Annotated in this window: 53 protein-coding genes and 1 tRNA gene (2 of these 54 running past the window's edge); 30 read left to right on the top strand and 24 right to left on the bottom strand. The window is 59.3% G+C overall.

Annotation, left to right across the window (positions count from 1 at the left end; all coding sequences use genetic code 11):
- The 4 genes in view from ptsP to BM079_RS02695 are tightly spaced (at most 40 nt apart) and all read left to right on the top strand, a layout consistent with a single transcriptional unit that may run on beyond the window.
- On the top strand, positions 1-746 hold the end of the coding sequence (gene ptsP, locus BM079_RS02710; protein WP_090130534.1) for a phosphoenolpyruvate--protein phosphotransferase. 1873 nt of this gene lie to the left of the window's left edge; only the last 746 of its 2619 coding nucleotides appear in the window; its start codon lies beyond the left edge, outside the window; it ends in the stop codon at positions 744-746.
- Positions 736-2445 carry an N-acetylglucosamine-specific PTS transporter subunit IIBC gene (nagE, locus tag BM079_RS02705; RefSeq protein WP_090130532.1) on the top strand — a complete coding sequence of 570 codons (1710 nt, stop codon included), beginning with the start codon at positions 736-738 and terminating at the stop codon, positions 2443-2445. The genes ptsP and nagE overlap by 11 nt, the downstream gene beginning before the upstream one ends.
- On the top strand, positions 2435-3346 hold the full coding sequence (locus tag BM079_RS02700) for a BadF/BadG/BcrA/BcrD ATPase family protein (RefSeq protein WP_090130531.1): 912 nt from the start codon (positions 2435-2437) through the stop codon (positions 3344-3346). Before nagE ends, BM079_RS02700 begins: the two co-directional genes overlap by 11 nt.
- Before the next feature lie 40 nt (positions 3347-3386).
- Positions 3387-4184, top strand: coding sequence for an HAD family hydrolase (locus BM079_RS02695; RefSeq protein ID WP_090130529.1), 798 nt, complete (start codon positions 3387-3389; stop codon positions 4182-4184).
- 42 nt (positions 4185-4226) lie between these two features.
- Here the strand turns inward: BM079_RS02695 and BM079_RS02690 are convergent, their stop codons facing one another.
- Positions 4227-5324 (bottom strand): YcjF family protein, encoded by a 1098-nt coding sequence (locus BM079_RS02690; protein ID WP_090130527.1) that lies wholly within the window; start codon positions 5322-5324, stop codon positions 4227-4229.
- Positions 5321-6721, bottom strand: a complete 1401-nt coding sequence (locus tag BM079_RS02685) for a YcjX family GTP-binding protein (RefSeq protein WP_090130526.1) — start codon at positions 6719-6721, stop codon at positions 5321-5323. Before BM079_RS02685 ends, BM079_RS02690 begins: the two co-directional genes overlap by 4 nt.
- Before the next feature lie 196 nt (positions 6722-6917).
- Here BM079_RS02685 and BM079_RS02680 point away from each other — a divergent pair, with 196 nt between their 5' ends.
- The 4 genes from BM079_RS02680 to BM079_RS02670 all read left to right on the top strand — a co-directional run bounded on the left by BM079_RS02680 (position 6918) and on the right by BM079_RS02670 (position 11285).
- Positions 6918-7175 (top strand): GlsB/YeaQ/YmgE family stress response membrane protein, encoded by a 258-nt coding sequence (locus BM079_RS02680; RefSeq protein WP_090130525.1) that lies wholly within the window; start codon positions 6918-6920, stop codon positions 7173-7175.
- Positions 7176-7273: 98 nt separating this feature from the next.
- Positions 7274-7504, top strand: coding sequence for a hypothetical protein (locus BM079_RS16555; RefSeq protein ID WP_139215243.1), 231 nt, complete (start codon positions 7274-7276; stop codon positions 7502-7504).
- A gap of 140 nt (positions 7505-7644) precedes the next feature.
- On the top strand, positions 7645-8937 hold the full coding sequence (locus BM079_RS02675; protein WP_090130818.1) for an acyltransferase family protein: 1293 nt from the start codon (positions 7645-7647) through the stop codon (positions 8935-8937).
- A gap of 77 nt (positions 8938-9014) precedes the next feature.
- Entirely contained in the window at positions 9015-11285 is a 2271-nt protein-coding gene (locus BM079_RS02670; RefSeq protein ID WP_175489566.1) for a DUF1266 domain-containing protein, read from the top strand.
- On the opposite strand, the gene BM079_RS02665 is transcribed toward BM079_RS02670, so the two are convergent.
- Positions 11256-11603, bottom strand: coding sequence for a hypothetical protein (locus BM079_RS02665; protein WP_139215242.1), 348 nt, complete (start codon positions 11601-11603; stop codon positions 11256-11258). The genes BM079_RS02670 and BM079_RS02665 overlap by 30 nt on opposite strands.
- Between BM079_RS02665 and BM079_RS02660 the strand changes: the two genes are divergently transcribed.
- The 3 genes from BM079_RS02660 (at position 11602) to BM079_RS02650 (ending at position 13831) form a co-directional block, all read left to right on the top strand.
- The gene (locus tag BM079_RS02660; RefSeq protein ID WP_090130518.1) at positions 11602-12093 is read left to right on the top strand and encodes a C40 family peptidase; all 492 of its coding nucleotides are present in this window, start codon (positions 11602-11604) and stop codon (positions 12091-12093) included. The two genes, BM079_RS02665 and BM079_RS02660, sit on opposite strands and share 2 nt — an antisense overlap.
- 214 nt (positions 12094-12307) lie before the next feature.
- Complete coding sequence (locus BM079_RS02655) at positions 12308-13033, top strand: RsmB/NOP family class I SAM-dependent RNA methyltransferase (protein WP_090130516.1); 726 nt, start codon at positions 12308-12310, stop codon at positions 13031-13033.
- A gap of 126 nt (positions 13034-13159) precedes the next feature.
- Positions 13160-13831: a hypothetical protein gene (locus tag BM079_RS02650; RefSeq protein WP_139215241.1), complete on the top strand. Its 672-nt coding sequence runs from the start codon at positions 13160-13162 to the stop codon at positions 13829-13831.
- Between the two features lie 74 nt (positions 13832-13905).
- Here BM079_RS02650 and BM079_RS02645 read toward each other — a convergent pair whose 3' ends face one another.
- A complete protein-coding gene (locus tag BM079_RS02645; RefSeq protein ID WP_090130511.1) occupies positions 13906-14388 on the bottom strand; it encodes an FKBP-type peptidyl-prolyl cis-trans isomerase in 483 nt (160 codons plus the stop codon).
- Positions 14389-14687: 299 nt separating this feature from the next.
- On the opposite strand from BM079_RS02645, the gene BM079_RS02640 reads away from it, so the two are divergent.
- Positions 14688-14972 carry a hypothetical protein gene (locus BM079_RS02640; protein WP_090130509.1) on the top strand — a complete coding sequence of 95 codons (285 nt, stop codon included), beginning with the start codon at positions 14688-14690 and terminating at the stop codon, positions 14970-14972.
- Positions 14973-15097: 125 nt separating this feature from the next.
- Here BM079_RS02640 and putP read toward each other — a convergent pair whose 3' ends face one another.
- From putP to BM079_RS02615, 5 genes are all read right to left on the bottom strand, one after another.
- Complete coding sequence (putP, locus tag BM079_RS02635) at positions 15098-16588, bottom strand: sodium/proline symporter PutP (protein WP_090130507.1); 1491 nt, start codon at positions 16586-16588, stop codon at positions 15098-15100.
- Between the two features lie 155 nt (positions 16589-16743).
- The gene (putA, locus tag BM079_RS02630) at positions 16744-19935 is read right to left on the bottom strand and encodes a bifunctional proline dehydrogenase/L-glutamate gamma-semialdehyde dehydrogenase PutA (protein WP_090130505.1); all 3192 of its coding nucleotides are present in this window, start codon (positions 19933-19935) and stop codon (positions 16744-16746) included.
- Between the two features lie 280 nt (positions 19936-20215).
- On the bottom strand, positions 20216-20989 hold the full coding sequence (locus tag BM079_RS02625; RefSeq protein WP_090130503.1) for an AraC family transcriptional regulator: 774 nt from the start codon (positions 20987-20989) through the stop codon (positions 20216-20218).
- A gap of 41 nt (positions 20990-21030) precedes the next feature.
- On the bottom strand, positions 21031-21399 hold the full coding sequence (locus tag BM079_RS02620; protein WP_090130501.1) for a hypothetical protein: 369 nt from the start codon (positions 21397-21399) through the stop codon (positions 21031-21033).
- 63 nt (positions 21400-21462) lie between these two features.
- Complete coding sequence (locus BM079_RS02615; protein WP_090130500.1) at positions 21463-22515, bottom strand: CNNM domain-containing protein; 1053 nt, start codon at positions 22513-22515, stop codon at positions 21463-21465.
- A 333-nt stretch (positions 22516-22848) separates the two neighbouring features.
- Between BM079_RS02615 and BM079_RS02610 the strand changes: the two genes are divergently transcribed.
- Both BM079_RS02610 and BM079_RS02605 read left to right on the top strand, forming a co-directional pair.
- The gene (locus BM079_RS02610) at positions 22849-23124 is read left to right on the top strand and encodes a hypothetical protein (protein WP_090130498.1); all 276 of its coding nucleotides are present in this window, start codon (positions 22849-22851) and stop codon (positions 23122-23124) included.
- Between the two features lie 347 nt (positions 23125-23471).
- Positions 23472-23547: transfer RNA gene (locus BM079_RS02605), tRNA-Gly, on the top strand.
- Positions 23548-24052: 505 nt separating this feature from the next.
- Here BM079_RS02605 and BM079_RS02600 read toward each other — a convergent pair.
- The 4 genes from BM079_RS02600 to BM079_RS02585 form a co-directional block, all read right to left on the bottom strand.
- Positions 24053-24325 carry a hypothetical protein gene (locus BM079_RS02600; protein WP_090130496.1) on the bottom strand — a complete coding sequence of 91 codons (273 nt, stop codon included), beginning with the start codon at positions 24323-24325 and terminating at the stop codon, positions 24053-24055.
- Positions 24326-24398: 73 nt separating this feature from the next.
- Positions 24399-25859, bottom strand: coding sequence for a dihydrolipoyl dehydrogenase (locus BM079_RS02595; protein ID WP_090130494.1), 1461 nt, complete (start codon positions 25857-25859; stop codon positions 24399-24401).
- A 96-nt stretch (positions 25860-25955) separates the two neighbouring features.
- On the bottom strand, positions 25956-26705 hold the full coding sequence (locus BM079_RS02590; RefSeq protein WP_090130492.1) for a glutathione peroxidase: 750 nt from the start codon (positions 26703-26705) through the stop codon (positions 25956-25958).
- A gap of 176 nt (positions 26706-26881) precedes the next feature.
- The gene (locus tag BM079_RS02585; RefSeq protein WP_090130491.1) at positions 26882-27283 is read right to left on the bottom strand and encodes a DUF6314 family protein; all 402 of its coding nucleotides are present in this window, start codon (positions 27281-27283) and stop codon (positions 26882-26884) included.
- Between the two features lie 78 nt (positions 27284-27361).
- Between BM079_RS02585 and BM079_RS02580 the strand changes: the two genes are divergently transcribed.
- The 6 genes from BM079_RS02580 (at position 27362) to BM079_RS02555 (ending at position 32422) form a co-directional block, all read left to right on the top strand.
- Complete coding sequence (locus BM079_RS02580; RefSeq protein WP_090130489.1) at positions 27362-28249, top strand: DMT family transporter; 888 nt, start codon at positions 27362-27364, stop codon at positions 28247-28249.
- Between the two features lie 68 nt (positions 28250-28317).
- Positions 28318-29199 (top strand): NAD(+) kinase, encoded by an 882-nt coding sequence (locus BM079_RS02575; RefSeq protein ID WP_090130487.1) that lies wholly within the window; start codon positions 28318-28320, stop codon positions 29197-29199.
- Positions 29189-30169: a metallophosphoesterase gene (locus BM079_RS02570; protein WP_245742794.1), complete on the top strand. Its 981-nt coding sequence runs from the start codon at positions 29189-29191 to the stop codon at positions 30167-30169. Before BM079_RS02575 ends, BM079_RS02570 begins: the two co-directional genes overlap by 11 nt.
- 214 nt (positions 30170-30383) lie before the next feature.
- Complete coding sequence (locus tag BM079_RS02565) at positions 30384-31268, top strand: rhomboid family intramembrane serine protease (protein WP_090130485.1); 885 nt, start codon at positions 30384-30386, stop codon at positions 31266-31268.
- A 3-nt stretch (positions 31269-31271) separates the two neighbouring features.
- Positions 31272-31538: a YeaC family protein gene (locus tag BM079_RS02560; protein WP_090130483.1), complete on the top strand. Its 267-nt coding sequence runs from the start codon at positions 31272-31274 to the stop codon at positions 31536-31538.
- A 71-nt stretch (positions 31539-31609) separates the two neighbouring features.
- The gene (locus BM079_RS02555; RefSeq protein WP_245742793.1) at positions 31610-32422 is read left to right on the top strand and encodes a DUF2797 domain-containing protein; all 813 of its coding nucleotides are present in this window, start codon (positions 31610-31612) and stop codon (positions 32420-32422) included.
- Here the strand turns inward: BM079_RS02555 and BM079_RS02550 are convergent.
- The gene (locus BM079_RS02550; RefSeq protein WP_090130814.1) at positions 32417-33928 is read right to left on the bottom strand and encodes a RimK family protein; all 1512 of its coding nucleotides are present in this window, start codon (positions 33926-33928) and stop codon (positions 32417-32419) included. The two genes, BM079_RS02555 and BM079_RS02550, sit on opposite strands and share 6 nt — an antisense overlap.
- 272 nt (positions 33929-34200) lie before the next feature.
- Between BM079_RS02550 and BM079_RS02545 the strand changes: the two genes are divergently transcribed.
- From BM079_RS02545 to pepN, 4 genes are all read left to right on the top strand, one after another.
- A complete protein-coding gene (locus tag BM079_RS02545; RefSeq protein ID WP_090130478.1) occupies positions 34201-34680 on the top strand; it encodes a GNAT family N-acetyltransferase in 480 nt (159 codons plus the stop codon).
- A 96-nt stretch (positions 34681-34776) separates the two neighbouring features.
- Positions 34777-35211, top strand: a complete 435-nt coding sequence (locus BM079_RS02540; protein WP_245742792.1) for a YbaN family protein — start codon at positions 34777-34779, stop codon at positions 35209-35211.
- A 69-nt stretch (positions 35212-35280) separates the two neighbouring features.
- Entirely contained in the window at positions 35281-35652 is a 372-nt protein-coding gene (locus BM079_RS02535) for a YbaN family protein (protein WP_090130476.1), read from the top strand.
- Positions 35653-35735: 83 nt separating this feature from the next.
- Positions 35736-38366 carry an aminopeptidase N gene (pepN, locus tag BM079_RS02530; protein ID WP_090130474.1) on the top strand — a complete coding sequence of 877 codons (2631 nt, stop codon included), beginning with the start codon at positions 35736-35738 and terminating at the stop codon, positions 38364-38366.
- Positions 38367-38463: 97 nt separating this feature from the next.
- Here the strand turns inward: pepN and BM079_RS02525 are convergent, their stop codons facing one another.
- Positions 38464-39006, bottom strand: a complete 543-nt coding sequence (locus tag BM079_RS02525; RefSeq protein ID WP_090130473.1) for an invasion associated locus B family protein — start codon at positions 39004-39006, stop codon at positions 38464-38466.
- A gap of 140 nt (positions 39007-39146) precedes the next feature.
- The gene (locus BM079_RS02520; RefSeq protein ID WP_090130471.1) at positions 39147-39647 is read right to left on the bottom strand and encodes an Lrp/AsnC family transcriptional regulator; all 501 of its coding nucleotides are present in this window, start codon (positions 39645-39647) and stop codon (positions 39147-39149) included.
- 225 nt (positions 39648-39872) lie between these two features.
- Between BM079_RS02520 and BM079_RS02515 the strand changes: the two genes are divergently transcribed.
- Positions 39873-41570, top strand: coding sequence for a 2-isopropylmalate synthase (locus tag BM079_RS02515; protein ID WP_090130470.1), 1698 nt, complete (start codon positions 39873-39875; stop codon positions 41568-41570).
- A 100-nt stretch (positions 41571-41670) separates the two neighbouring features.
- On the opposite strand, the gene BM079_RS02510 is transcribed toward BM079_RS02515, so the two are convergent.
- From BM079_RS02510 to BM079_RS02485, 6 genes are all read right to left on the bottom strand, one after another.
- Positions 41671-42225, bottom strand: coding sequence for a FlgO family outer membrane protein (locus BM079_RS02510; protein ID WP_090130468.1), 555 nt, complete (start codon positions 42223-42225; stop codon positions 41671-41673).
- Positions 42219-42875 (bottom strand): hypothetical protein, encoded by a 657-nt coding sequence (locus BM079_RS02505; RefSeq protein WP_090130810.1) that lies wholly within the window; start codon positions 42873-42875, stop codon positions 42219-42221. The genes BM079_RS02510 and BM079_RS02505 overlap by 7 nt, the downstream gene beginning before the upstream one ends.
- Positions 42876-42975: 100 nt before the next feature.
- Positions 42976-43269 (bottom strand): hypothetical protein, encoded by a 294-nt coding sequence (locus tag BM079_RS02500; RefSeq protein WP_090130466.1) that lies wholly within the window; start codon positions 43267-43269, stop codon positions 42976-42978.
- A gap of 29 nt (positions 43270-43298) precedes the next feature.
- Positions 43299-44153: a deoxyribonuclease IV gene (nfo, locus tag BM079_RS02495; protein ID WP_090130464.1), complete on the bottom strand. Its 855-nt coding sequence runs from the start codon at positions 44151-44153 to the stop codon at positions 43299-43301.
- 78 nt (positions 44154-44231) lie between these two features.
- Positions 44232-44825, bottom strand: a complete 594-nt coding sequence (locus BM079_RS02490; RefSeq protein ID WP_139215240.1) for a hypothetical protein — start codon at positions 44823-44825, stop codon at positions 44232-44234.
- A complete protein-coding gene (locus BM079_RS02485; RefSeq protein ID WP_090130460.1) occupies positions 44822-45835 on the bottom strand; it encodes a formate/nitrite transporter family protein in 1014 nt (337 codons plus the stop codon). Before BM079_RS02485 ends, BM079_RS02490 begins: the two co-directional genes overlap by 4 nt.
- A 130-nt stretch (positions 45836-45965) precedes the next feature.
- Here BM079_RS02485 and BM079_RS02480 point away from each other — a divergent pair, with 130 nt between their 5' ends.
- The 3 genes from BM079_RS02480 to mdoH all read left to right on the top strand — a co-directional run bounded on the left by BM079_RS02480 (position 45966) and on the right by mdoH (position 51590).
- Positions 45966-47159, top strand: coding sequence for a multidrug effflux MFS transporter (locus BM079_RS02480; RefSeq protein ID WP_090130458.1), 1194 nt, complete (start codon positions 45966-45968; stop codon positions 47157-47159).
- A gap of 362 nt (positions 47160-47521) precedes the next feature.
- Positions 47522-49102, top strand: a complete 1581-nt coding sequence (locus BM079_RS02475) for a glucan biosynthesis protein G (RefSeq protein ID WP_245742791.1) — start codon at positions 47522-47524, stop codon at positions 49100-49102.
- A complete protein-coding gene (gene mdoH, locus BM079_RS02470; RefSeq protein ID WP_090130454.1) occupies positions 49095-51590 on the top strand; it encodes a glucans biosynthesis glucosyltransferase MdoH in 2496 nt (831 codons plus the stop codon). Before BM079_RS02475 ends, mdoH begins: the two co-directional genes overlap by 8 nt.
- Positions 51591-51760: 170 nt before the next feature.
- On the opposite strand, the gene BM079_RS02465 is transcribed toward mdoH, so the two are convergent.
- Both BM079_RS02465 and BM079_RS02460 read right to left on the bottom strand, forming a co-directional pair.
- Positions 51761-53503: an NADPH-dependent assimilatory sulfite reductase hemoprotein subunit gene (locus tag BM079_RS02465; RefSeq protein ID WP_090130452.1), complete on the bottom strand. Its 1743-nt coding sequence runs from the start codon at positions 53501-53503 to the stop codon at positions 51761-51763.
- Positions 53504-53505: 2 nt separating this feature from the next.
- A complete protein-coding gene (locus BM079_RS02460) occupies positions 53506-55314 on the bottom strand; it encodes an assimilatory sulfite reductase (NADPH) flavoprotein subunit (protein WP_090130450.1) in 1809 nt (602 codons plus the stop codon).
- 657 nt (positions 55315-55971) lie between these two features.
- Here BM079_RS02460 and yegS point away from each other — a divergent pair.
- Positions 55972-56901, top strand: coding sequence for a lipid kinase YegS (yegS, locus tag BM079_RS02455; RefSeq protein WP_175489564.1), 930 nt, complete (start codon positions 55972-55974; stop codon positions 56899-56901).
- Between the two features lie 217 nt (positions 56902-57118).
- A protein-coding gene (locus BM079_RS02450) for a hypothetical protein (protein WP_090130444.1) crosses the window boundary here: on the top strand, positions 57119-57282 show its 5' portion. It continues 259 nt past the right edge of the window; 164 of the gene's 423 nt are visible here — the first part of the coding sequence; its start codon is at positions 57119-57121; its stop codon lies off the right edge, out of view.

The following is a 57282-nucleotide window of genomic DNA, read 5'->3' as shown; positions in this document are numbered from 1 at the left end:
GTGCCGACAAGCAGCTCGATTACCTCTCGCTGCCGCCGGTACCCAATCCGGCGCTGGGCACGCGTGGTATCCGTCTGATGACGCGTCATCAGCCACTGCTGGACGTTCAGCTGCGCGCGCTACTGAGCGTCAGGCCGCTGGATCGTCTGGGCATCATGCTCCCCATGGTCACCGAGGCTGCAGAACTGGTGGCCGTGCGCGAGCGTCTCGAGGTTCTGGCACAAGAGATGAACCTTGAAGGCCGGCCTGCACTGGGCGCCATGATCGAGGTGCCGGCCGCCGCGCTGTGTGCCGATCAGCTCGCGCAGGTGGCGGACTTCCTCTCCATCGGCACCAATGATCTGACGCAGTACACCCTGGCGATGGATCGCGAGGACCCGGACCTGGCCGGACGTGCCGATGTGCTGCATCCGGCCGTACTGCGCCTGATCGACATGACTGTCAAGGGCGCCGCAATGCACCGGTGCCCGGTCGGCGTCTGCGGCGCTGCGGCAGGCGATCCACAGGCGTGGGCGGCGCTGGTGGCGCTTGGTGTGGATGAGCTGTCGGTCGAGCCGGCACGGGTGGCTGCCGTCAAGGCCGGTATTCGACGTCTCGACCGCGCCGCGCTCTCGCGTGCGCTGCGTGACTGGCTGGATGAGCCCCTCGACAGCATCACACTGCGCCAGCGTCTTGAGCAGTGGCTGGGCGAGCACGTTCTGACATCAACCACCACCGATGCGGGAGCATCACGCGATGCGATTTGATCCCATGGGCGCCCTTCAGCAGCTGGGGCGTTCCCTCATGCTGCCCATTGCGGTATTGCCCATTGCCGGACTGCTGCTGCGCATGGGCCAGCCTGATCTGCTGGACATTGCCTTCATCGCTCAGGCCGGCAATGCCATTTTCGAAAATCTGCCGCTGATCTTTGCCATCGGGGTGGGCGTGGGTATCGCCGATGACAGCAACGGGGCCGCGGGACTGGCAGGGGCGATCGGCTATCTGGTGATCACGGCAGTACTCGAGGCACTCAATCCCGACATCAACATGGGCGTGCTGGCCGGCATCATCGCAGGCGTGGTGGCCGGGCTCTGGTACAACCGCTGCAAGAACATTGCCCTGCCTGATTATCTGGCCTTTTTTGCCGGGCGACGCTTTATCCCCATCGTGACCGGCCTGACCGCGCTGGCACTGGGGTGGCTGCTTGGCTGGGTCTGGCCGCCCGTGCAGGCCGCCATCGATCAAAGCGGGCAATGGATGATCGACTCCGGTGAGCTGGGGCTTTTCGTCTACGGCACGCTCAATCGTCTGCTGATCGTGACCGGACTGCATCACGTGCTCAACTCGCTGGTGTGGTTTGTCTTTGGCAGCTATGACGGCGCCACCGGCGATCTGCACCGGTTCTTTGCCGGTGATCCAAATGCTGGCAGCTTCATGACCGGCTTCTTTCCGGTGATGATGTTCGGGCTGCCGGCCGCGGCGCTGGCGATGTATCACACCGCGGCGAAGGATCAGCGCGCCCGGGTGGGGGGCATGCTTTTCTCGCTGGCGCTGACCGCCTTTCTGACCGGTATTACCGAGCCGCTGGAATTCACCTTTATCTTTCTCGCGCCCGCACTTTATGCCGTACATGCACTTTTGACCGGCGTGTCGATGGCGCTGATGAGCTGGCTGGGCGTCAAGCTGGGCTTTACCTTTTCGGCGGGCACCTTTGACTATCTGCTCTCTTATGGACTTTCCAGTCGCGGCTGGCTGTTGATTCCGGTCGGGCTTTTGTATGCGGCGTTGTACTACATGATCTTTCGCTGGGCGATCGTGCGTTTTGATCTGAAAACGCCGGGGCGTGAAGATGTGTTCCAGGCGCCGGCCAAAGACGATGACGGGGAAGTGCACGCGCGCGGGCCGGCTTTCGTGACCGCGCTGGGCGGCGGCGGCAATCTGACCTCGGTCGGCGCCTGCACTACGCGGCTTCGCCTGGTGGTTCAGGAGGTCGAGAAAATCGATGAGGCAGCGCTCAAGGGGCTTGGCGCTCGCGGCGTGCTCAGGCTCAAGGGCGGGCATCTGCAGGTCGTGATGGGACCGATCGCCGACGGGGTGGCGGAAGATATCCGCACGGCGTTGAAAGCGCGGGGTCAATCGATAGAGGTGCCGGACACCGCCCGGTCCATGGCGCCATCGGTCGAACAGGACATGCCGCCATCGAGTGCCCTGCAAGCGTTGGATCTTTCTCACTGGCTTGAAGCACTGGGCGGCGTGAACAACCTTCGCCGCAGTGAGCTGGTGGCACTGTCGCGCGTGCGTCTTGAAATCGACGATGCCTCACGCATCGATGACGCTGCGCTATCATCGCTGGGCGCCGCGGGCGTGCAGCGCCTCAATGAGCACTGTCTGCATCTGGTGCTGGGCGAGCAGGCCTGGGTCGTAGCGCAGCAGCTCTCGGGAGAGATTCAACGCGATGACCGCTGAGAATATTCTGCTGGTGGGTGTGGACGGCGGCGGCAGCGGCACCCGGATGAGGGCGCAGTGGTGCGGTCGCTGCGTTGACGTCACGGGCGGTCCCTCGGGACTGGGGCTTGGCATAACGCGGGCCTGGCGCACGATTATTGAGCTTCTGGAGCAGGCGCAGCAGGCGTTGGGCACCCATCTGCCCATCCGTCAGTGTCGGCTGGCGCTGGGGCTGGCCGGTGCCAACCAGTGGGCATGGCGAGAGGCATTTTTGCAAAACGCGCCGCCACTGGCGGGCCTGAGGCTGGAAAGTGATGCCTTTACCACGCTGGTGGGGGCCCATCGGGGGAGGCCGGGTGCGATTGTGGCACTGGGCACCGGCAGCGTGGCGGAGGCGCTGCACGAGGATGGCCGGCGTGTCAGCGTGGGTGGCTACGGCTTTCCATCGGGGGACGAGGCCAGTGGTGCCTGGCTGGGGCTTCGGGCCAGTCGCCATGCCCAGCACGCTCTGGATGGACGTGCGGCACCGGATGATTTTTCCCGCGCGCTGTGCGAGGCGATGTCATCGCAGGTCACTGCGCCAGTGACCTGTATCGCGACCCTGACTTATTGGCTCTCCAGCGCGGATCAGACCCGGTTTGCCGCGCTGGCGCCCGTGATCCTTCAGCACGCTGACCATCCCGTGGCGCAGGCGCTGCTGCAGCAGGCCGGCGAAGACATCGCCCTGATGTATCAGGCGCTGGACCCGTGCCGGACGCTACCGCTGGCCCTGTGTGGCGGACTGGCCCGCGAGCTGGAAACGCGCGTGCCCCGATGGCTTGACGCGCATCTTGTCCCGGCGCAGGGCAGCAGCGTTGAAGGGGCGCTGTGGCTGGCAGGCGAACCGGACACATCAGCAGATCAATACCGGACGCTACAATGAGCGTCTGCCATGTCGGATTTTACTGCACCCAGGAGATTGCATGACGCCCCATCTGATCGTGACCGATCTGGATCGAACGCTGCTCAACGCCGATCATGGCCTTGATGACATCACCGTTGACACCTTTCAGACGCTCGAGCGTCAGGGCCATATGCTGGCCATCGCCTCGGGGCGTCACTATCAGGACATTCGCGAGATCAGGCGCCAGCTTGGCGTCAACGCGCACATTATTTCGGCCAACGGCGCGCATCTCCACGGGCCGGACGATCAATTGATCCACGAGATTCTGGTGCCGCAGGACATTGTGCGCGCGCTGCTGGAGATGGATGTGCCCGACGAGATTCGCATCAATCTCTATACCAGCGACCGCTGGCTGATCGATGCGCCCGAGCCGATGCTGCTGGCCTTTCATGAAAGCACCGGGTTTACCTACGACGTGGTCGACATGGCCGGTGTAGACGGCCACCAGGTCGGCAAGGTGCTCTTTATCGGCGATGCCGGGCTTCTCAAGGCGATCGAAACGCGTATCCGCGCCCATTTCGAGGATCGCACCCACATTACCTATTCGCTCGAGAACTCGCTGGAGGTCATGGAGCGGGAGGCTTCCAAGGGGCAGATGCTCAACCGGCTGGCCGCACAGCTTGATATCCCGATCTCACGCACCGTGGCGTTCGGCGATAACCTCAACGATACCGACATGCTGCAAAATGCCGGCCGTGCCTTTGCGATGGGCAACGCCCATCCCGAGCTTTTGACACGTGCGCCGGCAGCCGAGCTGATCAGGGCGCACACCGAAGCCGGCGTGGCGGTGAAACTGCGCGAGCTGTTTGCCCTGTAGCCTGTAAACGGGGAAAACGCGGGTATCGTGCCGACGGCGCTCTCAAGCGTCGTCGGCCTTTTTATTGCTGGCCTTGCCGTCATCGACGCGTTTCATCTGCTGCCAGAGCTGGCGGCGCAGGTCTGAAAGCTTCGGTGCACGGTCATCCTCGAACGGCAGCGGGCGCAGCATTCTGAGCGTGCGAATGCCAAGGCGTGCAGTGAGCAGCCCGCTGGCCATGCCCTGGCCGGCACGGCTGGAAAGACGCCCGGCCAGGTTCATCGACAGCAGGTCCATGCTCACATCAGTGGCAATTTCACTGGCACCGGCAAACGCCATGTTGGCCAGCACGGCCCTGAACAGACGCAGGCGGCTGGCATAGCCGAGCTCCAGACCGTACAGCGCGGCCAGCCGGTCGATCATGCGCAGATTGCGCCAGGCCATCAGCCCCATGTCGATCAGCGTCACGGGGCTGACAGCCACCAGTAGAGCCGTTTCGCTCGACATGCGGGTAATCAGGCGCCGAGCGCTGGCATCGCGCGGTGCCAGCACGTAGTGGCTGAAGAGATCCCGGGTTTCGCGAGCATCATGATGGTCCTGGCGGGCCCGAAGGAAGTCCTGCCAGTGCGGGTCGCGATGGCCCAGACCCATCTGAGTACGCAGACGATCGCACTGCTTTTGCATGTGCTCGCCGTCGATACCGGGGTCCAGAATGTGGGCATCAATGTCTTCACGCAGTCTTGCGTGGCGGCGCAGCCGTTTGAGGCGCACGAGTTCGCGCGTCAGCGAGGTGCCGGCCAGCGTCACGACCCCCAGACCCAGAACACTCCAGGCACCGCTGACCCAGTCGCCGCCAAACCAGGCGTTCTGGAAGGTATCAACGGCCTGAACGCCGCCCATGAGCAGCGTACCGGCCAGTACGCTCAAAAGCCCCCAGCGCCGCTTTCTGGGTCTGGCCAGCGCATGGTCAAGGGCGCTGTCGATCTGCTCGGGCGGCGCTTCGTCTTCAAGTGGATGGTGTACGCTGTCCAGCTGATAGCGTGCGCCGGGCGCTGGGTCTACCGGGACAAAGCGCTGCTCAAGGGGTGGGGCCTCGGAGGTTCTGGCCGTTTTGTCATCACCGGAAACATCGAAGCGCCGGCCCGGGCGTGGATCATTCATCGCAGCTTGTCTCCCAGTAGCCAGTCCAGTGCGCTGTCCATGCGAATGTGGGGCAGGGCTTCTCCCTGACCCTGGCGGGCCGGTTTGAAGGCCGTGAAATCAAATCCCTGTCGCTGCCAGAAGTCGGCATCCGGTAGTTTCGAAGGCACCTCGCCCGGAAACATCAAAACGTCCTCACCTGATTCGGTAGTCCCCTTGAGCGCCGGATGACGCTGCCCCTCATGCTCGACCGTGCGGGCCTGAGTGGCGCGAATGGCCGCCAGCGACAGTGATTTGACCGGGATATCGGCATAGCGCAGATCCCGCAGCGGCTCGGCCATCAGCGCCTGCACCAGTGAGAGCAGGTTGTCGTGCTGCTCCGGCGTGACGTGATCGGCCTTGGTGGCGGCGATCGCCAGTCGATCGATACGTGGATTGAACAAACGCGAGAGGATACTGCGGTTGCCGTAATCAAAGCTCTGCATCAGGGTGGCGATGGCGTGGCGCAGATCATCGAAAACGTCGGGGCCGGCGTTGAGCGCCGAGAGTACATCCACCAGCACGATCTGGCGATCAAAGCGGCGAAAGTGCTGGCGGTAAAAGGGACCGATCACGGTACGCTTGTAGTGTTCAAAGCGTCGGGCCAGTGTCTGGTAGTTGCTGTCGGCCGGCAGCTCGGCCAGCCGAGCCGGATCGCCGAGCTGTTCCAGCGGCCACGGGAAAAACTGCAGTACCGGCGCGCCATCCAGCTCGCCTGGCAGCAGAAAACGTCCCGGCTGAACCCAGGTATAGCCGCCTTCATTGCGGGCACTATTGAGCGAGCGGGCGTATTCGGCGCTGATATCGGCCAGCTGCTGCTCATCGGCGGTAGCGGCGGGATCAAGTCCGCTGATCCTGTCGAGAAAGCGTTCGGCAAAACGGCGCCGTCGTCCGGTCAGCTGGGCACCAAGCGCCTCACACCACTGCTGATAGTTCTGACGGAGCATGGGCAGATCCAGCAGCCACTCGCCGGGATAGTCGATCAGATCCAGCGTCAGCGTGCGCTGTTCACCCAGAAAATGGCGGCTATTGGCACGGCTCTTGTAGCGAATGAGCAGGCGAAGCTCGCTGATGCCGCGAGTCGGCGAGGGCCACTCCGGCGGATTGCCCTCAAGAGAGGCCAGCGCCTGGTCATAGGGAAAGCGCGGGACGGAAAGGTCCGGCTGGGTCTGGCGCTGGGCGCCCAGCAGACGACCCTCGCGGGCGCAGCCCATCATGTCCAGACGGGCATCAAGACCTGCATGGCGCAGCTGGTTGACCAGCGAGGTGAGAAAGGCTGTCTTGCCGGCCCGGGACAGTCCTGTCACCGCCAGGCGTACCTGTCGGTCAAGGCTGCGTTCGAACCAGTCGCCGGCGTAGCCGGGCAGCGATAGCGGCATGTTGTTCCCTGTTCATGATCGTTGCCAAAGTCACGACCCGATTGTAGCGAATCGCATGGCACCCCGCCTGAAAGCAATGTGATTGGTAACCTGTCACACAGCGTCTATATTCCAGGTAGCGCTGCACGTTACAGGCAGCCTTCCCGGCCCGGGCAGGGCATAACATTCAAGCAGGGTGGTTATCAGGGAGAAGACCATGAGCATTATTCTTTGGCTGATCATTGGCGGTCTGGCAGGCTGGATTGCCGGCAAGATCATGCGTGGTGGCGGCTTCGGTATTCTCGGTAACATCGTCGTGGGTATCGTGGGTGCCGTTCTGGGCGGCGCCATCTTCAGCATGCTGGGTATCGGCTCCAACAACATTATCGGCTCACTGGTCGTGGCGATTATCGGCTCGGTAATCCTGCTGTGGCTGGTTTCCCTGATCAAGGGCAAGGGTAACGGCAAGGTCTGAACCTGCTGAATCCCTTCTCTGCGACGCCCGGCACTGTCGGGCGTCGTTGCGTCATGACCTTGTTCTGCTGGCTTTATCTCAGTGCGTGATGGCCGTCCATGTCATCTTCGCCATGGCTCGTATCGAGAAGGGCCATTAAAAATCCGGATATTGATTGTTTGGATTTATCTATTGCTGGGGCTCATACAGAAACGCAATCAATGACCGACCTGGCTGCCATCCGCTACACCACGGCCAACGGTGTGCCCGTTTCCAATAATGATGCCCATCACGCCCATTGTGTGACGCTCAAAAAAACCGGTCCTGCAGGGGTTTTTCATATCCGGTGATGGTTAACATAATATGACCATCCGATGTAGACGCATGCTCAAGAGCTGCGTATGTTGCTTGCCAAACCGACAGCAATCAGTCATCTGCCAAAAGGCATGACGGGTTTGCCCTGCTTACGTCAGTGCTTTGAGTGAATATCATGGCCTCTTCCAAAGAGCGATTTATTGGACTTGAGTGGCTGAGATTCTTTCTCGGTCTCTATATCGTTATTTTCCATACCCTGCATAACTACCCGTCCGTCAGAAGCTGGTCGGGCTATGTCACGGATCTTGGATTTTTCTCGACCAGTACCTTTTTCATTCTGTCGGGCTTTCTGCTGGCGCATGTGTATCTCAACGATCAACACGAGATGCGCGAACCGGCCAGAAGCTTCATGACCAAGCGCTTTGCCAATCTTTATCCGATCCATATCGGTTCCTGTCTACTGGCGATGGCGGTATCGGCAGGCGTTGGCTATCTGGCACTGACAGCGCAGGATGCCGGAACGTCGCTACGCTTTGTGCTTTATGACGTCAACAACGACACCGGGATTGTCAATCCCGAGGCGCTGCGCCACACCATGGGCGACTTCGAGCTCTGGTTCAATGTCGTGCTCAACGTCTTCATGCTTCACGCCTGGAATCCCTATTATCTGACGTTCAATCCGCCGTCCTGGTCCATTTCGGCGCTGTTTTTCTTTTATCTGACCTTTCCTTTCATCGCGCCCCGGCTCATGAAGCTCAAAAGGACCCGGCTGGCCATATTGATCACCAATCTGGTTTATCTGGTGCCGCCGTTGGTGGTCATTGCCTTTACGCCGTTTGATATGCCGGAAACGGGGATTCTGCACCGCAATCCGATTATTCGACTGCCAGAATTTATCGCCGGCATTTTGCTGTGCGCCTTTTATATGCAGCAGAAAAATGCCGGCAGACTGCTGGCGCTGCGCGGCAAGCTGGCGCTGGTACTCTATATCGTGGTGTGCTGTCTGGTGGCGATCTGGCTGCTTGAGCATGGGCGCGCCTGGTATTACCTGTTGCATAATGGTCTGCTGCTTACGGCCGAAATGGCGCTGATTTATCTTTGCGTTCATATCCCCACGCCGAACAGTGCACGATTGACCAAATTTGCCGGTCGCCTGGGCGGTGCTTCGCTGCCAATGTTTGCCCTGCACGTGCCTCTTTATGTGATCTTCAGTCGAAGCGAGCAGATCCTGAAGGGCGAGCCCTCGCTGTGTCCCGACAATCTGCGTCTGTGCCTGGCCGCAGCCGGTGAGAGTTCCGTGTGGCTCTATCCGGTCTATCTGCTGCTGACGGTTATCCTCTGTGTCCTGTTCCAGGAGCAGTTCGTTGTTCGTATACGACGCTGGATTCTGAGCTGGATGCTACCGGCAGCGCCAGTCAGAACAAAAACGCACGCCGAACGTATGGTCGATTCGCGCGAGCCCCGCTGAGGGACAGGGGCGGTTCGGGTTACAATGCCGGCCGCCCCGTAGTGGTGTGATCGAACATCTGTCCCATGAGGTATTTTTTGAAAGAGAGCCTGCAGATCTGGTGTGCCCAGCGTCTGGCCAGCCACGGCTGGCATCGTGAGGTCCCCCCCGAGCGGGCCATGAGTGTTTCCCGTGCCCTCGCGCGCCTTCGCAGCATGGACATCGAAGAGCCCGGCGCTCTGGGGTGGCAGATGGTAGGTCGCCTTGATCAGGCGCAGCGTGATGAAGCCGTCACCATGCTGGTGCTGGCCTTCAATGCGCAGTGGCTGGATGAGGAGGCGCTCGCGCTGTGGTTGAGCTGGTTTCAGGGGAGTGTCGCACAGCCGCCCTGGCCCGATCAGGGCGACAGTGCGATATGGCGCGCCCGCGCGCCCTTTGCGCCCATCATGATCGACAGCCTGGACGCTGCGGCTCTGGAACGTGAGCGTACCGGATATTTTTTGCGCAAGGTCTGGTCCATTCATGATCGTGATGAGCTGATCCGGATGCTGCTCTGGCTGGCAGGGCAGGGGCATCGCCATGGCTGGGAGCTTGATCATCAACGCTTTACGGCCATGGATCGGGCAAAGCGGCTCAAGTGGCATGCGCGCATGGCGCCTCAGGCTACCTATGCTGCCACACTCGAGGCCTTTGTCGTTCAGGGACAGCCACGTGATGTGGCTGCCTGGGACTGGCTGCGTCTGGTGGATCTGGCCTGGGCCGGCATGGCCATGGGATGGCTGGATCAGGAGGAAGCCAGAGGGTTTGCCGCACACGGAGTGGATCTGCTGACGCGCCGCTACGATAGCTGGCATCAGGTGGCCCTGGCCTGGCAGCGCGGTCGCAGCCTGCATGAAGGGCTCGACCTGATGGAGAGCTTCACCACCGACTGGCAGCTGTTGCTGGAAGCCGATGACAGTCCCTTGCAGATACCGCTGCATCAATTGCTCAGTGATGATCTTCGCGATCGTTCACGATCCATGATTCTCGGCTTTCGAAGCAGCGCGCGTCACTGGGCGCTCACCGTCGCGTCGATTCGGGAGCCTGATCTGCTGTATCGACAGTATGTGGCGCCCGAGATGGGCAAGGAACAGCGTGATCAGAGTCGCGAATATCTTCATGACGTTCTGGACTGGCGACCCGAGGAGGGCGTGGCAGGGCTGTCACGCTTCTGGCTGCCCGGGCAGGTACATCACCTCAACCAGCTGGCCTCCGATGCGCATCATGGCCGGCTACCGGCGTCCGGAACCCCCTTTGGTACCCCTTCATCAGAGCTTTTGACCGGCCGCCGGCTGCTGGCGAACTGTGCCTCGGGTTCTGCCACGATCTTCATGGCGGAAAAGTACGCCTTTCATCTGCAGATGTTTGAAAATGCCGATTATGGTGACGCCGTGCTGCTCGAGCGTTGTTACATCCGGCTTGCCGCGACGCTGCATCGTCACTATCCCGAAATGGATACCCTGCTGGCGGCCTGGCAGGCATGGGAGCAGGCACTTCCAGAAGATGGTAGCCAGGCGTCTCTGGCAGAAGATATCGAATGGCATCGTCAGGATCCCGGCAGCCCCTTTCACTGGCTGACAGCCCCCGTCGGGTTTCATCAGGAGCCGGGCAGGCGCCCATCGCTGTCACGATTCACGGCACTGGCTCTGTCGGGGCCGCTGAATGCAGTGCTCTGGGGGGAACCCGAAAGGCAGTACGGCGCGCAGGCCAACGAAATTCGTGAGTGGCTCGATAGTCACTATGGCATTGGCGGTAGTACACAGTTGACCCGGTTTCTCGACTTTCTGGTAGACGCCGGTGATCGCCAGGAATATCTGATCAATTACGCACCCTACACCCTTAACAAGCGGCGTTTGCAGCAGGAAATTGCCGTGCTTGAATCCGCTGATCGCAGTGAGGATGAGGGGGTGCACCTCGAGAGGCTGCGCCGTGTGCTCAAAAACGATCATCACTGCAACGATATTGATATGGCAGCGTGGGATATCGCGCAGCTGGTGGATCTTGCCGCCGCCGCGCGACAGCTGGGCTGGCTGAATTCTGACGCCTTCAATGATTATCTGGATCAGGCGCTGACGCTGGCCTCGCGCCACTACAGCGACTGGTGGGCCTATGGCAGGGGAATGCTGGCGGGATACAGCTTTTTCATGGTGGCCACGCCTGAACGAGAGGATTTTCTATCAGAGTTCAATCAGGCCATGACCGCGTGGCAGACAGGTCTTCCGCCGCTGGTGGGAAGCTGGGCCAGTCTTGATTTTCCGGGCACCCACCACGAGCGCTGGCCGCCCATGCATGCCGATACGCTACCCGGAGATGCGCGTATTCTGCACTAGCGCATCAAAAAGTAATAAAAAGTGTATTTTTGTTACTTTTGAGTGGTTTTCGATTAGTACTTTGGTCATAACAAGGGTGGTTTGATTAATTTTAAATACTCGCCACGTCTGATCGAATTCCTTAATATGCTGAAGGCGCTTTTTGGGCGCCTCTTCGTTATCTTCCACACGATATTTCAGGATATTGACCAGTGCTCGATCAACAAAAAGGGCCGTATACATGCGGCGAATAATCATCGGTAGTCTGGTTTGTCTTGCTCTGGGAGGGTGTGCTGCTTCCCAGCCCGATTCACAAAATGGCGGAAAGGACATGGCCATGCTTTCGCTTTCGACGGTTAAAACGTCGAAAGCGAAAGCAGGGAAACAACCGCGCCAGGCTTACACCTCCCCTGAAAACGCTTACCCGATCGATATCGAGGCCGCGCTGATGGCCGAGTTCGATACCTGGCAGGGAACGCCTTACCGATTCGGCGGTGAGAGCAGCAGCGGTATCGACTGCTCTTCGCTGGTGCAGCAGATCTTTCGTGACAGCTTTGACATGAATCTGCCAAGAACCACGGCAGGGCAGGTGCTTACCGGAAGACGTATCGAAAAGGATGCGCTCAAGGCCGGCGATCTGGTTTTTTTCAAACCGTGGCGCGGCGATCGCCATGTCGGCATCTATGTGGGTGAGGGCCGTTTCATGCACGCTTCAAGTTCGCGTGGTGTAAAGATCTCCAGCTTGGACAATCCCTACTGGAACCGCCATTACTGGCAGTCCCGTCGGGCGCTGGATGCCAACGTGCTGGCCATGCGCACCACCCCCTGAGCACATGATGTTATTGCAAAACGGGCCGATGCCATCAGGGTATCGGCCCGTTTTATTGTCGGGTAATGGTGATTACCGACCCGATTTAACCACGGTTCGATATTGATGATTTCGACGCTATTTCTTGTACAAGATATATAAAAATATTGTACGATAAGGGCGTCAAAGGTTGGCAGGATGCCGACCCGAACATGGACTTCAGGAATTATCAGGTATGGATACCCAATCTTCCGGTCTCTCGGCGCGCACCGCTGATGCCATCCCCTTTCCGCTGGGCTGCCCGGCCCCGCACGTCATACCGACGCCATATGCCATGCAGGAGCAGCCTCAACCCAGCCGTTACGGCCTGAAGCTGCTGGATGTTGCGCCTCATCATCGCGTGCTGGACATGTATGGCTCCGGTCGTCAGCGTATGTCCATGATTTCTGATGAACTGGACGAGCGCGGCGAACTGGTGGCCAACATCTCGGGGGCGCTGTCTCTGGAGAGCGTGTCGCTTCGCCACACGCCTGACAATGTCACCATGACCCGCCTGGGTGATGAACGACTGTTACCACAGGAGATGGGTGCCTTTGATCGAGTGCTGCTCGATATCCCGGCCGTTATCGGTCGGCATCAGTCGCCGCGACAGCGCTGCGAGCGGCTGGTGTCGCTGCTCCTCCGTGCCATCAAGCTTTGCCGCGAGGGGGGACGTGTCGTATACATGACCCATGGCCATTCAACGCAGAGCAATGAAATGGTGATCGATCAGGTGCTCAACGACGCCCACAAGGGTGTTGCACTTCACAATATCACTCTGTCGGGCGTTATCGGGCGTCCTGCCGGCACCTGCCATGGTGGCCAGCAGCTCGACCCGCGCATTGCCAGAGCCGTGCATGTGATGGATTGCGTCGACGGTGACGAGCAGTTCATGGCGGTATTCGAGTGCGGACAGTCGTGAGCGGCATCGCCCGCACAGGTTGGCATCGACGCCAATAGGTGCCATCACTACAATGACGCCTCTTTTGCTTCGGTATCGAGGATGTCTGATCTGACCTTTCGAATGCGCCGTTCGTGCCGATCCATCATGGCATGGACGGCGCACCAGCTTGTCACCTGGCGGATCTCACCAACAGGTCTTGCCCTTGCGGCCATTGTGCTGGCTGCTGTCACGATCCCGCTGCTTTATGCCCATCAGTGCCTGCTGGCAGCGCTGGCCGTAGCACTGTATCGACTGCTGAGCGTGCTTTCGGGCTGGGTCTCAAAAGCTCTGGGGCATCAGGATGCCAGACAGCGCTATCTGCGGCCCTTCATGGAAATCGTTCTGATCCTGTCGGTGATGGGCGGGTTGTCACTCTATCGGCCCGAGCGGCTTTTTTGGCCGGCGCTGGCACTGTTGGTCGTGACGCTCATTTTTGATCTTGAAAGGCGAGTGTTTGCGCTGCTTCAGGAGTCGCGAAAAATCACCGTCAGGATCAGCCGCGTCGGACAGGTGGCCGATATCGTGACGGGCAGTGCCGGCCGAACCCTTTTACTGATGGCTGCCTGCTACTGGCCGGTCTGGTTTTTCTGGAGCGGCCCTGGATTTGCCGGTCTTTGCCTGGCGGTGTTGATCTGGCGACTGATCATCAACTATCGACGGCTTGCCAGCGTCTCGCCGATAACGGCCTCTGAGGCGGCCACCGATTCAGGCAGTACCGCTTCAAATGACATCGAGCCCGATGACGCTAGTCCAGATCGGCCCGAGCATCTTCGATAGAGGCTGATCAGCATTAATAGACATAAAAAAGGCAGCTCAAGAGCTGCCTTTTTCAGGGTGTCAGACACGAATGATCAGTGCTGATGGCCGCCTTCGCCGTGTACGTGGCCGTGCTCAAGCTCTTCGGCACTGGCTTCACGTACGGATTCGACGCTGACATCAAAGTTCAGGGTTTCACCGGCCAGCGGATGGTTGCCGTCGACGGTGACCGTGTCGCCTTCGAGCTTGGTGACGGTGACCAGCAGCGGGCCGCCTTCGGTCTGCGCCTGAAACTGCATGCCGGGCTGAATGTCTTCAACGCCCTGGAAGGCATCACGCGGGACTTCCTGAACCAGCGAGGGCTGGACTTCGCCGTAACCTTCGCCGGGCTCTACGCGCGCCTGAAGGGTATCGCCTGAAGATTTGCCTGCCAGTTCCTTCTCGAGTCCAGGAATAATGTTGCCTGAACCGTGCAGATAGGAAAGCGGATCACGACCTTCAGAGCTGTCGAGCACTTCACCGGAATCGTTTTTCAGAGTGTAGTGAAACGAGACTACCGTGTTCTCTGCGATCTGCATGATAAGGTTCCTTTTGCGTCGGTACGTGTTGGTGGCTCTCTAACGGTCGGTGCATTCCACATGGATGGTCTGCATGGATGGCCTCCATGAATGCGTGCCGACGTGCTAACTCATCAAGATGGCGACGGCCAAATGTTTTTCAACCCCGAGAAGTTCATCAATCGCGCTTTTTTTAAGATATCATGCCAGCATGGTGCTGACCCGTGATCAGCCCGTCGCCATGAAGGCGCTGCGGTACTAATGTTGTGCCCGGGATCTCATCAGATTATAGACACTCAAACATCCGCGCAGGAGAGCTTATGACCATTGCTGTCATCTGGATTGTTATCTTTGCCATCGCAACCGCGCTGGCCTGGAAAAGCTGGGAAAACGGCTTCGGCAAAATGGTCAATCGCTGGGTGCCCACCATGCTGCGCCTTGATGATGACCAGATCAGCCGCACCACCTGGTCGATCGTGGCGGGCGTACTGTTTGCCACGCTGATGACTCATCCGGCGTCCATGCTCCTGACCCTGATTCTGATCGCGCTGCTCGCTCTGATCATCCGGGCCGTCATTCGCTTTGCCCTGAGCAAGGTGCACTAAAATGGCAGGGCGCCATTTATCGGGACTTCTATAAGTCGATATCCGTCGAGCGCCATCGAATCAACGCCATCGAAAAGGGCTCCCCAGGGAGCCCTTTTTGACGTTGCCGCTGCTGCGGTGTGGTATCAGTGGGAGATACGCTTGTATTCGCCGGCATCGCTGGTCACGCGGCTGACCACCACGATGGCAATCAGGGAGGCGATAAAGCCCGGAATGATTTCATAGATACCCGGGCCACCCAGAAACTCGGCGTTCCAGCCCAGCGCAATCCAGACCATGACGGTGACCGCTCCCACGACCATACCTGCAATAGCGCCGGTGCCGTTGGTGCGCGACCACATCAGTGACAGCAGGATCAGCGGGCCGAACGCCGCGCCAAAGCCTGCCCAGGCGTTGCTCACCAGCCCCAGCACCTGTGAGTCCGGGGCCGAGGCGATAACGGCTGCTATCATGCCCACCAGCAACACGCTCACTCGACCGACCGTCACCACTTCCTTCTCGGTGGCTTCCTTGCGCAAAAAGAGGCGATAGAAGTCTTCGGTCAGTGACGAGGAGGCCACCAGCAGCTGGCTGGAGATGGTGCTCATGATCGCGGCCAGCAGCGCCGCGTAGAGGAAACCGGTCACCAGCGGATGGAACAGCAGATTGGCCAGAATAATGAAGATGGTTTCCGAGTCCTGAATGTCCAGGCCGTTGCGAACAGCGTAGGCCCGGCCGAACAGACCCAGCGACACTGCACCGATCATGGAGACCAGCATCCAGCTCATGCCTATGTTACGGGCCACGGGCACATCCTTCAGGGAGCGGATGGCCATGAAGCGCACGATGATATGCGGCTGACCGAAATAGCCCAGTCCCCAGGTGATTGCGGAGAGCCAGCCAATGAAGGTCAGCCCGTCCGTCCACGACAGCAGGGTAGGGTCAACGTCGTTGAGGGTCTGCGAGGCCTGGGTGAAACCACCGCCGCCTTCACCAAAGAGCACCACGGCCGGCATGATGACCAGCGCCAGCATCATGATGCAGCCCTGTACAAAGTCCGTAAGGCTCACGGCCAGAAAGCCGCCCACCACCGTATAGACCAGCACCACGCCCAGCGTGATGATCACACCGGTGCCGTAATCACCCATGCCGCCGATGTTGATCAGGCCCGAAAAGGCGCTCTGGAAGAGCTTGCCGCCGGCGACCAGGCCCGAAGCCGTATAGATGGCGAAAAAGACCACGATGACGATGGCCGACACCACCCTCAGCGACAGGGATCGCGTGGGAAAGCGGTTGGCCAGAAAGGCGGGAATGGTGATGGCGTTGCCGTAGTGGACCGTCTGCTCGCGAAGCCGCGGCGCGACCAGCAGCCAGTTGAAAAACGCCCCCAGCAGCAGGCCGATACCGATCCATGCCGAACCCAGACCGGAGGCAAACATCGCTCCGGGAAGGCCCAGCAGCAGCCAGCCGCTCATGTCCGAGGCGCCGGCGGACAGCGCCGCCACCTTGGGACTGAGCGTACGGCCCCCCAGCATGTAATCCTCGGAAGTCGAGGTCGAGGTGCGCATGGCGTACAGGCCGATACCGATCATGAGCGCAAAGTAGGCAAAGAGGCTGATCCAGACACCGATAGCCATAAAATTCTCCTGTATTCTGATTGTTGGGCCGGAATGTGTCCTGCAGGTGTCCTGCGCAGGGCGGGCGCGAATGGGAAACCGTTTTGGGGATTGTTTTCAACCTGTTTTTACCCATGGCCGGTTTCCCACTGCACACTGGCGTTACGATGACAGAATCAATCGTCTCCCATGGCCAGCAGGGACGCATTGCCCCCCAGGGCCGCTGTATTGATCGTCCGCGTTTTCTCGTTGGCAAAGCGCAGCAGGTAATGAGGCCCGCCCGCCTTGGGACCGGTCCCCGAAAAGCCCTGGCCGCCGAAGGGTTGAACGCCGACCACGGCACCGATGATATTACGGTTGACGTAGACATTGCCGACCCGGATGCGACGCGCCACGCGATTGGCAAAGGTTTCGTTGCGGCTGTGCACGCCAAAGGTCAGGCCGTAGCCGCGCTCGTTGATGGTATCAATGACCTCATCAATCTCGCTGGCCCTGAAGGTCGCAACGTGCAGTACGGGGCCGAACTGCTCGGTCTCCAGCGCATCGATGCCGTCGATTCGAAACGCGGTCGGGGCAATGAAGGTGCCACTGGCCGCCGTGGCCGGGTCGATTTCGGTCTCGGCGATCAGGCGGCCTTCACTCTTGAGGCGGTCGATATGAGCCTGCAGTCCCTTGCGAGCCTCTTCATCAATGACCGGGCCGACATCGGTGGCAAGCTGCGTCGGATCGCCGATATTGAGCTCGGCCATCGCTCCCTTGAGGGTCTCGATGACCCGCTCGGCGATGTCTTCCTGAATATAGAGTACGCGCAGCGCCGAGCAGCGCTGTCCGGCACTCTGATAGCTCGAAGCCACCACGTCCTTGACGACCTGTTCGGGCAGCGCGGTGGAGTCCACGATCATGGCGTTCAGGCCGCCGGTTTCGGCCACCAGCGTCGGCAGTGCCGCGTTGTCCCGCGCGGCCAGTGAGCGGTTGATCAACTGCGCCGTCTGAGTGGAGCCGGTGAAGGCCACCCCGGTAATGCGGCGATCGCTGGATAGCACGGCGCCGACCGTGGCGCCATCGCCCGGCAGCAGCTGCACGACCTCGCGCGGCATGCCGGCGTCATATAAAAGCTCGATCACACGGTGGGCAATCAGCGAGGTCTGCTCGGCCGGCTTGGCCAGCACGGTATTGCCGGTCACGGCCGCCGCCACGGTCTGGCCGCAGAAAATCGCGATCGGGAAATTCCACGGGCTGATGGTGGCAAAGACCCCCTTGCCCTGCATGATGAGCTCGTTGGATTCTCCGGTCGGGCCGGGCAGCACCGTGGGCGCCATGAAAACCTCCCGGGCACGCGCGGCATAGTAGCGACAGAAATCCACTGCCTCGCGGACTTCCGCTACGCCGTCGGTCAGCAGCTTGCCTCCTTCCATGCAGCACATGGCCATCAGCTCCGCCATGTGGGTTTCCATCAGATCGGCAAAGCGCTCCAGAATGGCGGCACGCTCCTCGACCGGCGTATCGTTCCAGTCCGGAAAGGCTTTCCAGGCGGTTTCGATGGCTCGCGAGGTCTCATCGGCACTGGTCCAGCGAACCCTGCCGACGGTGCGCTGATGATCCCAGGGGCAGATCACATCATGGTGGTCGGCGCCCTGATCTTCCAGATCGAAGGCCACCAGCGGCCCGGCGCGATAGCTGCGCGCGAGAAAGGGCGCCATCTCATCCGTCAGCGGCCTGAACTGGCTATTGATGTTCAGGTTGATGCCGCGAGCGTTGCGTCGGCCGTCGGGATAGAGCTCGGCAGGCATCGGGATATTGGCGTTGAAGTACTGACCGACACCGATCAGATTCTCGACCGGGTGAACGCACAGGGATTCCACCGGCACGCGCGGGTCGACCAGCTGGTGCACGAACGAGGAATTGGCGCCGTTTTCCAGCAGACGGCGGACCAGATAGGGCAGCAGGTCCTTGTGGGCGCCGACAGGTGCGTAGATGCGACACCAGGTCCCCTCTGGCGCCTTGCTCAGCGCCGCTTCATACAGGGCTTCTCCCATGCCGTGCAGACGCTGAAACTCGAAGGCGCGATTGCTCTGATGGGCCAGATCGATAATGGTCGAGATGGTGTGCGCGTTGTGGGTGGCAAACTGCGGGAAGAGGCGGCCCTGGGTGTTGTCGGACAATAAATAGGTGGCGCAGGCCAGATAGGAGACATCCGTACAGGCCTTGCGAGTAAATACCGGATAGCCATCGATCCCGAGCTGCTGGGACTCCTTGATCTCACTGTCCCAGTAGGCGCCCTTGACCAGGCGCACGGGAACTTCATCGCCCTGATCCTCGGCAACGCGCGTCAGCCACTGCAATGCCGGCAGCGCACGCTTGGAGTAGGCCTGAATGACCAGTCCGAACCTGCCCCAGCCGCGGCAGGCATCGGCGTTATAAACCGCCTGGAAGACCTCCAGCGACAGCTCTAGACGGTCTACTTCCTCGGCATCGATGGTCAGCGCCACATCCAGTCCGCGGGCGAGTTCGACCAGCGCCCGAACGGTATTGACCAGCTCCTCGAGCACTTGTTCACGACGTCCGGATTCATAGCGCGGGTGCAGCGCTGAAAGCTTGATGGAGATTGATGGTGCCGGCGTATCGGAAGAGAGTTTCTGGCTGGTTTTGCCCACCGCGCGAATGGCGCTGGCATAGTCGTCGAAATAGCGCCGAGCGTCCTGACGCGTCAGCGCGGCTTCTCCCAGCATGTCATACGAGTAGGTGTAGCCCTTGTCGAACTGCGGCTTCGAACGCTTGAGTGCTTCGTCGATATCCCGACCCAGCACGAACTGGCGGCCCATGACCTTCATCGCCTGACGCATGGCCTGACGAATGACCGGCTCGCCCATGCGATTGACCATACGGTTGATAAAGCCGGCCGGGCGGCCATCCTGAGGTTGATCCAGCTTGATCACGCGACCCGTGGTCAAAAGCCCCCAGGTCGAGGCGTTGACGAACCAGGATTCGCTCTGACCTGCGTATTTTTCCCAGTCGCCGACGCTGAGACGATCCTCGATCAGGGCATCGGTCGTGGCGGTATCGGGCACGCGCAGCAGTGCCTCTGCCAGACACATGAGCATCAGGCCTTCCTGGGTCCCCAGGCTGTACTGCTGCAAAAGCTCATCGATGGCGTCCACTGCGGTATCCATGGCGCGCACGTCGCGTACCAGCGCCGCTGTGCTGTCGGCAATACGCTTGAAATCCCTTTCATCGGTCTGCAGCAGCGCGATGAACTCCTTGACCAGATCATTTTCATTGACGATGTAGTGATCACTGATGCGGTCAAAAAGGGTTTTTGAAGACTGTTGCCAGGTACTGGCATCCAGTATTTGTTGTGTCTTGAGCATGATGACGTTCCTTGCCGCAAAGGACGGCCAGCGTTGCTTTGAATTGCACGTTAGCGTTGTGCGTCGATGGCTGGCGTAACAGGGGATGATGACTTTTCCGACTTTAGGCCGCCGTGGACAACGCTGTCTTGTCGATTTGCCGGGAAGGATTGTCAGTTTAGTGGAAGTTTCATAGGGCTGGGGGCAGGACAAAAGGGGAGGCGTTTCGGCAATACACCTTTGATCTTGAGAGGGCCGGTGCTCGGAATCATTGCTCTGATGACGTCTCGTCGAAGTTATCTCAAGGGGCAGCCGTCTGGCGCAGCGCGCCGGGGGCGTGGCCGAAATGACGCCTGAAGGCGTGTGACAGGGCGCTTTGATTGGCAAAGCCCGAGCGTTCGGCAATATCGATCAGGGGCAGACGGGTGTCCAGCAGCAGCTTGCGAGCGGCATTCAGGCGCTTGCGCAGGATGTATTGATAGGGCGGCAGACCCGTGCGGATGCGAAAGAGCTCGGTAAAGTGAGCGCTGGAAAGGTGCGCCAGTCCGGCCAGATCCTCGACGCGAATGCCATGAGCCAGGTGCTGATCGATATAGTGATCCAGCATGGCCAGATCAAGCCGCGACTGCGGCGTCGCCTGGCGGTCGAGCAGACGATGTGAAAGAATCGAGAGCAGGGTAGTGATCAAAAGATCCCGGTCCACTTCCGGCTGATAGGTGATCTCTTCCACCATGAAGGCGATGTAGGCGCGAGCGGCGCTGTCGAGTTCAAAATGCAGGGGGTGCGAGAAGAGCTGGAAATGATGTCGGTAGATGCCCGAAAGCCCGGGGGCATCATCAAAGAGGTCCAGCAGCAGCTGGGAGTTGTCGCCAATGCCGCGATAGCAGTGCTCCCGGTCGCCGGGAATGGTACAGCCATGAAACGGCGAGATATGCAGCGGGCAACCGTCGATGATGATTTCCGCCTCGCCGGCCAGCCCGATCACGATCTGGTGAAAGGGATGAGAATGCGCCTGAGAGATCTCCTCAAGCGGCGCACGGCGAATCACATTGGTACTGGTCAGCGCGATGGTCATGGCAGGGCAATGTCCGGAACAAGCATATACACCGGGCGGTTTCAAAAGGCGCGCCGGTCGCCCAGGGAGAGCCGCGCAGTCAGATGCTGGCGCAGCGCGCGAATCTCTTCGAGACCGGTGGACGACAACAGCGAGCCGCCCTGTTCAAAGCGCCAGGGCTGGCCGTATTCGTCCATGATGGCCTGACAGCGGCGACGAACATTTTCCAGATAGGGGTCGTGGCGAATCGGATAGCCGATGATGGTATGCCAGCGCGCCTCGGAGACCCTGTTGTCCAGCGTCTCGTCGAGTAGCGTCAGAAGGTCATCAGCGCTGGTGCGATAGCGTGGCGTACGCGACAGCATCAGTGCCGTGACCATGAAACCGCAGATAAGCAGACAGACGGCAAAGGTCAGCAGGAAGATGGCCATGGGCGTTACCGGTTGCCGCAAAAGGCCCGTAGTCTAGCATGTTCACCGCCATGATCGGGAGCCTCAGCGCCCGGGGGGCATATCATTGACCGCCGCTTCCCGACTGCGGCGAATACGCTTTAGCCAGAGCTGTCTGGCATGATGGCGGAGATTGGAGACATCGTCGGTTTCATCCACGATGTCCTGGCCCAGGATGGTTTCGAGAATATCCTCCATCGTCAGCACGCCAACCCAGGTGCCGTGATCGTCATAGACCACGCACATGTGGTGGTGGTCGTTAAGCATTCTGATGAAGACCTGTTCAACGCTGTCGGTGTCGTTGATCGACTCGATGGGATGCATGATCGAAGACAGCGTCGCCTCGTCCGGTGCATGGTAAGCGTCCATCTTGTGGACATAGCCTACGGTCTGCTCCGGGGGTGTCATGACCGGATAGCGCGTAAATGGTAGATCGCCATGGTCGGCGTCGAATTCGCTCACCGTCATGTCGGGCGAAGCGGTGACACAGACCGTACGCGGGGTCATGACGCTGCGAACATGGATGTCATGTAGATTGAGGATGTTGACGATGGTTCGACTCTCGTCGGTATCCACTACGCCGCGTTCATGCCCCAGCCTGGCCAGCGCCTTGATCTCTTCGCGAACGTCCACGTCGTCTTCCCCGCTGCTGCCGATACGGCGCGTAATCTGCTCTGAAATCCATATAAATGGCAACAACAGCCAGATCAGGCCCTTGAGTGTGGGCGCCAGTATTGGCGCCAGCTGACGCCAGTAACGTGCCCCGATGGTCTTGGGCAGAATCTCGGACAGTACAAGAATCAGAAGCGTCATGATTGCCGAGGCCACACCAATCCACGCCTCACCGAAAACAGCGGCAACCTGTGCACCCACACCCGTCGCGCCAGCCGTGTGCGCAATGGTATTGAGCGTCAAAATGGCCGCTAGGGGGCGGTCGACATTGTCCTTGAGCTGACTCAGCGAGTGGTGCAGTGACGGATGTGACTCCTTGAGACGCGCGATATGACTTGGCGTCAGGGAAAGCAGTGCCGCCTCGAGCACCGAGCAGATAAAGGAGATACCAATGGCGACAAGGGCAAAAACAATCAAAAGGATCATAAAGGCTCAGCGTAGACCTGGAAGCATCATTAATGTCACGTTCACAGAGTCGATTGATTAAGTGAGGATTAAATAGGCGAAAAAGATGTTACCAGCTGTAAAATTTCATTCTGAATAAAGCATGTCTCTTCGACGCAATGCATCCGCTATTGGCAGAAAATGTCGCCATATCGCGACACCGGTGAAGAACGTTTAATGTTAAGTTTTCTGAATTAAATAAAATGATCACAAAACTTGCGGCTTTTAATACTTTAGCCTCAGTGGTTGATGAGTATAATCCTTGCGGAAGCAGATAGTTAATCCATGTAATGCTAAAAGGCTTACGCATTCGGCATGCAATCCCTTGACTCACTGGAGCTTGCGATCCTTACACGTTTGCTCAATACCGGCCGACACCAGCGTGTTTATGTCAAGGCCATCGAGTTTGGTGTCCCGGATGTCGAGTTCACGCGCGCCATACGCTATCTCTATAAAAGAGGGCTGATTGATGCAATCTGGCAGGAGAAGGCAACGTGTCGCCCTCTGTGTCGCCTTTTTCGGCGCCCCTGTTTCGACTGCTGCTGCGGCCGCATCACCGAACATGGACTGAACGTGGTCATGGCCGGCTAGAAAAGCTCAATGCTGTGGTTACCCGATGTTTCTAGGTTGATCGAGCAGGGGAGAAGGTGAGAAGTACTCACATGCAGTGCCTTTGACCATTCTCGGCGGACGACAGACTCGACAGACAATAGACATAAAAAAACCGCCACAACGAGGTGGCGGCCATGCAAGGAACAGTTGAACCAGACGCATTCCTCAGCGACTGAAGAAGAACGTCATACCCTTATGACCATGGTGTTTTCGTTTTGATCCTCAAAATTGAAAATTTTTTTGCCTTTGGCTTTTTTACCGTCAAAACAGCGCTTTGAAGCAGGCTGCTTGTTTTTGTCACCATGGCCTCTTATGATGGGTGTCATGCGGGTATAGCTCAGTTGGTAGAGCGTCAGCTTCCCAAGCTGAATGTCGTGGGTTCGAATCCCATTGCCCGCTCCAGCCTCTTTATCAGCATTACCTTCTGATGCTGTTCCAGTACCCGCAAGGCGGCTTCTCCCTACCTTCCTTTCCAGCGTCATTCAGACGAAGTGAGCCCGATAACGTGTTTTGTCTGCGGGCAGGCTTTCAGTCAGGTATACGGGGCATGCCGTAGTTCAAATGATGCGTTTCTGAGCGCCAGTCATTTTCGCCATGAGTTTTCACGCATAAAAAAACCCCGACGTCCTTGCCGGGGTTTGATCTTCCAATGACAGGCATTGCGGCCGACTGTCTCTTCCTTGAGCGTCACTCGGATCCGTTGGAGTGCCGAATGCCTACCGCCAATACTGTAGTGTCATCATAGAAAAGCTATACAAGCCCTGCAAGAAAAATTGTACAAGGCTGATCGAAAATCTGTAATGACAGGTTCCTGTTGATGCCGGCGCGCAGCAGAGCATGATTTGTCATGAGCACCGGCTGTCCAGGAAATACGGTCCATGACTGCTCGGCCGGGCACCGGATCGGCTCACGAGCGGCTGAAAAAATGAAGAACCTGTTCCACGCCCAGGCTATCGGACCAGGCGGCCGGCGTTTGAATGGTGGCAATAAAAATCTGATCTTCGCGGTCAATGTACTGCTCGAGATCAGCGAGAATTTGGTCGGGCGTGACGGCGGTTCTGACAAGCCAGGTGGATTCAAAAACGCGCAGACTGTCCCGGTAGTGCGTCAGTGGCGTCATCAGGTGGCGATATTCCTGATCGGGGAATTTCAGGTGACAGGTGATCATGTAATCAGCCATGCGCAGCTCCGTTGGCCCTTGTAGACAATCACTGCCGAAGGCGGGTGCTCCGGCAGTGATGCGATGACGAAGATCAGCACCCCGGGCCGGTATCCAGACAGTGCAGGGCCATGGCCGGTCCCTGTCTGAGTTCGGCATTCAGATTACGCAGGGCAGTACGCAATCCTTCTTCGAGGCAGGGATGATAAAAGGGCATCTCCAGCATCTGCGCCACGGTCATGCGCTGCTGATGACACCAGGCGAGCAGATGCGCCAGATGTTCGGCTTCCGGTGCGATCATTTCGGCACCCAGGAAGAGGCCGGACCCCTGCTCACCGTAGACGCGCAGCAGGCCGCGATTTTTTCGCATGACCCGGGCGCGGCCCTGATCACTGAAGTCGACCTCGCCAATGGCGTAACTGCCTTTTGAACGTTTTTGGATGTCGGACCATGTCAGCCCGGCCAGCGCGATCTGTGGCTCGGTAAATACCACGCTCAGCATCGAGCGACGTCGGCCGGCGCGGATGTCGGGATAGCGGCCGGCATTGTCACCTGCAATGCGGCCTTCATCGGATGCCTCGTGCAGCAGGGGGAGCTCGGCGTTGGCATCGCCGGCAATGAAAATGGGCGCCAGCGTCTCGTCATTGTGCTGACACTGCAGGGTATAGCGATCAAACACCGGCAGACCTTCTTCCATGCGCAGATCGGCGTTTGCGATATCCAGTCCCTTGAGGTTGGGCGGACGGCCCGTGGCGGCCAGCAGATAGTCAAACCGTTCAGTGATCTCCTGGCCGCTGTCACGCTCCACAAAAGTGACGTTGACGCCGTCATCGGCAAGCGTTACATCACGCGTATCGGCCCTTGCATCAAGATAGAACGCTTCATTGAAGTGCTGATAAGCCTGTTTGTGCACCTCGGGGTCACTGATCGGACCGATGGCGCCACCGACGCCAAACACACGTACCCGGACCCCCAGCCGTGATAGTGCCTGCCCGAGTTCCAGACCGACAACGCCCGGGCCAAAGACGGCAACCGATTCGGGCAGATCTTCCCAGTAAAAAAGATCGTTGTTGGTCACCAGACGCTCTCCCGCAGCCTTGAGAAACTCCGGGTAGTCGGGGCTGGAACCCGTGGCGATGACGATTCTTTCGGCATGGATGCGTGTATGGTCATCAATGATCAGGGTCGTGGCGCTTTCAAATCGGGCGTGGCCGCGAAGACGGTGCTCGGCTTCGATACGCTCCACGGACTCGAGGACACCATCGACAAAATAATCCCGTTCGTGAAGGACGCGCGCCATGACATCACGACCGCTGATGCGGATGTTACCGTCGATGTGCACGCCGAAGGCTTTGGCATCATGTGCAGCGTGCGCTGCGTCGGCGGCGGCAATCAAAAGCTTGCTCGGCATGCACCCGACGCGAGCGCAGGTGGTGCCATAAGGGCCACCCTCGATCATGACGACGCTGTCAGTGTGGGCGCGCGCCGCGTTATAGGCGCCAAGACCCGCGCTTCCGGCGCCGATGACGGCAACCTCTACATGTTTTTCCTGCATTCAGGGCTCCATCTTCAGGGCGTGCAGTTGGGACATGCGCACACAAAAACGGCCACCCATGGGTGGCCGTCATGATCCTTTCGGACTGCAGATGAATCAGGCAGCGTCAGCCTGCTCAAGATGCGCCTTCAGATCTTCGGCACCGCCAATGTGGCGGCCATCGATCCAGACCTGCGGCACGGTCGCATATCCGGTCATGGCGCGCAGCGAGCGGCTGGTGATGTCGCGGTTGCCGATGGAGATGTCTTCATAGGCAATGCGGTTATCCGCCAGCGCCTGCTTGGCGCGTGCGCAGTGTGGGCAGCCGGGCTTGCTGATAATGGTAGCAAAGCTGGGCCGATCTGCCTGAGGATTAAGGTAGTCGAGCATGGTGTCGGCGTCGGACACTTCGAAAGGGTCGCCGGGCTTTTGCGGTTCGATGAACATCTTGTCGATCACGCCGTTGCGAACGACCATGGAATAGCGCCAGCTGCGCTTGCCAAAGCCCAGATCGGTCTTGTCGACCAGCATGCCCATGCCTTCGGTAAACTCGCCGTTGCCATCTGCCAACAGGGTCAGATGCTCGGCTTCCTGATGCTCACCCCAGGCTTCCATGACGAAGGCATCGTTAACGGACAGGCACAGAATCTCATCAACGCCGTTGGCGAAAAGCTGCTCGGCCAGCTCGTTGTAGCGCGGCAGATGCGTGGAGGAACAGGTGGGGGTATAGGCACCCGGAAGAGAGAAAACAGCGACGGTACGGTTGGCAAAGATATCCTTGGTCTGAACATCGACCAGTTCACCGCCCTTGCGTTGCTTGAGCGTGACTTCCGGGACGTACTGTCCTTCACGATTTTGCAATTCCATCATTGACTCCGTGCCTTTTTAAAATACTGCGGTGAACGACACCGCTGCCAGAAAACATTCTGCAGTGTATAAATTCGGGCGGCGTCACGATATTTGAATAAGACAAAGGTCGTAATAGAAAAGGGTAATTGGGAAAGATCAACCTAATATAGCGTTTCGCTGGGTGGGCGGTACCATCAACGATAGCAGTAGTGAATGTGTTCCTGCTTGCGAGGGCCCTCGACCGTCCAGGTCAGATCGAATCCGTTGTCTGTCATGACCAGTTCACCGCTGTAGAGATCCCTGACGCATAGATGCGGTGAGAGACTTTTCAGGCGATGTTCTCCAGTCACCACCAGGGGAAAAAGGAAAACGGCGCCCTGGGGCCCGCGGCGCTCGTGATAAAGCTCCACGCGATCTTCCACGATCTCGAAGCGGTAGACGTTGCTGAAGGGCAGCACGCGGCCATTGGCATGAGTGAACCGCCCCGTTTCATGAAAGCGCAGGGTCGGATAGTCATCGCTGACGCGAACCTCTCCGGTGCCGCTACCGGCCCAGTCGCTGGAAGATCCGGCGCCGGGGGTCGCCGTGAAGGTCATCTGCCGGGTTGCCCTGACGCATTTGGCCAGGCGTATAATGGTTGTTAACCTTGAAAATCTATCTGGTTGACAAAGCATATGGGCTATCTACTCGGGGTCACTCTGCTGTGGTCCTTCTCGTTCAGTCTGATCGGAGTTTATCTGGCCGGTCAGGTCGACAGCTATTTTGCCGTATTAACACGCGTCGCGCTTGCCTGTCTGGTGTTTCTGCCCTGGCTTCGCCCGAAACTTCTGGATCGTCGCCGTACACTCGGGCTGATGGGTGTGGGCGCCATACAGCTCGGGCTGATGTATGTGTGCTATTACCAGTCCTTTGTGCTGCTCAGCGTGCCCGAAATTCTATTGTTCACCATCTTTACACCGATCTATATCGCGCTGCTGGACAATCTTCTCTGCCGCCGACTGGATCTGTTCCAGATCGCGATGGCGGGGCTTGCTGTCGTTGGGGCAGCGCTGATTCGCTATCAGTCCGTCGGTGAAGCCTTCTGGAACGGTTTTCTCATGGTGCAGGGCGCCAACCTGTGCTTTGCCATCGGGCAGGTGGGCTACCGACATCTCATGCGGGACGTGGAAGGCAATTTCCCGGCGCTTCACGTCTTTGGCTGGTTCTATATCGGTGCGCTGCTGGTGGCCGTCCCTGCCTTTTTGTGGCTGGGAGATGCCACGAACCTGCCAACAACTTCGGTACAGTGGGGCGTGCTGGCATGGCTTGGAATGGTGGCCTCGGGCGTGGGCTATTTTTTCTGGAATCAGGGCGCGCGTCGCGTGGACGCCGCAACGCTTGCCGTCATGAACAATCTGCTGATTCCGGCCGGGCTATTGGTCAATCTGGTGATCTGGAATCGCGAGGCGGATCTTTCCCGAATCACTCTGGGGGGGGCGGTCATGCTGCTGGCACTGCTGGGCAGTGAGTGGTGGCGGCGCCGCTCGAGTACTTCCGGCCACCAGGCGGCTGAATTTTCCTGAGGCCGCGGTTTACCCCCCAGCAGGGCTGAACGCATAATGCCGGCTCGATGAAACAGTCTGGACAGGGCATGACACAGTTCAACCGGGTAGGGCTGGTGGGGCGACCTGACAGTGACAAGGTCGTTGAAACACTCGAGCGTCTGACGGTGTTTCTGGAATCACGCGGGCTCGAGGTGTATTTCGAGGCCGATACCGCCAGAACCTGCATGATTCGTCAGGGGGCGGGGATTTCACTTGAAAGGATCGGCCGGGAGTGTGATCTGGCCATCGTGGTCGGCGGTGACGGCAGCCTACTGGGCGCCGGGCGCATGCTGTGTCGCTTCAATACGCCCATACTGGGCGTCAATCGTGGTCGCCTGGGCTTTCTCACCGATATCAATCCTGACGAAGTCGAGCACCGAATCGATGAGGTGCTCAACGGACAGTATGAGGTCGAGCGTCGTTTTCTGCTGGATACCGAGGTTCGACGCGACGGTGTCGTCATCGGCTCGGCCTGCAGCCTCAACGATGTGGTACTCCATCCGGCGGCCGCTGTGCGCATGATCGAGTTCGAGCTCTATATCGATCGCCAGTTTGTCTATCGCCAGCGCTCGGATGGCCTGATCGTGGCCACGCCCACCGGCTCCACGGCCTATGCGCTCTCCGGCGGCGGGCCCATCCTGCATCCGCGGCTCGAGGCCATCGTGCTGGTGCCGATGTTCCCTCATACCCTGTCGAGCCGGCCGATCGTGATCGATGCCGCCAGCGAGATTCTGCTGGAAGTCGTGGACAGCCACAACGCCGAGCTGCAGGTCAGCTGCGACGGGCAGATGAAGGTGGTGGTCCAGCCCGGCGACATGATTTGCATTCGCCGCAAGCCCGAATATCTCAAGCTGCTGCATCCGCCGGGCTATAGCTACTTCGAAGCCTGTCGCAGCAAGCTGGGATGGAGCAGTGGCCTTGTTGGCTGAGTCAGCGCCTGACACCCCTGCCCGGGGCATCGGCAATGGGTTCGACCTGATCGGCGATGTGCACGGCTGCGGTGATCTGCTCGAAACCCTGCTCGAGAAGATGGGCTATCAGAGACGAGACGGGGTGTACACGCATGACGCGCGGCGCGCCATCTTTCTGGGCGATCTGATCGATCGCGGCTCGCATATCCAGAAAGCGCTTGAAATCGTGCGCACCATGGTCGATGCCGGCACCGCGCTGGTGGTAATGGGGAATCACGAAGCCCACGCCCTGAAGCACTGTCTGGGCCACGGCGGTCGGGGCTTTACCATGCCGCGTGCCGGAGGGCGCAGCGAACGGGTCATGTTCGAGACGCTGCAGCAGTTCGAGCGGTTGCCAACGCTCTGGTCATCATATCTTGAATGGTTTCTCGAGATGCCGCTGTGTCTTGAGTTCGAGCATTTTCGCGTGGCGCATGCCTGCTGGGACGAAGCGCTTTTGCGCCCCTTTCTGGCCGAGCACCCCGATGGCCGGATTGATCGGCGTTTTCTGGCGGCAGCCAGTATCCAGGGCAGTCCCGAACACCGCGTGCTGGATCGCACCACACGCGGTACCCAGCTGCGACTGCCTCGTGGCGAGGTCATTCATTCGATGGACGGCAGCCGACGCAGCGTCTTTCGCACCCATTTCTGGGCGCGCTCGCCGCAGACCTATGGTGATGTGGTCTTTCAGCCCGACCCGCTGCCGGATGAGTTCGAGGATCATCCCCTGAGTGACGCGGAGCGGGATCGGCTGGTCCATTATGAGCGATCACAGCGGCCTCTTTTTGTCGGGCATTACTGGTGTGAAGGCATTCCGAGCCTGCCGACGGCCAATGTTGCCTGCCTGGATTACAGCGCCGTTCGCGGCGGGCGGCTGGTGGCCTACCGCTTTGACGGTGAAGCCGCTCTGGAAGCCGGGCGATTCTGCTGGGTCAGCGCCGTGGAGTGAGGACACGCTGGCCGCGATGACATAAAATCCGAATTTTTTTGAATGTGCCGTGAACTTTTGAGCCGTACCGCCGTCAGAGTAAGTGTTCCCTTGAATGATCCCTTGCTCTTGTCCGGCGGACCCTCTCCGCCGGACTTCTTTTTTTGTGGCATATTCAACCTCCGATCCCATGAGCATGACCGGCTGGCAGGTTCCAGCCCCAAATGGAGTCAGCATGCCGCAGGCGCTGCGTTTTCCTCTTGATGCCGACATTGACGAACTGCGTCACGCGCTCTGGAAACATCGCATCGGTCATCACTATTCGCGTGATCAGGACGGGCAGGTGCTCTGGCTGATCGAGGATGTTCAGCTCGAGAAGGCCCGTGAGCTGATCGAGCGATGGCAACAGGGAGAGTCACTGGCGCTGGAAGAGGCTCCGGCACCCGTGGCGCGTTCAGGGTCGATCACGGGCGCGCTGCGCTCGGCGCCGATGACAACGGTCCTGATTGCGATGTGTGTGGCCGTCTTCGCCTGGCAGGGTATCGATGATATTCAGGCCCTGACGGCGCTGGCCATTGCGCCCATCGCCATTGAAGGTCAGCAGCTCTATGCCGCAACGCTTGGATACGCTCTGTCGCAGGCGGAAGTCTGGCGGCTGTTCTCGCCGGCCTTTTTGCATTTCAGCCTGATGCATCTGGTCTTCAACATGCTCTGGCTCTGGTATTTTGGCCGCCAGGTCGAAGTGCTGCAGGGGCGCTGGCGTCTGCTGGCGCTTTTGAGTTCGGCCATGCTGGTGTCCAATCTGGCCCAGTACGCCACTGGTACGGTGCTTTTTGGCGGCATGTCCGGCGTGGTCTACGCCCTGGTGGGCTTTGTCTGGCTCTATTCGCGGCTGGTGCCGACCAGCGGCTTTCAGTTCCCTGCCATGCTGATGGTGTTCATGGTCGGCTGGCTGGTGCTGTGCATGACGCCGGCCGCCGGCTGGATCGGCTTTGGCAATGTCGCCAACGAAGCGCATCTGGGGGGGCTGCTGCTGGGTCTTGCGGCCGGGCTTCTGGGTTCGCGCTTTCATCCGCACCGGGCCATACCTGACCAGCAACACAAGGATATCGACGGGTAAACCATGAGCGACAGAAATTTCGAGCGCATGATCGAGCAGCTCACGCCGCAGATGTATGAAGGACTCAAGCGCGGCGTAGAGCTGGGCAAGTGGCCGGATGGCCGGGCCCTGACCAGTGAGCAGCGTGAGCTGTGCCTCGAGGCGATCCTGCGTTTCGAGGCCGCTCACAACGTGCCTCCCGAGCAGCGCACCGGCCACATTGATCGTCACGGCTGCGGCAGCGACGAGCACGGTGAGGCCAGGGGCGACAGCATCAAATGGGTCAACTAGACCTCGAACCTCTCGCAGGGATGCAAACGCCTTCAAAGGCCTCTTTTGAAGGTGTTGGCGAACTTGCCCGCATGGCGATTACGGCTGATGAGGCGGGCGGCGCGCACTATGAGCTGCGCATCGGGGAACACCGCGAGCCCCTCGATGCCTGGCTGGGCCACGATGTCGCACTGTCGTTTGGCGGGCATATTGTCTGTGTCAATTGTCAGCGTTCGACCCGCAAGAGTTTCGGTCAGGGTCACTGCTACAGCTGTTTCAAGCGTCTGGCGCGCTGTGATACCTGCATGATGGCGCCCGAGCGCTGTCACTACTTTCAGGGCACCTGCCGAGAGCCCGAATGGGGGGAGCGCCACTGCTTTGCGCCTCACGTGGTGTACCTGGCCAGCAGCTCCGGCGCCAAGGTCGGTATTACCAAACCCTCGCAGATGCCCACGCGCTGGCTTGATCAGGGCGCGGTTCAGGCGCTGCCGATCCTGTCGGTGGCATCGCGTCGTCAGTCCGGCCTGGTCGAGGCGCTCTTTCGTCATGAAATCAGCGATCGTACCCACTGGCAGCGCATGCTCAAGGGTGAAACCGCTGATGTTGATCTCATTAACCTGCGCGATGACCTGATGGCGCGATTGGCCCCCGGGCTTGAATCGCTCAAAGAGCAGTTCGGGGAAGACAATATCCGTTCGCACGGTGAGCAGACGGTCGCCCGCTTTGACTACCCGGTACTGGCCTGGCCCGAGCGCGTCAGAGCCTTCAACCTGGACCGCACCCCGCAGGTCGAGGGGCGGTTGATGGGGCTCAAGGGCCAGTATCTGATACTTGATACCGGCGTGATCAATCTGCGCAAGTACACCGGTTATCAGGTCAGCGTGACCCTTTCGACACGCTCATGAACCGGGGAGCTGACGCGTTGAGGTCTGCCGGGGCTGACGCTTGCGCTCCATCTGCTCCAGAAACCACGCCATGACGCGCCGATAGAGCTCCGGGCCCAGCACGACATCCTCCACGCCGACGTCCAGATTGGGGTTGTCATTGACCTCGATGACCACCACCCGGTCGCCACTCTGCTTGATATCGACCCCGTAAAGGCCGTTGCCGATCAGTCGGGTGGCCTTGAGCGCGGTTTTGATCACTTTTTCGGGCGCCGTTGCCGGGTCCATCGTCTCGAATCCGCCGCTGCGCACGCGAGTGCCGCTGTGATCATAGATCTGCCAGTGGCCGCGGGCCATGTAGTAGCGGCTGGCGAACAGCACCTGTCCATCCAGAATGCCGATGCGCCAGTCGTACTCGGTGGGCATCCACTCCTGAAGCAGCAGCAGGGCCGAGTCCTCGAACAGCCGTCTGGCTTCCTCGATCAATTGATCTCTGGAGCTGATCTTGACCACTCCGCGTGAAAAGGCGCCGTCGGGAATTTTCAGCACCTGCGGGAAGGTGAGGGTGTCGGCCAAGGCATCGAGACGCTCAAGGTCACTGCGGTTGAGCAGATGCCCCTCGGGGGCGGGGATGCCACGGGCACGTAGCAGGGCGTGCAGATAGACCTTGTTGGTACAGCGCAGAATCGACTGGGGATCATCGATGACGACCAGACCTTCGTGCTCGGCTCGACGTGCCATGCGCCAGGTATGGTGATCAAGACGGGTGGTTTCGCGAATGAACAGGGCATCGAATTCGGCCAGCCGGCCTTCATCGCGCCGGGTGATCAGACTGACATCGATGCCCATCGAGCGTCCCGCGCGGATAAACTGCTTGATGGCGCTCTTGTTGCTTGGCGGCATGGCCTCTGCCGGGTCGACCAGAATGGCCAGATCAAAACGGTAGCGCCGTTTGGCGGCCGGGGTGCGCCAGACCTGACGGGAATGGGCATTGAGCGCGCGGGCAAAACGATCTTCCTCCTCTAGGGCGACATCCTTGAGCGACAGCGCCTGAAGACGCGCCAGCCGCCAGTCGCCGTGGCGCCTGATGAGTCGGGCTTCCAGGATCGGACAGGGGAAATGGGAGAAAAGCCGGCGTCCAAGGCGCGCCAGCACCTCGCTGCCGGTGTCGCCAAAGAAAAGCCGCAGGTCCAGTCGCTCGCCCTGCAGGGCGCCGCGGCGATCCAGCTCTGCCATCATGTCGTTGAGACCGTCCAGCTGCAGATCGATCAGCGCCTTGCGCCCCAACTGATTGAGCGTTTCCACGTCGGGCTGCACGCGCTGACCGCGCGCCTGCGCCAGCAGCGAGACGTAGTAACCGGTTTCCAGGTAATCGAGACCGCTGCACAGATTGATGACGTGGGTGGCCCGATCCTGATCCGCGGTTTCTTCCAGCGCCAGAAAATCATCGGCGCTGATCAGGTCGTCACTGGGATAGTAGGGGCGCCAATCGCCGGGGTGATCCACCACAATACGCAAACGTGACATGACGCCCTCCGCAACCCGAGGAAATATGCGCATCATAGGACGCCGCCGGTCATCGTGGAATAGGGTTGAGCGATCATGAGCGGTGTTGCTGGTGATCGTGGCGGGCGCAGGGCCAGTGCTGCTGAAGGCTGCCCGACGGGTTCATGAGCGAATGTGCTGTTCAGCGTCATCATCTCGCAATATTGTCAGGCCGGATGCACCACATGGCAGGGTGTTGTCGGCAGGGAAATGGTAGGATTGCGGCCTTTTGGATCCTGATCGGGAGAAAACGCATGGCTTTTACGCTGCGTGCCGCGGAGACCAGGGATGCGTCGGCACTCAATGCTCTGGAGCGCACCTGCTTTGGCGATAACGAAGACAGCTTCAGCCCCTCGCAGCTGAAGTATCTGGTGACGAAGGCCAACGCGCAGACGCGTCTGATCATTGATGAGGACGGCGCGCTGATGGGCTATGGAACGCTTTTGTTTCGACGCAACGAGAAAAAGGCACGCCTTTATTCCTTTTGCCTGCATCCGGATATACGCGGCCAGGGGCTGGGGCAGCGCCTGCTGCTGGCGCTGGAAGCCGTGGCGCTGACGCGAGGTTGTGACAGCATCTATCTGGAAGTCCGGGCTGACAACCGTGCGGCCATTTCGCTGTACCGGCGCATGGGCTATGAGGTGCTGCACTGGATGGAAGACTATTATCACGACGGCTGTGCGGCCTGGAAAATGATTCGATCGCTGGGCGAGGGCAGCAGCGCCGCGTCGTAACTTACTGCCATACCTGATATGGATCAGGTGCGCAGGGTTGGTGACGGACGCTGCGAACGCTATGATCGACGGTCCAGGTTTTCAAGGGAGTGTGGCATGTCGAGTCTTCCCCCGGACCCTGCCGAAGAGGGCCGTATGCGCTCTCCGGTCAATCGCGCCATCTGGGTAACGCTGGCCGCGCTGTGTTTTGCCATCGGGATTGTGGGGATCTTTTTGCCGCTGCTGCCGGCGACCGATTTCATGCTGCTGGCGGTCATCTGCGCCTCGAGAGGGTCAAAGCGCTTTGAACGCTGGATCCGGCGCAACCGCTTCGCGGGCCCGCTGATCCGGGCATGGGAGGAGGAGCGCGCCATCCCGCTACCGGCCAAGATCGTATCGATCGCCATGATGTTTTTCAGTGCCTGGGTCATCTGGATTCATACCGGCTTCAACTGGGTCTTCTGGCTGCTTCTGATAGTGCTGATCGCAGTGGGTACGTTCGTGGCCACTCGTCCGCTGCCTTCCGGCAGGACTCGCCCCTTCAATGACTGACCCCGGCAGCCTTTCGGCTTTTTCCATGCGTCTCCTGTCGCCGGGCGAAGCGTTTTTTGAGGCGATGCCATGCGCTATCTCTGGATAGGGCTCGCCGGTCTCTGCTTTGCGCTGGGCATGGCCGGGCTGGTGGTGCCGCTGCTGCCGACCACACCTTTCATGCTGGCCGCTGTGGCGCTGGCTTCAAGGGGCTCGCCGCGCTTTGCCCGCTGGATCCGACAGCACCGGCTGGCAGGACCTGCCATCCGGCACTGGGAACATGAGCGCGCCATCTCTCTCCGCGCCAAGGGCATTGCGGTAGTCACCCTGATCTTCAGTGTCGTGGTGATCTGGCTGACCATCCCGTCTCTGATCGTGCGTATCAGCGTCTCCTTGCTGCTGATCGGTATTGGCAGCTGGCTTGTAACGCGTGCCACACCCTCCTCGAAACAGGAGCCCTGAAGCTGTCGCTTTCCAGCGCTTTGAGACAGCAATGGCTTGCGGCGTACACTAGGCTCACGATCGATTGATTTCAGGAGCCTTTCATGGCCGAACCGCAAGCCATTTATCTCAGCGATTACCGTCCTCCGGCCTACCGTGTCGACAAAACGGAGCTGACCTTTGATCTTGATCCGAATGTCACGCGGGTCAGGGCGCGTCTTCATCTGCAGCGCCACCCTGACCATGACGCGCAGGCGGCATTGACGCTGAATGGCCACGGACTGAAGACCGAGCGCGTGGCCATCGACGGTCAGGCCCTGCTGGAGAACGAATATCGCATTGACAATGATCAGCTGATCATTGAACGAGTGCCGGAAACGTTCGTGCTGGATACCGAGGTGGTCATCGACCCGGCCCACAATACGGCGCTTGAAGGGCTCTACGTGTCCGGGCCGATGTTTTGTACCCAGTGTGAGCCCGAGGGGTTTCGCCGCATCACCTGGTATCCCGACCGGCCCGACGTGATGGCCGTATTCACCACCACGGTGATCGGCGACCGGGAACAGCAGCCGGTGCTGCTCTCCAACGGCAATCCCGTCGAGCGCGGCGAGCTGCCGGGCGGGCGTCACTTCGTTACCTGGGAGGACCCGCATCCCAAGCCTTCCTATCTGTTTGCCTTGGTTGCCGGCTCTCTGGAGTGCGTGCGCGACAGTTTCACTACCATGAGCGGGCGTGAAGTGGCGCTTGAGCTGTGGGTCGAGAAGTCGAATCTGGAAAAGACCGACTGGGCGATGGCCTCGCTCAAGCGCGCCATGACGTGGGATGAAAAGGCCTATGGGCGCGAATACGATCTGGATCTTTTCATGATCGTGGCCGTGGATGATTTCAACATGGGCGCCATGGAGAACAAGGGGCTCAACATCTTCAACAGTGCGGCGGTACTGGCCAATCCGCAGACCACTACGGACGCGGCCTTTCAGCGTATCGAGGGGATCGTTGCGCACGAGTATTTCCATAACTGGTCGGGCAATCGCGTGACCTGCCGTGACTGGTTCCAGCTGGCGCTCAAGGAAGGCTTTACCGTCTTTCGCGATCAGAGCTTTTCATCCGATATCAATTCGGCGCCGGTCAAGCGCATCGAGGACGCCGCACTGCTGCGAACCCTGCAGTTTGCCGAGGATGCCGGCCCCACCGCGCATCCGGTGCGGCCCGATCACTTCATCGAGATTTCGAACTTCTACACCCTGACCATCTATGAAAAGGGTGCCGAGATCGTGCGCATGCTCAGCAATCTGCTGGGTGAGGCAACGTTCCGCCGCGGCAGCGATCTCTACTTCGAGCGTTTTGACGGCCAGGCGGTGCGCGTCGAGGATTTTGTCGACACCATGGCCGAGGTGTCGGGCGAAGACCTGACCCAGTTCATGCGCTGGTATGCTCAGGCTGGAACGCCGCAGCTGACAGCGCGCAGCGATTTTGATGCCGCGCAGCGCCGACTGACCCTGACCATTGCTCAAAAAACGCCGCCCACCCCGGGACAGGATGACAAACAGCCCCTGCATGTCCCGGTGCGCATGGGGCTTGTTGCTGCCGATGGTCAGCCGGTCGAGCTGATCCTCAACGGGAAATCCTGCGGCACCGACACTGTGCTGCATCTGCGCGAGGCCGAGCAGCAGTGGGTGTTTGATAACGTGGATGACGGCGCGGTGCCGTCACTGCTGCGTGGGCTGTCGGCGCCGGTGCGTCTTGAGTATCCCTGGTCGCGCGATGAACTCTCGCATCTGATGCGCTTTGACGAGGATGGCTTCAGTCGCTGGGACGCCACCCAGCGACTGGCTTTGATCGCCATCGAGGAGATGATGGCCGCCCATCAGCGCGGTGAGACGATGACACTCGATGCACGGCTGATCGAGGCCTTCCGTTATCTGCTGCGCGAGCCGGCCGACGACAGGGCGGTACTGGCCGAAATGTTGCGTCTGCCCAGTGAGGCCTGGATTGCCGAGCAGCAGGGGCGAGTGGACATTGATGCCATTCACGGCGCCCGACGCGCTGCCATCGAGCAACTGGCGGACAACCTGTTTGCCGAATTCGAGCGCGTCTACCACGCCAATCAGACCACCGAGGCGTATGCTGCCACGCCTGAACAGATTGCCGCGCGCAGTCTCAAGAACGTGGCGCTCTCCTATCTGGTCGCCAACGGTGAACCCGAGGCGCTCAACATGGCGCGCGCCCAGTACGAGGCCGATCACAACATGACGGATGTGCGGGCGGCCCTGACGCTGCTGGCGCATTCTGATCGCGCCGATCTGGGAGATCCGGCCATTCGCGCCTTCGGCGAGCGCTGGGCACACGACTCGCTGGTCATGGATCAGTGGTTTGCCACTCAGGTAACGCGCCCGCAGGCCGATGCGCTGGAGCGCGTGCGGTTTCTGATGAAGCATCCGGCCTTTTCAATCAAGAATCCCAACCGGGTACGGGCGCTGGTGGGGGCCTTCACCCAGCAGAACCGGGTCAATTTCCATCGTCTTGATGGTGAGGGATACCGGCTGCTGGCGGATGTTGTCATTGAGCTCAACCGGCTCAATCCGGAAATTGCCGCACGCATGATCGTACCGCTGACGCGCTATCATCGTCTCGATGACAAGCGCCAGGCGCTGATGCGCGCCGAGCTGGAGCGCATTCGCCAGGAGCCACTGTCACGCAATCTATACGAGGTGGTGGAAAAGGCGCTGGCCTGAGACCGTCTGAGCTGCCATGCAAAACGGCGCCCCTCGGGGCGCCGTTTCTGGATGCCGGAGACCGGCGTATCAGGACCTCATGACGGTCTGCAACGATTCAGGGTGCGATGGCACGCGAGGCGTCGGTAAAGCCCAGCAGGGAGATGTTGGTGTCCAGACGCTGACCGTTGGGATCAAACAGGCTGACCGTTGCCTTGCTGCCGCCACGTAGCTGACTGAGCAGCTGGCCCTGCAGGGGCAGGTCGGCGCGGCAGGCATCGTCCATGCAGACCTGATAGGGAAAGGGAATTTCTTCGCCGTTATCGACCTGCAGCTGCATGCCGGGGGCAAGACGTACGCCCAGCGGCAGGAGAAAGACCATGACCGGATCGCTGCTCTGCGGCGGATAGGCCACGACCACCCGCATGACGGGACGATCGCTGCCCGGCTTGTTGACCAGCTGCGTCATGGTGCAGCGTGTGTTATTACCGCTGCCTTTCGGGCAGCGCACTTCCCAGTCCCTGAACTGCTTGATATCGGCATCGGGGGCGTTTTGTGGCTGCACCTGAGATTGAGCGTGCGCCACGGGCACCATGTAGACAGAAAACAGTGTCGCCACCAGGGCAAAAATCCCTGAGATCGACATACGGCGTAACAGCATGTGCAGTCTCTCCTGTAAATGACGGGACGGGCATTGCACCACAAGGCATTACCCGAAGCGCTACACACTAAGCCCTGAAGCGCATTTTATAAAGCATCCCGCTGTATGCAGAGGCCGGGTGAGTGCCACTGTCGCCAGATTCAATGCGAGGTGACAAGACTGGTAGAGATGGGGCGGTTGCTAAACACCGGGCGCAGCACGAAGTTGGAATGGACGCCGGTGACGCCCTCGATGGGGGTGATGTGCTCCAGCAGCAGGCGCTGGTAGTCGTCCATGTCCTCGACGCGAATCTTGAGCTGATAGTCGACCTCCTGCCCGGTAATCATCAGGCACTCGATCACTTCGGGCAGGGCGGCCACCTTCTGTTCAAAATTGGCAAAGCGCTCGGGCGTATGGCGGTCCATGGAGATATGGACCAGCGCCATCAGCCGATAACCCAGCCGGCGGGCATCGACCTGAGCCTGATAGCCGGTGATCAGGCCGCTTTCCTCCAGCGCACGTACCCGTCTCAGACACGGGGATGGCGACAGGCCGACCCGATCGGCCAGCGCCTGATTACTGATGCGGCCATCGGCCTGCAGTATTTCAAGGATATGTCGGTCATAGCGATCCAGCGCAATACCGGTCTGGATTTGCGTCATTGAATGGTTCCTTGTGTCAAAATATACGTTTATTCTGGCATTATATTGCGTATACGTCGCTTTTTACCTCGATAATCGCAAGGACCTGCCCGGCCGGCAGCGCTATACTGTCTTCACTGTCACAAGCAGTGCCGATCCGGCTCATGGCGACGCTTCACAAGAGCCGACTTCAATGACGCCCTCTCCGGGCATGAAACATCCCTTCAGCGCTTATCAGAGGTAACCATGACTGCTTTCAATCATCGCAAGTACAGCCCGGCGCCGCGCGTGCCCGCCTTCAATCGCCAGTGGCCTGATCGAGACCTCGAGTCCGCGCCGATCTGGGTCAGTGAAGACCTTCGCGATGGCAACCAGGCGCTACTGGAGCCGATGAGCGTGGAGCAGAAAAAGCGCTTCTGGAAGCAGATCATCCGGGTCGGCATCAAGGAAGTCATGGTCGGGTTCCCGTCTGCCAGTCAGCCCGACTATGACTTCGTGCGCTGGCTGATCGAAGAAGACCAGATCCCCGAGGATGTCACCATCGCGGTGCTGGTGCAGTGTCGTGAGCATCTGATCGAGAAGACCTTCGAGGCACTGGCAGGCGTCAAGCGGGCCATCATCCACCTTTACAACTCGACCTCGACCACTCAGCGAGAGCGTGTGTTCGAGATGGATCGCGACGGCATCATCAATATCGCGGTCAGCGGTGCGCAGTGGGTGAAAGAACATGCCGCGCGCTATCCGCAGGTCGACTGGCGTTTCCAGTATTCACCGGAAAGCTTTTCCAGCACCGAAATCGACTTCTCGCTGGCCATCTGTGAAGCGGTCATGGATATCTGGCAGCCCACGCCGGACCACAAGTGCATTCTGAATCTGCCCAACACGGTGGAAGTGGCCGGTCCTCATCATCATGCCGACCAGATCGAATACTTCTGTCAGCACATCAGCCGTCGCGACAGCGTGATCATATCAGTACACACCCACAATGACCGTGGCGGGGCGGTGGCGGCTGCCGAACTGGCCCTGCTGGCCGGCGCCGATCGCGTCGAGGGCACTCTGCTGGGCAACGGCGAGCGTACCGGCAACATGGACATCGTGACGCTGGCGATGAACCTCTACAGCCAGGGCATCGACCCGGGCCTGGATCTGTCCCGCCCGGACGAGATCATTCAGGTTGTGACCGAGTGCACGGGCATTACCATGCACCCGCGCCATCCATGGGTGGGAGAAATGGTCTACACCGCCTTTTCCGGCAGCCATCAGGACGCCATTCGCAAGTCGCTCAAGAAGCAGGGGGACAACGAGCCCTGGCAGGTGGCCTATCTGCCGATCGACCCGCGCGATATCGGCCGCGACTATCAGGCCGTCATCCGGGTCAACAGCCAGTCCGGCAAGGGTGGCATGGCCTTTTTGCTGGAACGTGATTACGGCATCAGCCTGCCGCGCTGGATGATGCTGGCGCTGGCGCCGTATGTTCAAAAGGAGAGCGAGCGCCTGAGCGGCGAGCTTTCCAGTGAATCCATTCGTCGACTGCTTTTTGAGACCTTCATGCGCGAAGGGCCGTTGTCGCTGGTCGATTATCGGCTGTCACGTGCCAGTGAAGAGGGGCTGTCGATCACGCTGGAGCACAACGGCGAGCGCCTGACGCTGGAAGGCAGCGGCAATGGCGCCATGTCTGCCTTCATGAATGCCTGGCAGCGCTACAGCGGTCAGCAGATCGGTATTCTCGACTACAGCGAGCATTCGCTGGGTGAAGACAGCGAAGCGAACGCCATTGCTTTCGTGCAGCTCAACGTGGATGGCCAGCGTATCTGCGCCGTGGCCGAGGACAGCGATACCGTCAGCGCCTCGCTCAAGGCCGTGATTGCGGGTCTCAACCTGTATCGGGAAACCGATGACGCCAGCGATGGGCTGACCCGCATCGCCGACAGCGCCAGCGTCTGATCTGTCCCTGCCGCTATCTTCAGAGGCAGACATCAAAAAGGCCTGTTGCCACGTCGGCAACAGGCCTTTTACACATGATGCCCTGGCGGTCGCTTCGGCCTCAGTAGGGCGAGGCCAGCAGCATCTGTACATCGGCATCAATGGGGACCCGGAAGCTGGTCGCACCCAGCACCAGCTGATCGGCAAGACGCACCAGCCGGGCATTGACCAGCACTTCACCGCGAGCCACGGCATAGGTGCCCAGCAGCACCGCGCTGGCGTTATAGTTGTTGCCCAGACGCTGTACGTTACGGGACAGGATCATTTCGCCGGTATACTCCTCGATATACAGGCTGTCGCGCAGCTTGACCTCGATCACGTTAAGGCCCTGCTCGACCAGCCGGGAAGTCATGGCCTCTGTCAGGGAGCGGCCCAGCGTGGAGGAGCGCGCCAGCTGATCGACGTCCACGAAGGTTGTCGCGATGATGGTATCGCTTTGAGTCAGTCGGCCACGAGCGCTTTTGACCAGCCGTTCGGCGGCGGTGTCGACCTGAGACAGCAGTGTCGGGCGTTCGGGGACGCGGTGTTGTCCCGGCAGGGCAGAGCAGCCTGTCATCAGCATGGAGAGCAGCAGCATGACCGCGAGGCCAAGGCGGAAAAGTGGTTGGCTTACCATTGCGATGACACCCTCAGTCCGTTCCGGCTTTCATAATGATTGCTGTCGCCGGCATTGATGTAATAAATGTTGGAGGAGGAGTACAGCAACGTATCGAATTCACTCGCTCGGGTGGTAATGATCACTTCGGTGTTGCCCACCTCGGTGATGTTGCCGCCGAAGGCATCAAGCATTGCAGCGCCTGGGATCAGAGCCAGAGCAGGTTCTGACCAGTGCTTGAGCGGCTGGAAGGCCCATGCAATGCCCGCGGCGAGAAAGGTAAAGGTACCCGGCGGGCGACGGATGCTGTCGCGGTCGCTGTGCGTGACGACCTGAACCGTTGGGCTGATGATCACGGCGCCTTCGGGCTGCGTGCTGACAAGCGCCCCCTGCTGTACCAGCTGGCTTTCCAGCAGCGAATGGTAGCCGCGCTCAAAAGGCGTGCCCTGCTGCGGTGAGAACACATAGAGCGGGCGGCTGCGAAGGCGCTGGTTGGTCATGATGCCGCGGGCTTCGTTGCGTGCCAGCACCTCCCAGTGATGAGCGGCCTGCATGCGCTGCTGCTCGCTCATCTCCCAGGTGGTCGCCATCGGAGCCTGAGACGTATTGACTTGAAAGCAGCCACTGAGTGTGGCTGCCAGGCAGATGATTCCCCAGACCCTTGATGACATCGGTTCCCTTCCCTTGATGGCGCAGCTCTGGTCGGCCGGTGCCATGAATGATCAGGAAGTTCTTATCGGCGATGTCAGGATCAGCTTGAGTGCGACGACGTCAGGGAATCAGCCAGGACAGCACCAGAAGGCCGAGCACCAGCCAGATCAGACCGCCAATAATGCCGCCGCGCAGCAGGGCGCGAACGCCGTTGACCAGCAGCAACAGGCCGATGATCAGAATGGCAAGGCTGAACATGGAAGGGCTGATGCCAAGCGAGCGGGTAAGGCCGTCGATGAAGCCGCCCATGGCGCCAGACAGGTTGGCAAAGATGGAGGCCAGAAATTCGACGATGGCCCGGATGATGTTGCCCAGCGTTTCGCCGACCCAGCTGAAAAAACCGTCTGACTGCATGATGAAGTTTCCGCTGAAGATAAGAGGTGTCAGTTGCCGGCGGCATTGGCCTGCGCACGCAGCCAGGCAATTTCCTGATCCCAGATGGCAGGCTCGACGGTCTCGAGAATCATGGGGATACCGTCAATTCGACGGTCCTGCATGAGGGTAGTAAAGCCTTCACTGCCGATATTGCCCTCGCCCAGGCTGTGGTGGCGGTCCACGCGGCTGCCCAGCGTGCTTTTGGCATCGTTGAGGTGCATGCCGCGCAGATAGTCAAAGCCGACCACGGCTTCAAACTCATCGAGTACGGCACGGGTGGAGGCGTCGGTGCGCAGGTCATAGCCGCCGGCAAAGGCGTGGCAGGTATCAATGCAGACGCCCACGCGCGACTTGTCATCGACCTGCTCGATGATCTCGGCCAGCTGTTCGAAACGATAGCCCAGATTGCTGCCCTGACCGGCCGTATTTTCGATCACGGCGGTCACGCCACGGGTTTGGGACAGCGCTTCGTTGATCGACTCGGCAATAATCTTCAGGCACTCGCTTTCACTGATCCTGCGCAGATGGCTGCCCGGATGAAAATTGAGCAGAGTCAGGCCCAGCTGCTCACAGCGCTGCATCTCATCAAGAAAGGCAGCACGTGATTTGGCCAGCCCCTCGGCTTCCGGATGGCCCAGGTTAATCAGATAGCTGTCATGGGGAAGGATCTGGCCGGGCTCAAAACCGTAGTGTTGGCACGCCGTTTTAAAAGCAGCGATCACTTTATCGTCCAGCGGTTTGGCCTTCCACTGGCGCTGGTTTTTGGTGAAGAGGGCAAAAGCGTTGGCCCCAATGTCCACCGCGCGCTTGACGGCCTGATCAACGCCGCCGGCGGCGCTGACGTGTGCTCCAATGTAATGCATATCGCGATCGGTTCCAGAGCGTAAACGGCGTATTATGACAGTCGCTGCGATAGAGCTCCATGACAGCCCGAGCAAGGCCTAATCCTTGTCATGAAACATCAGCGCGTCATTGGTGCTGTCGAGCGCCGTCATGGCCTCATCAATGGAGAAGGCAGGCGTGCGCGGCGGATCGAATACCTCACCGTTAACGCCCTGAACCACGTGCTCGATGGACAGACAACTGCCACCCATGACGCTGCGCCAGACCCTGACCTGTCGATAGTGGTTCATGCCGGCATCGCTGGTTTCAAGATGGGTGAAAGGGTGACCATCAATCGTTGCCGGCGTGCCTGTCAGCGCCTGACCGCCGGTTTCGGGTCGGGTGCAATGCGCGACGATGTCAGGATCATGGCTGCGTCCGAGCAGCCACCAGCCGCTTCTTGTGTCATCCGATGCCGGAAGCTTCAAGAGCACAAGGCGCCGACCTGCCTCGGGATTATCGCTCAGGGTGCTCCAGCCGGGATCACCAGATCCGGAGGTGTCGAAATGGTCTGTCCTGACCAGATCACTGGTCTTGAGCTTTAAAAGATTATCCTCGTAGAGAGGCGGTGCGGTGGATGGCGCCGCCTGGGAGCCCCACAGGGCTGTCCCGATCACTGCCATGGTCATGACGCGAAGCGTTGACGGGCTCATGACGTCTCGTCACGCTTTTGCGACGGCGTCTTCCCGCCCTTGGGATGCTTCGCCTGCGATTTGTGGCGTCTTTGGATCAGGCCCTGCTTGTGATCCTTCTGGGCTTCCAGATCACCACGAATCTGGGCATGGCTGATGAGGGAAAAGATGAAGGTGCCGCCGACCACGTTGCCGGCCAGCGTCGGTAGACCGAAGCGGAAAAGGAAGTCACTCCAGTCGGCATTGCCTGAAAACACCATGTAAAACATCTCACTGGCACCAACGACAATGTGCGCAAAACCACCAATGGCCATGACATAGGTAATGATCAGGATGATCCATACCTTGGCCTGATCCGCTGCCGGTATCAGCCAGACCAGAGTGGCAATCATCCAACCGGCCAGAATGGCACTTGAAAACATCTCAAAGGGCGATTTATCCATGAGATGCTCGCCCAGCGCAATGAAAGCCTCATGTGTGGACGGATCGAACATTGGCATGTTCAGAAACGTGGCCGCTGAAAGCGCTGCACCCACCATGTTTCCGAACAGCACCACGCCCCACAGGCGACCCAGGGCGCCAAAATTGGCCAGGGTCGGGTGGCTCATGACCGGCAAAACGGCTGTCACGGTGTTTTCGGTAAACAGCTGCTGGCGGGCCAGAATCACCACGATAAAGCCGATCGTGTAGCCCAGGCATTCAATCATGAAGCCGGCGCCGTTGTCCGGCAGCTGGGCATGCATGAGACCGCGCGCCACCATCGAAAAGCTCATTGAGATACCGGCGGCGATGGCGGACCATAAAAGCGCCATGGAGTCGCGAGACAACTCCTTCTGGCCGTCCTTGCGCAGACGCTGGTGGACGGCGGCGGCCTGAGAGGGAAGTTCGCGGGCCTGTTCGCTTTCGCTTTTTTCACCCTGTGGCTGCGATTCCTTCTCGGAGGTGGTCTCCTGCTGTTCCTGCTGGGCCGTCTCACTGTCCAGACCGCCTTCAAAATCATCTTCTGCGTGCTTGCTCGAATCATGGCTCATATACGTGCCTGTTGTTATTGCGTTAATCGATAAATCTAGCGTAGCCGGGCCGATGGTAAATCAACAGGGCGTGTTGGCCGCGTTGCGGGCAGGCTGTACAGTGCCGGCTCGTATATAAAAGAGTCTGAAAATGGGTCATTTATCCGGCAGCCGCCGTCTGATCGCCATGATGATGGCACTGATTGTGCTGACACCCATGGGAGTCGATATCTTTCTGCCCTCGCTACCCATGCTGGCGCAGGATTTTGCACTGGAGACGGCGGGCATCAAGTGGTCCATCACGTTGTATCTGATCAGCATGGGGGCAGGGCAGTTGCTGGCCGGTCCGCTGGTCGATGCGCTCGGACGACGGCCGATGGCCCTTGCAGGGGCATCTCTTTATGCAATGGCGGGCGCACTGTGTCTGTTCGCCGAGCACATCGGTCTTTTTTATGCCGGTCGACTCCTGCAGGGACTGGGCGCCTCCATGGCCACCGTTGTCGCTTTTTCCTGCGTGCGTGACCGCTTTGAAGGCGAGCGTCGGGCGGGAATCTACAGTTTCCTGAACGCGGCCGTCTGTGTGGTGCCGGCGCTGGCGCCGCTGCTGGGGAGCGTTCTGGCTGCCTACTGGCACTGGCGCGCCAGCTTTGTCTTCATGGTGGTCTTTGCGCTCGGCGTGACCCTGTTCTGCCTCTGGGGGCTTGAAGAGACAAGGCCGCTCAACAGGCGCCAGCAGCGCTGGTCGGATTATGGTCGGGATGTAGTGAGTATCCTGCGCGATGGACACTTCATCTTTCACGCCCTGATCGCCATGACCGGCATGACGGTCATTCTGATCTATGTCACCACGGCGCCCATACTGCTGATTGACCGGGCCGGATTGAGTGAGCTCGCCTTTGGCGCCTGGTTTGGCACCGTGGCCGCCATCAATGTGATCGCCTATTTTCTGGCACCGGGTATCATGGCTCGAATGGGGCAACACAATGCCATTCGCACCGGGCTTGCCATCATGGTAGCCGGCGGCTGCGCACATGGCGTTCTCTACACGCTGGTGGGTTCGGGTGTGGCCACGTTCATGCTGCCCAACGCCGTCATGGTGACCGGTTTTTCGTTGACGCTCGGGGCGGCCCTGAGTCTGGCGCTCGAGCCCTACGCCGACCGGGCAGGCCTTGCCTCGTCACTGGCCGGATGCTGCCAGATGGGCGGCGGGGCACTCATGGCGTCGCTTTTGACCTCACTGCCGGTTTCCCCTCAGTGGATACTGGCCCTGACAGGCCTTCTGGGCGCCGGCGGACTGCTCTTGCTGACCTTTCAGGGTCTTTATCGCTGTCGTGTGCCAGGGTGACGGGTTACGGCTATTATCGACATGTCACTCGCAGGTTAAAAAAGACAGCGTTTCATTATGACTACTGAGAAAAGAGCTGGCTGAGGCTAGAATGGCCCTTGATCAGGCAGTCGAAGCTGCCATTATTTTGCAATAATGCGACATTGTGAAACGTACGACCGCTTAAAAAAAAGCGTAGAATTCTGCACTTATGTGACTGGCACGACAGCCCGGTGACGTGGTAAACAGACCGGCTCGATTTGATAAGACAGACGCTGTCACGCATGGTTGCCCTGAGATTCTATCCTGCGTGGTAGTCACCGTATGAATGATACCTTTATACCTATCAGGGCACTTCAAGGATGCTTATGAGGAATGTTGCTGTGACGTCCAATCTGAAAACTTCCGGTAGCCCCGTGGTGTACACGACCCTCAAAAAAGGGGCAGTGCTGGCGTTCGGAATAGCTTCGCTTTTTTCCGTTCAGGCCGCTCTGGCATTTGATTTCAATGATGTCAGTCAGGAAGCCCAGGAGCTTGCGCAGCGTGGCTACAGCGCGCCTCAGAGCAACCTGCCAGGTTCACTTTCCGGACTGAATTTTCAGCAGTATCAGCAGATCCAGTACAAGCCTGCCCAGTCGCACTGGCGCAGCGACAATCTGCGCTTTGATCTGGGGTTTTTTCACGAGGGGATGCACTACAACACGCCGGTGACCATCAACGAGGTCAACGGTGACGATGTGCACGAGCTGAAGTTCTCACCGGACAACTTCAACTACGGCAATCTCGATGTCGATAAATCGAAGTTCAAGGATCTTGGTTTTGCCGGTTTCAAGATCAATTATGGTGACTCGCCCGACAAGAAAAGCGAATCGATGGTCTTTCTCGGCGCCAGCTATTTCCGCGTCGCTGGTCAGAATCAGCGCTACGGAATTTCAAGTCGCGGTCTTGCCGTGGATACCGGCCTCAACTCCGGAGAAGAGTTCCCGCGCTTCAAGGAGTTCTGGGTCGTCAAGCCGCAGGGCGATGATCGCTATCTGACCATCTATGCGCTGCTGGATTCGCCCAGTGTCACCGGTGCCTATCGGTTTATCCTGCGTCCGGGTCAGGACAGCGTCGTTGATGTTCAGTCGCGTCTTTTCCTGCGTCGTCAGGTCACCAAGCTTGGCATCGCGCCCCTGACCAGCATGTATCTGTTTGGCCCTGCACAGCCGGCCGGTAACAACAACTATCGTCCTGCCATCCACGACTCCAACGGTCTGCAGCTGGCGACCGGTGACGGGCAGTGGATGTGGCGCCCGCTGGCCAATCCCAAACGTCTCTCGGTCGATACCTTCCCGGCCAATAATCCGCGTGGTATGGGGCTGCTGCAGCGTGATCACGAATTCGATAACTATCAGGACATCGAAAATCGCTACGATCTGCGTCCAAGTGCCTGGGTCGAGCCGCAAAACGGCTGGGGTGATGGTCAGGTAGAGCTGGTCCAGATTCCCACACCCGATGAAACCAATGACAACATTGTCAGTTTCTGGCGTCCGACTCAGGAGCTGCCTACCAATCAGCCGCTGGATTACAACTACACCATCAATTGGACACTCAACGAGTCGCGCTACCATACGCCTGATCTGGGCTGGGTCGCCCAGACCCGCCGTGCGCGTGGTGAGGTCACCCAGGACAATCTGGTGCGCAAAAATGATGACAGCACGCTGTATGTGGTCGACTTTGTAGGGCCGAATCTCAAGTCGACGGGCAGCGATGCCAATGTTCAGGCCGATATCGATGTCGGCGACAACGGACAAGTGGTCCGTAGTGAAGTGGTCCGCAATCCGGCCATGGGTGGCTATCGTCTCAAACTGAGCGTCAAGGCCAACGACACCTCGAAGCCGATCAACATGAAGGCTTTCCTCAAAAACGGTGATTCGCGCCTGACGGAAACCTGGAACTACGTGCTGCCTGCCAATGAGTGATGATGCCTACTCAAGCCCGGCGCGGGCCTATCTCGAGCGCCTGGCGCTCGGGACCCGGGACCTGGGCAATCGCCGCGAGCTGCTGGAGCTGGCTTCTCAGGATACGCCCCTGTTTCAGGTGCATGAGGAGTTGGGAAAGCAGCATCTTCAACAGGATGATCCTTCCAGCGCCTCGGTACTGAGGCGTCTGGAGCTTGCCTATGGCACAACGCCTCTGGCGCCTCCGGAAGTGCTTGGCACGGACAAGGCAGGGCGCGTGTGTCTAAAAACCATGCCGCCTATCGAGCGTACCTCGATTGCCCCTCATCCCTGGACCACCAGTCCGATCAAGCGCCTTAAAAAGGGCTATCATCTGCGCCGCGGCAATCTCAAGCCCCGCGTGCGCAAGACCCAGGCGCCCGAAGCACCGAAAGGGCCGCGCTGGAAAACGGTGGGCACCATGCGGCGCTGGACGCTGCTGCTGCTGGTCATGGTACAAAGTGCCGTGGCTGTCTGGTACATGAGTACCGTGCTGCCCTATCAGGGCGCGCAGCTGCTCGAGGTACTGGAACTTGTCCTGTTTGCACTGCTGTTCTGCTGGGTATCGGCCGGCTTCTGGACGGCCCTGATGGGCTTTTTCCAGCTCCTCAAGGGGCGGGACAAATACAGTATCTCGGCCAGCAGCGCCGGCGATGAGCCGATCGATCCCTCGGCCAGAACCGCCATTGTCATGCCGATCTGCAACGAGGACGTCAATCGCGTGTTTGCCGGGCTCAAGGCGACCTATGAGTCTGTTCAGCGCAGCGGCAATATCGAGCATTTTGATTTCTACGTACTCAGCGACAGCTATGACCCCGACACCTGCGTGGCCGAGAACCACGCCTGGCTGCGGCTGTGTCGTGAGGTCGGCGGTTTCGGACGTATCTTCTATCGACGCCGCTCGCGTCGGGTCAAGAAGAAGAGCGGCAATATTGACGATTTCTGCCGTCGTTTTGGCGCCAAGTACCGCTACATGCTGGTCATGGACGCCGACAGTGTCATGAGCGGCCGCTGTCTGACCCGACTGGTACAGCTGATGGAGGCCAATCCGGACGCCGGTATTATCCAGTCAGCACCGCTGGCGGCGGGCAGTAATAACCTCTATGCCCGCCTGCAGCAGTTTGCCACCCGGGTGTATGGACCGCTTTTCACCGCGGGTCTGCACTTCTGGCAGCTGGGCGAATCCCATTACTGGGGTCATAACGCCATTATTCGCGTTGAACCCTTCATGTATTACTGTTCTCTCGCACCGCTACCGGGCAAGGGTGCCCTGTCGGGTGAAATACTGTCTCATGACTTTGTCGAGGCAGCGCTGATGCGCCGTGCCGGCTGGGGCGTGTGGATCGCCTACGATATGCCGGGCAGCTATGAAGAGATGCCGCCCAATCTGATCGATGAACTGCAGCGCGACCGCCGCTGGTGTCAGGGCAACATCATGAACTTCCGCCTGTTTCTGGTGCGCGGCATGCACCCGGTACACCGCGCGGTGTTTCTGACCGGTGTCATGTCCTACCTGTCGGCGCCGCTCTGGTTTTTATTCTTGATGCTGTCCACGGCGCTTCTGGCCGTGCATACCCTGACCACGCCAGAGTATTTCACCGAGCCCATGCAGCTCTTTCCGCGCTGGCCCGAATGGCATCCGGGCAGGGCAGTGGCGCTTTTCTCTACCACCCTGACGCTTCTGTTTCTGCCCAAGATTCTCAGTGTCATCGTGATCTGGGCCAAGGGGCCGCGATACTACGGTGGGGCGGTGCGTCTGGGGCTTTCCATGGTCATCGAATCGCTGATCTCGATGCTGTTGGCGCCGGTACGCATGCTGTTCCATACCCGCTTCGTGCTGGCGGCCCTGATGGGGATCGAGGTCAAGTGGAAGTCGCCGCAGCGTGATTTCAGCGAGACGACCTGGAAGGATGCCTTCATGCGTCATGGTGGTCAGACGGTATTCGGCATCGTCTGGACGCTGTTTGTCCTGTGGCTTGATCCGCTGTTTCTGCTGTGGCTCTGGCCCATTGTCGGGGCGCTGATGCTGTCGATTCCGGTTTCGGTCATTACCAGCAAGGTGAGTCTGGGTCGGGCCTCTTTCCGCGGACGCATGTTTTTGATTCCGGAAGAGTCCAATCCGCCACGGGAACTGCGGGCGACCTGGCGGTTTGTGCGTAATGCACGCCATCAGCCGCCGGCACCGACCTTTGTTCAGACTGTGGTTGATCCCATTGATAATGCACTGGGCTGTGCCATGGGCGTGGCACGCCACAACAAGTCCGAGGCGATTGAATCACAGCGTCAAGCGATGGTTCGTCAGGCGCTGGTGGGTGGGCCCGAAAGGATGCCCAACAAGGAAAAGCTGCTGGTGCTGGATGACCCGGTCATGCTGTCCAGACTGCACTATCAGGTGTGGGACCGAAGTCATCAGTATCCTGTCTGGATCGATGAAGCCTACGCCGATGATCCGCCGCCGCGTTTCATCTAGCGCTTCTACCTGATCCTGAAAGGCCCTGCCACCGGCAGGGCCTTTTTTATGGCTGTGCCACCGGCAGGGCGATGGGGTTTAAAGATATGGCTTGAAGGATGGCAGGCATAGAGCAGCATAAAAAAGGGCCCGGCGGATGCCGGGCCCTTTCATGTGCTGCGAAACGTTGGTCAGGCGGTATGGAAATCCAGTCCGTTTTCGGTCGCCTTGATGATACCGACACGCACCACGAAGTCGCCGAAGTATTCGCCGGCCTCACGCTCCTTGGCATAGCGATGGATCATCGGCGTCAGCTCTTCGAGAATGGTTTTCTCGTCGATGTTCTCGCGATACATCTTGTTGAGCCGTGTGCCGGTGAAATCACCGCCCAGATAGAGGTTATAGCGGCCGATGGCCTTGCCGACGAAACCGATTTCGGCCATGAAGGGGCGGCCGCAGCCGTTGGGGCAGCCGGTCATGCGCACGATGATCGGATCGTTCTCGAGTCCGGCGTCCTTCATGATCGCATCAAACTTGTCCAGCAGCGTGGGCAGGTAGCGTTCGCTCTCGGCCATCGCCAGACCACAGGTGGGGAAGGCCACACAGGCGATCGAATGCTGGCGCAGCGGTGTAACGTCCTTGAGCATCCTGTAGCGATCAATGATGCCATCGATCTGCTCGCGAAGCTCGGGCCTTACATTGGTAATGATCAGGTTCTGGTTGCAGCTCAGTACGATATCGCCATCGTGAATTCTGGCGATTTCACGCATGCCGCTCATGATCTGCATACCGGCATGGATGGGGTTGTCATCTTCGTAGTCGCGAATTCGACCGTTCTCGACGAAAAGCCCGTAGTGCCACTGACCATCTTCACCCTGATACCAGCCGAGAATATCACCGGTGGTGGTGAACTCGAAGGCCCGCTCTTCGCCCAGCTCGTAGCCCAGATACTTCTCGAGCTCAGCGCGGAAGCCATCGGCGCCCATGGTATCGACGGTATACTTGAGACGCGCGTGCTTGCGGTTCTTGCGATCACCGTTGTCACGCTGAACCAGCATGATCTTTTCGGCCACGTCCACGGTCTGATCCGCATCGCAGTAACCGATGACGGTGCCCCGACGCGGATAGGTTTCCGGCTCGCCGTGCGTGGAGCCCATGCCGCCGCCGACCGCGACATTGAAGCCCTTGAGCTCACCGTTTTCGACAATCGCGATAAAGGCGACATCGTTGGTCAGCACGTCGGTTTCATTGTCCGGCGGCACGGCCAGGCCGATCTTGAACTTGCGCGGCAGATAGTGCTGGGTATAGAGCGGTTCGGTGACTTCTTCAGGGCCACCGGCGACGCGTTCTTCGCCCAGAAAAATCTCGTGATAGGCACGCGTGCGCGGCAGCAGGTGATTGCTGATCTCGGCGGCCAGATCGTAGACCTGGCGATGAATCGCAGAGCGATGCGGATTGGCCGTGGAGGTCACGTTACGATTGACATCACCGCAGGCGGCGATGGTGTCAATCATGGCATCGTTGACGGTTTTCAGATGCGCCCGCAGATTGCTCTTGAAAACGCCGTGATACTGAAAGGTCTGGCGCGTGGTAATCCGCAGCGTGCCATTGGCATAGTGGCGTGCTACCTCATCCAGCGTCAGCCACTGCTGGCTGCTCATGCGGCCGCCTGCAATGCGCAGGCGCACCATGAAGGAGTAGAGCGGCTCCAGCTTTTTCTTGCGGCGCTGATCACGAACGTCGCGATCATCCTGCATGTAAAAGCCATGGAACTTGGTCAGCTGGGTATCGTCAGGGCTGACAGCGCCGGTAGCGTTGTCGGCCATGTCTTCCATCAACCGTCCACGGAGATAGTCGCTTCCGACCTTGAGGCTTTCGTTGGCGGCGTAATCACCAAGCGATTCGTCACGGAGTCTGGTAATAATATCGGTCATTTTCAGTATACGTCCCGCTGGTAGCGTTTGGACTGCTGAAGATCGCGGATGTACTGAGCGGCGGCGTCCTCATCAAGACCACCGTGCTCTTTTGCAATATCCAGCAATGCCTGATGGACATCGGCTGCCATGCGATCGCCATCACCACAGATATAGAAATGGGCACCACGCTCGAGCCAGGCGTAGATGTCTTTCCCATTTTCCCGCAGGCGGTCCTGCACGTAGATCTTTTCGGCCTGATCGCGCGAAAAAGCCACATCCAGACGGGTCAGCAGACCTTTCTCTCGCCAGCTCAGCCATTCGGCCTGATAGAGAAAGTCGGTGTGGAAATGCTGATCGCCAAAGAAGAGCCAGTTATCGCCGTCGGCATCGGCATCATCACGCTCCTGCATGAAGGCGCGGAAGGGTGCCACGCCCGTCCCCGGACCTACCATGATGATCGGTGTGCTGTTGTCGTGCGGCAGCTTGAAGTTCTTGTTGCGATCGACGTAAATCGGAATCCTGTCGCCGGGTTCAACATGATCGGACAGATAACCGGTGGTCACGCCGTTACGGGTACGGCCATGCGATTCATAGCGCACGACACCCACGGTCAGATGAACCTCGTCAGGGTCGGCGTTGTAGCTCGAGGCGATCGAGTAGAGCCGCGGCGGCAGCTTGCGAAGAGCCTGGGTAAAGGTAGCAGCGTCCAGATTGTCGACCGGGAACTGCTCGATCACATCGATGATGTGACGGCCGTAGACCCACTCCTTGAACTCTTCACGCGCCTCGTCGCTCAGGATGCGACGCAGTTCGTCATTATCGCTGAGCTCTGCCCACTTTTCGAGAAACGGCCGCGTCAGCGTGGTGACTTCAAATTCAGCCAGCAGCGCATCACGTACCTTGCTGCCGGTATCGAGTTCGGTGTCATGACTGATTCTGAGCTTTTCGAGCAGCTCATCAACATAGGCCGGGTCGTTTTGCGGCACAACCCCCAGCGCATCACCCGGTTCATAGACGAGTCCGGAATCTTCCAGTGACAGCTCGATATGACGGGTTTCCTTGCTGGAGCCCTCATCATTGAGAATCACCGTGTCGAGAATCTCGGCGTAGAAGGGGTTTTTCTTTGACCACTGGCTTTCACCGGTCGAGGCGGCAGGCGCGGCCTGTCCGTCAGCCACGGTGGTGGCACCTGAGATTTCGGCGTAGCGCGCCAGTACGGCGTCGATCCAGGCCTCGGCCGGTTCTTCGTAATCAACGTCGCAGTCGATGCGGTCGCTGATGCGCTCGGCACCGAGTTCGGCCAGGCGAGCATCAAACTCCTTGCCCATCTGACAGAACTGATCGTAGCTCGAATCGCCCAGCCCCAGCACCGCAAAGCGATGACCGTCGAGCTTGGGGGCCTTGCGACCGTTGATCAGTTCGTAGAAGCCGATCGCCGTATCCGGTGGATCACCTTCACCCTGGGTGCTGACCACGACCACCAGATTGGTCGGATCCTTGAGATCCTTCTTGGTCATGTCAGCCATGTCGACCATGCGAACATTGAAGCCGCGGGCCGTGGCGCGATCGCGCGCCTGTTCGGCCACGCCTTCAGCGTTGCCGGTCTGGCTGCCGTAAAGGACGACAATTTCAGGTAGTGCAGAAGTGGTCTGTGTTGTACCTGCTGGCGAGGCAGCGCTCATCTGGCCGCCGGACGCGTTGAGTCCGGCGAGATACCCACTCAGCCAGGTCATCTGATCGCGATCCATACCGCCCAGCACATCGTTGAGACGCTGGGCCTGGTCGCCATTCAGAGGACTGTTGGTGTCGAGCAGGGGGCCTTGTGACATCGTGGATATCCTCATCTGTCCCCGGGGGAGGAAGGCGAATGCTAGCGACCTCCCCAATGAATTAAAAGGTATAAATTATAATGCTTTTATAATCCAAAGGAATTAAAAGGGCAGGTCAGGGCTGCCCTTTTAATTCCCGTGGCGCTGCCGTCAACCACACAAACAACGCGTACCTGCCGGGGCCCTTTATCGGCACTGGTGCCATCGATTTAACGATGAGACCGGCAGGCGTTGGAAAAACGGTGCTGAATGTAGCACGCCGGCAGCGTTCGACATCAGGCCGTTGCGATCGAAATAAAAAAGATCGCTCAAATAATAAAAGCGTCGGAGTATACCTTTATCCGTCAGGCTGCACGAATTGTATGCATTGATGACGACCATGGCCGGCCTGAAGGGGCCGGCACGTCTGATAACAAAATATCGGATGGGGTTATCGTGCTCACATGATCGAGACTGGTGAAGCGCATCAGCTGACGTGATAGGTTTCATTGCCTTTTGGTGCGTGAGTCCACGCTTGCCTATGCTATGGCTTTCATCGCCCTGCATCGACACATGGGTTGCGGCGTATTGTGGACAGCACCTCGCCCGTGCCCGACAGGGTAATATGATTCGGTCATGGCACTGCCATTCCCCAACCCGAAAAACAGGAGTGCGATATTGAATTTCTGGCTGATTGTGAACGGCAAGGGGGTCGGGAATCCTGAGCTGCGCGAAGCAGTGGATCGCATTCGCAACGAGGGCGTGAACCTCTCGGTACGGGTTACCTGGGAGAGTGGCGATATTGCCCGCTTTCTGGAAGACGCCGTTGATCAAGGGCTTGACCGTATCATTGTGGCCGGGGGAGACGGAACGCTTCACGAGGCTACCAATGCGCTGATGGCCATTGAGTCTTCGAGCCGCCCCGCGCTGGGCATTATTCCCATGGGAACGGCAAACGATTTTGCGAGTGCAACGGGCATTCCCGAGCCGCCGCTTGACGCGCTCTCGCTGGCGGTTCACGGAACACCGCGGGCCATCGACGTTGCTTGTATCAATGAGGTTTATTTTCTGAACATGGCCTCCGGTGGTTTCGGTGCCAGGGTCACCAGCGATACACCGCCGGCCCTGAAAAAGCTGCTGGGCGGCGGTGCCTATTCGCTGGTGGGCGTGGTGCAGGCCTGGCGCTTCGAGCCCTTTCGTTGTCACCTTCAGACCCGCGATGGCAATTACGAGCGGGATCTGATCGTACTGGCCATTGGTAATGGCCGTCAGGCAGGGGGCGGGCAGGAACTGACTCCGCGAGCGCTGCTCAATGATGGTTTGCTGGATGTACTGACGGTCGAGTCCTTCTCGTTGACCCGGGTAGGCAATGCCATTCATGAGCTCAGAGAGCTGCCTACCGATGGAAAGCTGGTGCGCTACCATCAGCTGACTTCCATGGACTTTCAGAGCGAAACACCGCTGCCGATCAATCTCGACGGTGAGTTTCACGAGTTTACTCAGGCCAGAATCGAAGTCTGTCCGGGAGCGCTTTCGATCATTTTGCCTGATGAGTGCCCGCTTCTTTATGAGGGCAAGCCTCGCAGTCGACACGGTCGCAACAGTTAGCCCCGTTTCAGTTGGTGACAACAGGGTTCGGGGATTGGCTTGTTTGTTACAAAACGACGACTGCGCATGATTTGCCATGCCGCTATAAGTAGTAGAACCGTGATGTCACGTGCCGGCGTCGGGCGGCTGTCGTCTTCGTATTGATCTACGCTTTACTGCGTATACGGCAGTCACCGCAGAGGCAGTCTCTACATCTGAAGTAATCAGGGAGGTATTCATGAAAGGGAAAACAGTTGCGGCAGCCAGCCTTGCCTTCGTCATGGCGCTGGGTCTGAGCGCCTGCGGTCAGGATGATCCGGCCGAGGAGGCGGGACAGCAGGCCGATGAAGCCAGCCAGAACAGCCAGTCCATGGATAATCAGGGGGCCAATGCGACATCCGA

Origin of the sequence: Kushneria avicenniae, from assembly GCF_900112585.1 — a bacterium.
GTDB lineage: Bacteria > Pseudomonadota > Gammaproteobacteria > Pseudomonadales > Halomonadaceae > Kushneria > Kushneria avicenniae.
This window is presented reverse-complemented; position numbering and strand designations above follow the sequence as displayed.

Bases quoted from the DNA above. Each gene is read 5' to 3' on its own strand.
- BM079_RS02660 (WP_090130518.1), top strand. From the start codon at position 11,602: ATGCTTTCGCTTTCGACGGTTAAAACGTCGAAAGCGAAAGCAGGGAAA.
- BM079_RS02565 (WP_090130485.1), top strand. From the start codon at position 30,384: ATGCCGCAGGCGCTGCGTTTTCCTCTTGATGCCGACATTGACGAACTG.
- nfo (WP_090130464.1), bottom strand. From the start codon at position 44,153: ATGCATTACATTGGAGCACACGTCAGCGCCGCCGGCGGCGTTGATCAG.
- BM079_RS02535 (WP_090130476.1), top strand. From the start codon at position 35,281: ATGCGCTATCTCTGGATAGGGCTCGCCGGTCTCTGCTTTGCGCTGGGC.
- BM079_RS02520 (WP_090130471.1), bottom strand. From the start codon at position 39,647: ATGACGCAAATCCAGACCGGTATTGCGCTGGATCGCTATGACCGACAT.
- BM079_RS02480 (WP_090130458.1), top strand. From the start codon at position 45,966: ATGGGTCATTTATCCGGCAGCCGCCGTCTGATCGCCATGATGATGGCA.
- putA (WP_090130505.1), bottom strand. From the start codon at position 19,935: ATGCTCAAGACACAACAAATACTGGATGCCAGTACCTGGCAACAGTCT.
- BM079_RS02690 (WP_090130527.1), bottom strand. From the start codon at position 5,324: ATGAATGATCCACGCCCGGGCCGGCGCTTCGATGTTTCCGGTGATGAC.
- BM079_RS02675 (WP_090130818.1), top strand. From the start codon at position 7,645: ATGGCCTCTTCCAAAGAGCGATTTATTGGACTTGAGTGGCTGAGATTC.
- BM079_RS02655 (WP_090130516.1), top strand. From the start codon at position 12,308: ATGGATACCCAATCTTCCGGTCTCTCGGCGCGCACCGCTGATGCCATC.
- BM079_RS16555 (WP_139215243.1), top strand. From the start codon at position 7,274: ATGTCATCTTCGCCATGGCTCGTATCGAGAAGGGCCATTAAAAATCCG.
- BM079_RS02545 (WP_090130478.1), top strand. From the start codon at position 34,201: ATGGCTTTTACGCTGCGTGCCGCGGAGACCAGGGATGCGTCGGCACTC.
- BM079_RS02625 (WP_090130503.1), bottom strand. From the start codon at position 20,989: ATGACCATCGCGCTGACCAGTACCAATGTGATTCGCCGTGCGCCGCTT.
- BM079_RS02590 (WP_090130492.1), bottom strand. From the start codon at position 26,705: ATGGAATTGCAAAATCGTGAAGGACAGTACGTCCCGGAAGTCACGCTC.
- mdoH (WP_090130454.1), top strand. From the start codon at position 49,095: ATGAGTGATGATGCCTACTCAAGCCCGGCGCGGGCCTATCTCGAGCGC.
- BM079_RS02640 (WP_090130509.1), top strand. From the start codon at position 14,688: ATGACCATTGCTGTCATCTGGATTGTTATCTTTGCCATCGCAACCGCG.
- BM079_RS02575 (WP_090130487.1), top strand. From the start codon at position 28,318: ATGACACAGTTCAACCGGGTAGGGCTGGTGGGGCGACCTGACAGTGAC.
- BM079_RS02620 (WP_090130501.1), bottom strand. From the start codon at position 21,399: ATGGCCATCTTCCTGCTGACCTTTGCCGTCTGTCTGCTTATCTGCGGT.
- BM079_RS02700 (WP_090130531.1), top strand. From the start codon at position 2,435: ATGACCGCTGAGAATATTCTGCTGGTGGGTGTGGACGGCGGCGGCAGC.
- BM079_RS02515 (WP_090130470.1), top strand. From the start codon at position 39,873: ATGACTGCTTTCAATCATCGCAAGTACAGCCCGGCGCCGCGCGTGCCC.
- BM079_RS02465 (WP_090130452.1), bottom strand. From the start codon at position 53,503: ATGACCGATATTATTACCAGACTCCGTGACGAATCGCTTGGTGATTAC.
- BM079_RS02695 (WP_090130529.1), top strand. From the start codon at position 3,387: ATGACGCCCCATCTGATCGTGACCGATCTGGATCGAACGCTGCTCAAC.
- BM079_RS02585 (WP_090130491.1), bottom strand. From the start codon at position 27,283: ATGACCTTCACGGCGACCCCCGGCGCCGGATCTTCCAGCGACTGGGCC.
- BM079_RS02645 (WP_090130511.1), bottom strand. From the start codon at position 14,388: ATGCAGATCGCAGAGAACACGGTAGTCTCGTTTCACTACACTCTGAAA.
- BM079_RS02540 (WP_245742792.1), top strand. From the start codon at position 34,777: ATGTCGAGTCTTCCCCCGGACCCTGCCGAAGAGGGCCGTATGCGCTCT.
- BM079_RS02550 (WP_090130814.1), bottom strand. From the start codon at position 33,928: ATGTCACGTTTGCGTATTGTGGTGGATCACCCCGGCGATTGGCGCCCC.
- BM079_RS02505 (WP_090130810.1), bottom strand. From the start codon at position 42,875: ATGTCATCAAGGGTCTGGGGAATCATCTGCCTGGCAGCCACACTCAGT.
- putP (WP_090130507.1), bottom strand. From the start codon at position 16,588: ATGGCTATCGGTGTCTGGATCAGCCTCTTTGCCTACTTTGCGCTCATG.
- BM079_RS02525 (WP_090130473.1), bottom strand. From the start codon at position 39,006: ATGCTGTTACGCCGTATGTCGATCTCAGGGATTTTTGCCCTGGTGGCG.
- BM079_RS02665 (WP_139215242.1), bottom strand. From the start codon at position 11,603: ATGGCCATGTCCTTTCCGCCATTTTGTGAATCGGGCTGGGAAGCAGCA.
- BM079_RS02685 (WP_090130526.1), bottom strand. From the start codon at position 6,721: ATGCCGCTATCGCTGCCCGGCTACGCCGGCGACTGGTTCGAACGCAGC.
- BM079_RS02485 (WP_090130460.1), bottom strand. From the start codon at position 45,835: ATGAGCCATGATTCGAGCAAGCACGCAGAAGATGATTTTGAAGGCGGT.
- BM079_RS02580 (WP_090130489.1), top strand. From the start codon at position 27,362: ATGGGCTATCTACTCGGGGTCACTCTGCTGTGGTCCTTCTCGTTCAGT.
- BM079_RS02680 (WP_090130525.1), top strand. From the start codon at position 6,918: ATGAGCATTATTCTTTGGCTGATCATTGGCGGTCTGGCAGGCTGGATT.
- BM079_RS02610 (WP_090130498.1), top strand. From the start codon at position 22,849: ATGCAATCCCTTGACTCACTGGAGCTTGCGATCCTTACACGTTTGCTC.
- BM079_RS02490 (WP_139215240.1), bottom strand. From the start codon at position 44,825: ATGAGCCCGTCAACGCTTCGCGTCATGACCATGGCAGTGATCGGGACA.
- BM079_RS02600 (WP_090130496.1), bottom strand. From the start codon at position 24,325: ATGGCTGATTACATGATCACCTGTCACCTGAAATTCCCCGATCAGGAA.
- nagE (WP_090130532.1), top strand. From the start codon at position 736: ATGCGATTTGATCCCATGGGCGCCCTTCAGCAGCTGGGGCGTTCCCTC.
- BM079_RS02615 (WP_090130500.1), bottom strand. From the start codon at position 22,515: ATGATCCTTTTGATTGTTTTTGCCCTTGTCGCCATTGGTATCTCCTTT.
- pepN (WP_090130474.1), top strand. From the start codon at position 35,736: ATGGCCGAACCGCAAGCCATTTATCTCAGCGATTACCGTCCTCCGGCC.
- BM079_RS02560 (WP_090130483.1), top strand. From the start codon at position 31,272: ATGAGCGACAGAAATTTCGAGCGCATGATCGAGCAGCTCACGCCGCAG.
- BM079_RS02460 (WP_090130450.1), bottom strand. From the start codon at position 55,314: ATGTCACAAGGCCCCCTGCTCGACACCAACAGTCCTCTGAATGGCGAC.
- BM079_RS02555 (WP_245742793.1), top strand. From the start codon at position 31,610: ATGGCGATTACGGCTGATGAGGCGGGCGGCGCGCACTATGAGCTGCGC.
- BM079_RS02595 (WP_090130494.1), bottom strand. From the start codon at position 25,859: ATGCAGGAAAAACATGTAGAGGTTGCCGTCATCGGCGCCGGAAGCGCG.
- BM079_RS02510 (WP_090130468.1), bottom strand. From the start codon at position 42,225: ATGGTAAGCCAACCACTTTTCCGCCTTGGCCTCGCGGTCATGCTGCTG.
- BM079_RS02500 (WP_090130466.1), bottom strand. From the start codon at position 43,269: ATGCAGTCAGACGGTTTTTTCAGCTGGGTCGGCGAAACGCTGGGCAAC.
- BM079_RS02650 (WP_139215241.1), top strand. From the start codon at position 13,160: ATGGCATGGACGGCGCACCAGCTTGTCACCTGGCGGATCTCACCAACA.